The organism is Stenotrophomonas sp. LMG 10879 (assembly GCF_002750935.1).
GTDB classification, from domain to species: domain Bacteria; phylum Pseudomonadota; class Gammaproteobacteria; order Xanthomonadales; family Xanthomonadaceae; genus Stenotrophomonas; species Stenotrophomonas lactitubi_B.
In genome coordinates, this window is the sequence record NZ_PEJT01000007.1 from 170,258 (window position 1) to 227,928 (window position 57,671).

At 68.0% G+C, this 57,671-nt stretch carries 42 protein-coding genes (1 of these 42 cut by a window edge); 10 read left to right on the forward strand and 32 right to left on the reverse strand.

Annotated elements, in window-relative coordinates:
- From bcsB to purL, 24 genes are all read right to left on the reverse strand, one after another.
- Positions 1-814 carry the beginning of a cellulose biosynthesis cyclic di-GMP-binding regulatory protein BcsB gene (gene bcsB, locus CR919_RS12860; protein WP_099820336.1) on the reverse strand. The gene continues 1,559 nt to the left of window position 1, outside the view, so the window shows 814 of its 2,373 coding nt (coding positions 1-814); the start codon lies at positions 812-814; its stop codon lies beyond the left edge, outside the window.
- The gene (bcsA, locus tag CR919_RS12865) at positions 811-3,435 is read right to left on the reverse strand and encodes a UDP-forming cellulose synthase catalytic subunit (protein WP_099820337.1); all 2,625 of its coding nucleotides are present in this window, start codon (positions 3,433-3,435) and stop codon (positions 811-813) included. The genes bcsB and bcsA overlap by 4 nt, the downstream gene beginning before the upstream one ends.
- Positions 3,432-4,187 (reverse strand): cellulose biosynthesis protein BcsQ, encoded by a 756-nt coding sequence (gene bcsQ, locus CR919_RS12870; RefSeq protein WP_099820338.1) that lies wholly within the window; start codon positions 4,185-4,187, stop codon positions 3,432-3,434. Before bcsQ ends, bcsA begins: the two co-directional genes overlap by 4 nt.
- On the reverse strand, positions 4,184-4,363 hold the full coding sequence (gene bcsR / locus CR919_RS12875) for a cellulose biosynthesis protein BcsR (protein ID WP_165787272.1): 180 nt from the start codon (positions 4,361-4,363) through the stop codon (positions 4,184-4,186). Before bcsR ends, bcsQ begins: the two co-directional genes overlap by 4 nt.
- Positions 4,363-5,991 carry a cellulose biosynthesis protein BcsG gene (bcsG, locus tag CR919_RS12880; protein WP_099820340.1) on the reverse strand — a complete coding sequence of 543 codons (1,629 nt, stop codon included), beginning with the start codon at positions 5,989-5,991 and terminating at the stop codon, positions 4,363-4,365. Before bcsG ends, bcsR begins: the two co-directional genes overlap by 1 nt.
- On the reverse strand, positions 5,988-6,167 hold the full coding sequence (gene bcsF, locus CR919_RS12885) for a cellulose biosynthesis protein BcsF (protein ID WP_025876682.1): 180 nt from the start codon (positions 6,165-6,167) through the stop codon (positions 5,988-5,990). Before bcsF ends, bcsG begins: the two co-directional genes overlap by 4 nt.
- The gene (locus CR919_RS12890) at positions 6,164-7,702 is read right to left on the reverse strand and encodes a BcsE family c-di-GMP-binding protein (protein WP_099820341.1); all 1,539 of its coding nucleotides are present in this window, start codon (positions 7,700-7,702) and stop codon (positions 6,164-6,166) included. Before CR919_RS12890 ends, bcsF begins: the two co-directional genes overlap by 4 nt.
- Before the next feature lie 244 nt (positions 7,703-7,946).
- Complete coding sequence (gene pncB, locus CR919_RS12895; RefSeq protein WP_099820342.1) at positions 7,947-9,134, reverse strand: nicotinate phosphoribosyltransferase; 1,188 nt, start codon at positions 9,132-9,134, stop codon at positions 7,947-7,949.
- A gap of 101 nt (positions 9,135-9,235) precedes the next feature.
- Entirely contained in the window at positions 9,236-10,075 is an 840-nt protein-coding gene (locus CR919_RS12900; protein WP_099820343.1) for a glycosyltransferase family 2 protein, read from the reverse strand.
- Positions 10,072-10,926, reverse strand: a complete 855-nt coding sequence (locus CR919_RS12905; protein WP_099820344.1) for a glycosyltransferase — start codon at positions 10,924-10,926, stop codon at positions 10,072-10,074. The genes CR919_RS12900 and CR919_RS12905 overlap by 4 nt, the downstream gene beginning before the upstream one ends.
- A gap of 653 nt (positions 10,927-11,579) precedes the next feature.
- Positions 11,580-13,793, reverse strand: coding sequence for a type II secretion system secretin GspD (gene gspD, locus CR919_RS12910; RefSeq protein WP_099820345.1), 2,214 nt, complete (start codon positions 13,791-13,793; stop codon positions 11,580-11,582).
- Between the two features lie 9 nt (positions 13,794-13,802).
- Positions 13,803-14,591: a general secretion pathway protein GspN gene (locus tag CR919_RS12915; protein ID WP_099820346.1), complete on the reverse strand. Its 789-nt coding sequence runs from the start codon at positions 14,589-14,591 to the stop codon at positions 13,803-13,805.
- Positions 14,581-15,294, reverse strand: coding sequence for a type II secretion system protein GspM (gspM, locus tag CR919_RS12920; protein WP_243380155.1), 714 nt, complete (start codon positions 15,292-15,294; stop codon positions 14,581-14,583). Before gspM ends, CR919_RS12915 begins: the two co-directional genes overlap by 11 nt.
- Positions 15,275-16,444, reverse strand: a complete 1,170-nt coding sequence (locus CR919_RS12925) for a PilN domain-containing protein (protein ID WP_099820348.1) — start codon at positions 16,442-16,444, stop codon at positions 15,275-15,277. Before CR919_RS12925 ends, gspM begins: the two co-directional genes overlap by 20 nt.
- A complete protein-coding gene (locus CR919_RS12930; protein WP_099820349.1) occupies positions 16,441-17,304 on the reverse strand; it encodes a type II secretion system protein GspK in 864 nt (287 codons plus the stop codon). The genes CR919_RS12925 and CR919_RS12930 overlap by 4 nt, the downstream gene beginning before the upstream one ends.
- On the reverse strand, positions 17,301-17,933 hold the full coding sequence (locus tag CR919_RS12935; protein WP_099820350.1) for a type II secretion system protein J: 633 nt from the start codon (positions 17,931-17,933) through the stop codon (positions 17,301-17,303). The genes CR919_RS12930 and CR919_RS12935 overlap by 4 nt, the downstream gene beginning before the upstream one ends.
- Positions 17,930-18,349 (reverse strand): prepilin-type N-terminal cleavage/methylation domain-containing protein, encoded by a 420-nt coding sequence (locus tag CR919_RS12940; RefSeq protein WP_099820351.1) that lies wholly within the window; start codon positions 18,347-18,349, stop codon positions 17,930-17,932. Before CR919_RS12940 ends, CR919_RS12935 begins: the two co-directional genes overlap by 4 nt.
- Positions 18,346-18,840, reverse strand: a complete 495-nt coding sequence (locus tag CR919_RS12945; RefSeq protein WP_099820352.1) for a GspH/FimT family pseudopilin — start codon at positions 18,838-18,840, stop codon at positions 18,346-18,348. The genes CR919_RS12940 and CR919_RS12945 overlap by 4 nt, the downstream gene beginning before the upstream one ends.
- 6 nt (positions 18,841-18,846) lie before the next feature.
- A complete protein-coding gene (gene gspG / locus CR919_RS12950) occupies positions 18,847-19,290 on the reverse strand; it encodes a type II secretion system major pseudopilin GspG (protein ID WP_032951922.1) in 444 nt (147 codons plus the stop codon).
- A gap of 49 nt (positions 19,291-19,339) precedes the next feature.
- On the reverse strand, positions 19,340-20,560 hold the full coding sequence (locus tag CR919_RS12955; RefSeq protein WP_089238681.1) for a type II secretion system F family protein: 1,221 nt from the start codon (positions 20,558-20,560) through the stop codon (positions 19,340-19,342).
- Between the two features lie 24 nt (positions 20,561-20,584).
- Complete coding sequence (gspE, locus tag CR919_RS12960; protein WP_099820353.1) at positions 20,585-22,306, reverse strand: type II secretion system ATPase GspE; 1,722 nt, start codon at positions 22,304-22,306, stop codon at positions 20,585-20,587.
- 135 nt (positions 22,307-22,441) lie between these two features.
- On the reverse strand, positions 22,442-24,328 hold the full coding sequence (locus CR919_RS12965) for a S8 family peptidase (protein ID WP_207761036.1): 1,887 nt from the start codon (positions 24,326-24,328) through the stop codon (positions 22,442-22,444).
- A 162-nt stretch (positions 24,329-24,490) separates the two neighbouring features.
- Positions 24,491-32,602 carry an ESPR-type extended signal peptide-containing protein gene (locus tag CR919_RS21430; protein WP_099820354.1) on the reverse strand — a complete coding sequence of 2,704 codons (8,112 nt, stop codon included), beginning with the start codon at positions 32,600-32,602 and terminating at the stop codon, positions 24,491-24,493.
- 439 nt (positions 32,603-33,041) lie between these two features.
- The gene (purL, locus tag CR919_RS12975) at positions 33,042-36,926 is read right to left on the reverse strand and encodes a phosphoribosylformylglycinamidine synthase (protein WP_207761037.1); all 3,885 of its coding nucleotides are present in this window, start codon (positions 36,924-36,926) and stop codon (positions 33,042-33,044) included.
- A gap of 828 nt (positions 36,927-37,754) precedes the next feature.
- Between purL and CR919_RS12985 the strand changes: the two genes are divergently transcribed.
- A complete protein-coding gene (locus tag CR919_RS12985) occupies positions 37,755-39,866 on the forward strand; it encodes a glycosyl hydrolase family 18 protein (RefSeq protein WP_099820357.1) in 2,112 nt (703 codons plus the stop codon).
- A gap of 121 nt (positions 39,867-39,987) precedes the next feature.
- Here CR919_RS12985 and CR919_RS12990 read toward each other — a convergent pair whose 3' ends face one another.
- Together CR919_RS12990 and xerD are read right to left on the reverse strand one after the other, a co-directional pair.
- Positions 39,988-40,779, reverse strand: a complete 792-nt coding sequence (locus CR919_RS12990; protein ID WP_099820358.1) for a thioredoxin fold domain-containing protein — start codon at positions 40,777-40,779, stop codon at positions 39,988-39,990.
- Between the two features lie 100 nt (positions 40,780-40,879).
- Entirely contained in the window at positions 40,880-41,857 is a 978-nt protein-coding gene (gene xerD / locus CR919_RS12995; protein ID WP_099820359.1) for a site-specific tyrosine recombinase XerD, read from the reverse strand.
- Positions 41,858-41,913: 56 nt separating this feature from the next.
- On the opposite strand from xerD, the gene CR919_RS13000 reads away from it, so the two are divergent.
- Positions 41,914-42,402 (forward strand): RDD family protein, encoded by a 489-nt coding sequence (locus CR919_RS13000; RefSeq protein WP_099820360.1) that lies wholly within the window; start codon positions 41,914-41,916, stop codon positions 42,400-42,402.
- A 256-nt stretch (positions 42,403-42,658) separates the two neighbouring features.
- Here CR919_RS13000 and lptG read toward each other — a convergent pair whose 3' ends face one another.
- Positions 42,659-43,765, reverse strand: a complete 1,107-nt coding sequence (lptG, locus tag CR919_RS13005) for an LPS export ABC transporter permease LptG (protein WP_099820361.1) — start codon at positions 43,763-43,765, stop codon at positions 42,659-42,661.
- Positions 43,762-44,844, reverse strand: coding sequence for an LPS export ABC transporter permease LptF (gene lptF, locus CR919_RS13010; RefSeq protein WP_099820362.1), 1,083 nt, complete (start codon positions 44,842-44,844; stop codon positions 43,762-43,764). The genes lptG and lptF overlap by 4 nt, the downstream gene beginning before the upstream one ends.
- Before the next feature lie 104 nt (positions 44,845-44,948).
- On the opposite strand from lptF, the gene CR919_RS13015 reads away from it, so the two are divergent.
- From CR919_RS13015 to CR919_RS13035, 5 genes are all read left to right on the forward strand, one after another.
- Complete coding sequence (locus CR919_RS13015) at positions 44,949-46,427, forward strand: leucyl aminopeptidase (protein WP_099820363.1); 1,479 nt, start codon at positions 44,949-44,951, stop codon at positions 46,425-46,427.
- A 97-nt stretch (positions 46,428-46,524) separates the two neighbouring features.
- Entirely contained in the window at positions 46,525-46,950 is a 426-nt protein-coding gene (locus CR919_RS13020; RefSeq protein WP_025879359.1) for a DNA polymerase III subunit chi, read from the forward strand.
- Between the two features lie 19 nt (positions 46,951-46,969).
- Positions 46,970-47,161, forward strand: a complete 192-nt coding sequence (locus CR919_RS13025; RefSeq protein ID WP_025879360.1) for a YqaE/Pmp3 family membrane protein — start codon at positions 46,970-46,972, stop codon at positions 47,159-47,161.
- A gap of 34 nt (positions 47,162-47,195) precedes the next feature.
- The gene (locus tag CR919_RS13030; protein ID WP_099820364.1) at positions 47,196-50,039 is read left to right on the forward strand and encodes a valine--tRNA ligase; all 2,844 of its coding nucleotides are present in this window, start codon (positions 47,196-47,198) and stop codon (positions 50,037-50,039) included.
- Between the two features lie 139 nt (positions 50,040-50,178).
- Positions 50,179-51,000: an EamA family transporter gene (locus tag CR919_RS13035; RefSeq protein ID WP_099820365.1), complete on the forward strand. Its 822-nt coding sequence runs from the start codon at positions 50,179-50,181 to the stop codon at positions 50,998-51,000.
- 58 nt (positions 51,001-51,058) lie between these two features.
- Here the strand turns inward: CR919_RS13035 and rimI are convergent, their stop codons facing one another.
- The 3 genes from rimI to pssA are packed head-to-tail and all read right to left on the reverse strand — an operon-like array spanning position 51,059 to position 52,841.
- Complete coding sequence (rimI, locus tag CR919_RS13040; RefSeq protein ID WP_099820366.1) at positions 51,059-51,556, reverse strand: ribosomal protein S18-alanine N-acetyltransferase; 498 nt, start codon at positions 51,554-51,556, stop codon at positions 51,059-51,061.
- Positions 51,553-52,008, reverse strand: a complete 456-nt coding sequence (locus tag CR919_RS13045; RefSeq protein ID WP_207761038.1) for a hypothetical protein — start codon at positions 52,006-52,008, stop codon at positions 51,553-51,555. The genes rimI and CR919_RS13045 overlap by 4 nt, the downstream gene beginning before the upstream one ends.
- A gap of 53 nt (positions 52,009-52,061) precedes the next feature.
- Positions 52,062-52,841 carry a CDP-diacylglycerol--serine O-phosphatidyltransferase gene (pssA, locus tag CR919_RS13050; protein ID WP_099820368.1) on the reverse strand — a complete coding sequence of 260 codons (780 nt, stop codon included), beginning with the start codon at positions 52,839-52,841 and terminating at the stop codon, positions 52,062-52,064.
- A gap of 80 nt (positions 52,842-52,921) precedes the next feature.
- Here pssA and CR919_RS13055 point away from each other — a divergent pair, with 80 nt between their 5' ends.
- The 3 genes from CR919_RS13055 (at position 52,922) to CR919_RS13065 (ending at position 56,235) form a co-directional block, all read left to right on the forward strand.
- The gene (locus CR919_RS13055) at positions 52,922-53,299 is read left to right on the forward strand and encodes a DUF4124 domain-containing protein (protein WP_099820418.1); all 378 of its coding nucleotides are present in this window, start codon (positions 52,922-52,924) and stop codon (positions 53,297-53,299) included.
- A gap of 626 nt (positions 53,300-53,925) precedes the next feature.
- A complete protein-coding gene (locus tag CR919_RS13060; protein ID WP_099820369.1) occupies positions 53,926-55,629 on the forward strand; it encodes a proline--tRNA ligase in 1,704 nt (567 codons plus the stop codon).
- 222 nt (positions 55,630-55,851) lie between these two features.
- Positions 55,852-56,235, forward strand: coding sequence for an H-NS histone family protein (locus CR919_RS13065; RefSeq protein WP_089238647.1), 384 nt, complete (start codon positions 55,852-55,854; stop codon positions 56,233-56,235).
- Between the two features lie 119 nt (positions 56,236-56,354).
- Here the strand turns inward: CR919_RS13065 and CR919_RS13070 are convergent, their stop codons facing one another.
- Positions 56,355-57,614: a threonine/serine exporter family protein gene (locus tag CR919_RS13070; protein ID WP_025878492.1), complete on the reverse strand. Its 1,260-nt coding sequence runs from the start codon at positions 57,612-57,614 to the stop codon at positions 56,355-56,357.
- Positions 57,615-57,671: the final 57 nt, after the last annotated feature.

Genomic DNA, 57,671 nt, shown 5'->3' on the forward strand with positions numbered 1-57,671 from the left:
CCGGGAAGCGTGCCTGCCGCCACCAACCGGCCAGGCTGCCGAAATAGGAGGCCATCACTGCACCGGCGCGTTGCTGGGCCAGCGTCGGTGCGGCACCGAACACCACCGGCAGCTCCAGCCGCGCGGTGTCGCGCGGATCGAAGAAGGGCAGCGGGAAGTTGGCCAGGTCGTCCTGCATCGCCAGCGGTTGTCCGCCCAGGCGCAGCGTGCTGTTGCTGGACAGGTTCACCCACAGCGAGCTGTGGGTGGGTTCTTCGCAGATGTCGGTGTAATGGCCGACAAACTCCAGCCGCACCTGGTTGAAGTCGGCGATCAGGCGCGCATCCAACGGTAGCTTGGCCTGCACCGGGCGGCCAAGCTGGTCGTTGCTGATCGGCACTACCCCCATCAACGCGTCGTTGAGATAGACCCGCAGATGCGACAGGGTCGGCAGCAGCGACGGCGACGGCGTGAAGCTCAGGTCCAGCTCGGCTTCGCGGGCCAGGCGATCGCGGCGTACCTGGAATTCGAAGGTGGTCGCGTTGCGCACGCCCGACAGGAGCGTGTCCTGGCGACGGCCCAACTGGGCGAACGTGCTTTCGCGCTGCCAGGGCCACGCACTGCCTGCCCAGGTCTGCGGCAGTGCGGCTTCACTGCGCTGCGCAGGAACTGCTGCAGCCGCAACCGGCGTCGGCACCGCGACCTGTGCTTGCGGGGCGGCCGGCGTGGGGCTGGTGGCGGATGCCGGCACGGGGGCCGGCGCACTGTTGCCCGAGGCCACAGGCAAGGCCAGCAGAGGCAACAGCAGCCAGCGCAGAGAGGACGGAATGCTCATGGACGAAGCCCTGGATCAGCGGCTGGGTCAGCCGGGTGGGATGGAAGCGGACGTTGCGGGGCGAAACTGGCCAGCCAGCGCAGCAGGCGACGGTTCCAGTGCGCGGGGCGGTCGAGGTCGAACGGTGCGAAATCGCCCATCCGCCGGTAACCGCGCCAGCCAAGCACCAGCACGCTCCACAGGCTGCGTGGCAGGCTCTTGGGCTGGTAGCCGGCGTGCCAGTCGAGCCACGCATCTGCGCGGGCGAAGGTGCACTGGGCAAATTCCACGCGCTGGCGTTCGTTCTCGAAGGTCAGCAGCAGGCCGAGGCGGTGGCCGACGCTGCGTTGCACGCGCGCGGGGAACGCGAACTCGCGACGGCCCCGGCCCAACAGTACCTGCACCGGTTGGCCCTCAAGCAGTTGCGGGTCGTCGCCCAGCTCGATGCCGACGCCGTCGTTGGAGTAGTCCTGCATGACACCACGCAGGCGGCGACCATCGGGAACCTGCAGGGCCATCGGCAGACGCGTGGTGACGCGATGGGTGCGGCGTACCTGCTGCACTTCGGCGGCCACGGCCAGTGCCCCACCGATGATCAGCAGGTTGTACAGCACCCACAGCGAGCTGACGACCACCGTGCCACGTTCGTCGGCTGGGCCATGCATGAAACGCCAGACCGCGAAGCACAGGCCCAGCACGTTCAACAGCGCCAGCACCAGGTAAGGCCGTGCCACGCGCCAATCGAAGCGATCACCAGCCTGCGTGCCGCCCTTGTCGGTGACGTTGAACTTGCCACGCCCCGGGCTGAACAGCGCAATGGTGGTCGGCCGTGCGATGTACCAGGCCAGCACCGTCTCATACACCTCACCCCAGAAGGGGCGGCGGTACTTGCCCTGGATGCGCGCGTTGGTGAGGCTGGCGTGGGCCATGTGCGGCACCACGAACAGCAGGATCGCCAAGGCCGGCGCGTAGATGATGTAGACGTGCAGCAGCAGGAACGCCAGCGGCGCGGTGAGGAACACCAGGCGTGGAATGCCGGCGAGGAAGTGCAGCATTGCGTTCGCGTAGCAGAAGCGCTGAAACAGGCTCAGGCCCTTGCCGATCAGCGGGTTGTCGATGCGGAAGATCTGCACCATGCCGCGTGCCCAGCGGATGCGCTGGTTGACGTGCGCGCCGAGGCTGTCGGTGGCCAGGCCGGCCGCCTGCGGGATGCGCAGGTACGCCGAGTTCCAGCCGTTGCGGTGCAGGCGCAGCGCCGTGTGCGCGTCCTCGGTGACGGTCTCGGTGGCAAAGCCGCCAATGGCATCGATCGCCTCGCGACGCAGCACCGCGCAGGAGCCGCAGAAGAACGCCGCGTTCCACAGGTCATTGCCATCCTGCACCAGCCCGTAGAACAGTTCGCCCTCGTTGGGGTCGCTGCGGAACACCTGCAGGTTGCGCTCGAACGGATCGGCCGAGAAGAAGTGATGCGGCGTCTGTACCAGTGCCAGCTTCGGGTCGCGCAGGAACCAGCCACAGGAGACCTGCAGGAACGAACGCACCGGCAGATGATCGCTGTCGAAGATGGCCACCAGTTCGCCATCGATCAGGGTCAGGGCATGGTTGAGGTTGCCCGCCTTGGCGTGGCGATTGTCGGTGCGGGTGATGTAGTTCACCCCGGCGCGCTCGGCGAAGGCGCGGAACTCCTCGCGCCTGCCGTCGTCAAGAATGTGGATGCGCAGCTTGTCGGCCGGCCAGTCCAGGCCCATCGCCGCGTACACGGTGTGCCGTACCAGGGCCAGGTCTTCGTTGTAGGTGGGAATGAGCACATCCACCGTCGGCCACTGCTGGACATCGGCCGGCAGCGGCGCCGGGCGACGACGCAGCGGCCACGCCACCTGCACATAGCCCAGCATCAGCACCAGCCACGAGTAGGTTTCCGCGGCCAGCAGTACCAGTCCGCAGATCAGGTCGAAGGTGCTGTTCCAGTTCAACGTGGCCGTGTAGCGCCACCACAGGTAGCGGCAGGACACCGTCATCGACAGCACCACCAGTACCAGGGTGGCGTAGCGCCCCTGCATGCGCCGCACCAGCAGGGCGATGACCCACAGCAGTAGTACGAACACGAACTGCGCGAAGTAGGTGAACGGTTGGGTGATGCACAACACGGCCAGGCCCAGCGTGGCCAGACCGATCAGGAAGGTCAGCAGATTGCGCGTGCGCGGCGACAACGCCTGCAGGCGCTGGCTGGCCCAGGCCATGATGCGGCTGTTCCAGACCTCGTTGGGCGCATCGCGCATCGCACGCACGTAGCGCAGGTGACCACGCCCGGCAGCACCGCGCAGTTCGGCGATGCGTTGCCGGCGCGCGCGGGCCAGTCGTTGCCTGCGCTGCGATGGACGCGGCACCAGGCGCACGATCGACAGCCACACGGCCTGGATCAGCAACCGCAGCGGGTCGCCCGGGCGCCAGCGACGGTCGCCCTGCAACTGCGGGAACGCACCGCGCAGGCGCGGTGCCAGTGCCTGCCACGCCGGAGCTTCCAGCCGCAGGAACGCCCAGCCGATGGCCTGCAGCAGCCACAGCACCAGGCAGGTCGCCCACGGCGCATGGACCCGATCACGCAGGCGGCTCCAATGCAGGTAGTAGACCCGCGCGCTCATCCGTGCGCACCCTCCGCCTGCCGCCGGGCAGCCTCGGCCAGGCACCACAACGCGAGACCATCGATATCCGCCGCGGCCAGCGAATCGGCCGCATGACGGCCCAGCGGCTGCTTGCTGGCCAACGCCGCCGGCACCCGCGCATCCTCGTGCAGCGGTTGCGGCAGCAGGCGCGCAGCATGCGAGTGCAGCCACAACTGCATCAGGTCGCGCTGTACCGGTACGGCGGGATCGTAGCGATTGGCCAGAACACGGCGTGCGTCGGCATTCTGCCGTTGCAGCACCACATGGCTGGTCGGATCGACACAGGCCAGGCGCAACGGCAGAGTGCAGGCGGCGTGCTGGTTGATCGCAGCCACGTGCGCCGGCAGCCGCTGTGGCAGGTCGAACAGCAGCCAGTCGAACTGCGAGGACAGCAGCGGCATGCGCTCGGCCCAGGTTGCCGGGGCAGCCTGCAGCCACTGCTCGACCCGCAGTGCCTCGCCGAGATCGACGCGACCGTAGGGAAGCACGGCCAGGCCGGGCGCGCAGGCGAAGGCCGACGCGCGCCAGTCGCCCCCATCAAGCTGGGCGCGTGCCCAGCCGCCTGCCTCCTTGGCTGGCAGGCCCAGGTGCAGGCCCAGCATCTGGTCCGGGCTGCATTCGACCAGCAGCACGCGCTGGCCCTGCACATGCAGGGCCTGGCCCAGCGCCGCCAGCACAGTGGTCACCCCGGTGCCACCATGCACGCCCTGCAGGGACAGCACCGTACTCATGGCTGCTGCTCCAGTTCGGCCAGCAGCGGCCAGCGTGCCAACGCCTGCGCGCGCTCGTTCTGCGCCGAGAAGTCCACATAGGGCATCTCCGGCATGTTCAGGCTGCGCCGCAGCAGGTCGATGTCGTCTTCCTCGACCGACAGCGTGGTGGGCACCGCGAGGATGTCGGCGGCCATCAGCGTTTGTCCTCGGGGTAAGGGCTCCAGGTCTGGCTGCCCTGCAGCTGCAGCCATGGCTTGCCGTCGTAGTCGATGACCTTGGCACCCTCGTTCTCGGACACCGACGGCGTCTGTGGCAGACCCTTGAGCAGGCTGTTCCAGTCGCGGTCGGCCGGCGGCGACTGTGCGTTGAGCGCGTACACCCGTGCCACCAGCTCGGAGATGGCCAGGTAGCTGCTCGGCTCGGGGACATGCCGCGGGCCACCGGCGGCAGGCGCGCCCATGCCCACCAGCTTCACCCCTACCGGCACATGGGTGATCGACGGGCTGGGAATTTCGCGCATGCCCGGGATCTGCATGCGATCGCCATGCAGGGCAGCGCCGTGTTCGGGCACCACCACGATCATCGCCCGTCGTCCGCTCTTCTCCACCGCATCGACGAAACCGGCCATGTCGCCCAGTACCATCTGCGCACGCGCCTTGTAGTCGGCAGCGTTGGCACGGCCATCGGCGCCGACGATGCGGTTGCCGTCGTGCAGCGAGATGGTGTTGTAGAACAGCGCCACCTGCTGGGTGGACTCGGCCTGGCGTTGCTTGAACCAGCTGTTCAGCACGTCGCCATCGCGACGCAACGGTGATTTGTCGAACGCCACCAGCGCGCGCGGCAGCGGATTGATGTCCATCGGCTTGGCCTGCAGGCCGCCGTACTTGGACAGCTCACCGATGAAATCGTCGAAGTGGCCGTCGTGATTCATGGCCAGCTCGCTCTGGAAGCCGAGGCGCTGCAGGTTGGAGAACAGCTGGCATTCGGCCGGCACCGGATCGAACAGCGCGGTATGCGAGGTCTGCCCGCAGCTGGCGCGCAGCAGGCGGATCGCCGCGGGTCCGCTGTAGGCGGTTGCCGAATTGAAGTCGTCGAACACCACGTCCATGCGGTCGAGCAGGTTGTTCTGCCGCAGCCCCACTTCGTCCAGGTCACTCCAGGCCAGCGAACAGATGTTGAGGATGATGACGTCGAACGGCGCGCCGCTGGCCGGCGCCGGGAACGCCGTCTTCAGGCTCGACTGCTGCTGGTAGAAACTGGCCAGCCAGGCGTTGAGGTTGTCGTTGCTGGCCGGCGCCAGCTGCGCACGGCCGCCACCCGCATTGCCGGTGGCCGCCACCGCCTGGCCCGATCCCGCGACCAGCCCGGCCGGCAGCGGCAGCGCGACCACCGCCATGCCGAGCATGCCCAGCACGCTGAGGGTGGTGATGCGCAGCCACGGTTTCAGCAGGTAATAGGCCACCAGCAGCAGGGCCAGCACCGCCACCATCTGCCAGTTGATGAAGCGCTGCGCCAGTTCCAGCCAGTAGTCGGCAGAGAAATCGAGCACGCCCGGCTGCGCCAGCAATCGCTGGAACGGCGGCCACCAGGTGTCCTGGTAGTACAGCGCCACACCCACGGGGACAGCCACCACCGTGCGCGCGAGGCGCGCCCAGCGCCAACGCAACGGCACCAGCAGTGCGCCGAGGAACAGCAGATTGGGCAGGATCTTCAGATCCAGCGCGCCCATCCAGGCCAGCACCACCTTGGACAGGAAGTACAGGTTCCAGCCACGCAGGTCGGCCCAGGCGAACGGTGATGCGGGCAATGCCTGCGGACTCATGCCGGCCTCCGCGGTGCACGCTGGCGCACGCCGGCCCGGCGCAGGTGACGAGGCGGCAACCACCCACCGACGCGTCGGCGCAGGCCGCGCCACAGCACGCCCAGCATCGCGCCGAACGGGATCATCAGTACCGCGCAGGCGACGATCAACGTCCACAGCTGCTGGTCGGTGGTCATGCGTCGTCTCCCAGCCGCAGCGGCGTTGGTGTGGCAAATGGCGCTACGACAACTGCGGTTACCGAGCTCGCCACTGGTTCCGCAGGCTGCGGCAGCAGTTCGGTCTCTGGATCGCTGCCGCTGGCGTTCATCGCCGCGATATCGTATTCGGCAAGCCGCTGGTAACCGTCGAACAGCTCGCGCCAGGGCAGGCGGAACAGGTTGCCCAGCGCCTGTTCGATGGCGTCGCGGCGGCAACCGAACAGGAACAGGCGCACCTGTCCGCGGTATACGCAGGCCAGGTCGCCCTGGCGGCGGATGCGCAGCTGCTGCAGCGTCTGCTCGGCGCGCAGGCCAGCCACCGGCTGCAATGCCAGCACCGCACTTTCCACGGCGCTGCCGTCCTGGTCGATGCGTTCACTGGCGATCTGGCGGAAGCGTGATGCACTGACCTGGCCACTGATCGACGGTGGCCGGTGCGCACGGATCAACGGTTCCGGATCGTCCGCCAACTGGCCCTGCCAACGCTGCCGCTGCACCGTGTCGAGCAGGGTCAACAGGCGCGGCAACGGGGTGCGTGCAGGCACCACCAGGCTGCCGCCACACTGCAGCAACAGCCGCTCATCGGCGTAGCGCAGGCAGGGCTGCAGTTCGCGCACCACCAGCTTCAGGGCATCGCCGCGCTCACGCCGCAGGCGATGCAGCAATCGAGCCAGCGCATCGACCTGTGCGTTTTCACTGATGGCCACCACTACCGTGGCCTCGCGTGCCTGCAGTGCGGCCGGCATCAGGCCAGCCCACCCTTCGTACAGGCGCCAGGCCGACGACAACGGCGGGGCACCTTCCAGCACATCGGTCTGGGCCAGGAACAGGTCGCGGTCACTGCCGCCCTCGCCCGCCACTGATGGCGCTTCGACCTCGGGGTCGACCACGCGCTGCAGACGCTGGCCGACCTGTTCGACAGTGAAGGCACGTTGTGCGACGACGCCGTGGCTGTTGGTCCAGTAATGCAGCAACAGCTGCAGTGCACCACGGTGCGGATGCAACTGGGCGACGCCAGCGCAGCTCCGGTTCAAGGGCAACAGGCGTGGCGCGACCGTGGCCACCTCGCCATGGCACAGCAGCAACAGGACCTGAGAGGCCTGCTGCGCCCAGTGCTGCAGGCGTTGGCACCAGCGCGACAAACGCGCATCGTCCCACCCGTCCAGTGCAGCCACCGGAAACTGCACGACGCACATGCGCGTCGTGGAACCCGAAGCGCGGGGCAGATCCTCGGCAAGGCCACGCAGGGCCTGCTGCATGCCCTGATGCGAACACTGGAACATGCGCACCCGTGCAGGGCCTTGTTCGGCAGTCAGCAGGGACAGCATCGGCTCGACACCGCGCCCCAGCGTCGCCAGCACTACGTCATCCAGATCGCCCGCACCGGTCAGCGCACTGGCGCCCAGCAGATCGGCCGGCGCGCTGCCGGCGGCAACGACCCAGTACACGCCGCCACTGCGCATTTCGACGAACTCGGCCGGCATGCCGGCAATGGCAAGATGGGGCGCCGTCACGCGTTGTTCCTTCCAGCGGCCATCGGCGGATCCATTGGCAGACTTGCAGGGTGGATACTGCAGCGAAGGGAACTCATTTGATGACGCACGTCACATTCATGTGGTTGAAACCGCATGATAACGTCGATCCTGCCGCTTGCGGCATCAAGACACGGTCAATTGCAGCCAGGCGCGAGGGCCAGCAAGCACCGCGCGCAGGCAGCCACATCCCGCTGGCCGCAGCGCGGCCCCGGACCGGACTCGATCAGGCCTGGCCCGGGTCCGGCAGCTCGAACACCTGCCGCAGGTAGGACAGGTAGCCCGGGTCATCGCACATGCTCTTGCCCGGCGAGTCGCTGAGCTTGGCCACCGGCTGGCCATTGCAGCGGACCATCTTGATGACGATGTTGAGCGGGGTCGGCCCCAGATCGTTGGTCAGATGGGTACCCACGCCGAACGCCACCTGGCAGCGGCCGCGGAAGTAGTCGTACAGGCGCATCACCTTGGTGATGTCGAGCCCATCGCTGAACACCAGCACCTTGCTGCGCGGATCGACGCGGCGCTGCTGGAAGTGGGCCAGCATGCGGTCGCCCCAGTCGAACGGGTCGCCGGAATCATGGCGCACGCCGTCGAACAGCTTGCAGAAATACATGTCGAAGTCGCGCAGGAACGCGTCCAGCCCGACCACATCGGACAGCGCGATGCCGAGGTCGCCGCGGTACTCGCGTGCCCACGATTCCAGCGCCGCTACCTGCGAATCGCGCAGGCGCGGGCCCAGCGCCTGGAACGCCTGCAGGTATTCGTGGGCCATGGTGCCGTGCGGGGTCATGCCGTACAGGCGCGCGAAGTGCACGTTGCTGGTGCCGACCAGCTGCGGGCCCAGCGCATCGCGCAGCAGCGGCAGCAGGCGCGCATGCCAGTCGCGCGAGTAGCGGCGGCGGCTGCCGTAGTCGGCGATGCGGCACTGTTCGAAACCGGGGGTATCACGCAGCAGTGCGGCCTTGGCCTGCAGGCGTCGCTCGCCCTCGGCGAAATCGGCCGTGGTGGTGTTGCGGAACCAGACTTCGTTGATGATCGCCAGCAACGGCACTTCGAACAGGATGGTATGCAGCCACGGACCGGTGATGTCCAGTTCGATCTCGCCGGGCACGGTCTTCGACGCACGCAGCTGGATGTACTTGCGGTCCAGGTGGAACAGGCCGAGGAAGTCGGCGAAATCCGGCTTCACGAAGCGCAGGCCACGCATGTAGTCCAGCTCTTCATTGCTGAAGCGCAGGCTGCACAGGTGGTCGATCTCCTCATCGATCTGGTCGATGTAGCGGGCCAGTTCGATACCGGGGGTGCGGCATTTGAAACGGTATTGAACCTGCGCGCCGGGGTGCTGGTGCAGCACCGCCTGCATCATGGTGAACTTGTACAGGTCGGTGTCGAGCAGGGACTGGATGATAGGCATGGCTGGAATTATGCGCCTGTAGGGGTGAACCGGGGGTGCCGCCAGTAGATCCACGCCATGCGTGGATGACCCCATCCATGCAACCGAGCATGGGCTCGGCTCTACAAAGACCTGCGCAGCAGTCTCGGCACCTGCACCAGGGCATGGGCCCAGATCGCCCCCCACACCGCCAGCCGTACCGGCAACGACCGCTGCGAGGCCTCGAATTTGCTGAAGTAGCGCCACAGCCCGCGATGCTTGTGCCATTCCACGAAGAACGGGCGCGAACGGCTGGACACCCCACGCACGTGGGTCACCTTCAGGTCGTTGGCGATGGCGACCACGCCGCCGGCCTCACGCACGCGGCGGCACAGGTCCAGGTCTTCGGCATGCAGCCGGTAGCCGGCATCCCAGCCGCCGATGCGATCAAACAAGGCGCGCGGCATCAACAGCAGCGCACCGGACAATGCCGGCACCTGCTGCAACGGCTGCGCCGGGTCGCGGGCAATGGCCAACCGCGCGCCGCGACCGGGCGAGCGCAGCATGGCGAGGAAGTCAGGATCGCGACGCCGTACCGCGTCATCGGCCTGGCCGTGTTCGTCCACCTGCTCCACGCCCAGCAGGCTGTCGCCCACCGCATTGGCACGGTCACGCAGTGCGGCGAGGGTATCGACTTCAACCATCAGGTCGGGATTGATGAAGGCCAGCCACGGGCTGCGTGAATCGGCAACGCCCTGGTTGTTGGCCGCGGCGAAACCGGGATTGTCCGGATTGGCGATGAAGCGTACGCGCGGATCGTGGCTGGCATGGCGCTGGATGACCTCCAGGGTTTCATCCAGCGAGCCGTTGTCGATCACCCGGATCTCGGCCACGTCCTGCGCCTGGCGCAGTCGCGACAGGCAGGCATCAATGGTGCTGCCGCTCTGGTAGGTGACGACGATGGCGGCAATGGCGGCATTCAAACAGGCGGCTCCAGCGGTGATGGCGAGACGAACAGGTCGCCCTGCCCGCGCGGCATTATCGCCTGCCGCAGGTTGTGCTGCAGGTCCTGGCGCAACGTATGCAGCGGGTCGTGCATCAGGAAGTCAGCCAGCCGCGGCACCCATCCTGGCCAGCGCGCGGCCAGTGCCTCCAGATCGCCGTCGCGGCTGGGCGCTTCACTGGCACGGCTGACGAAGGCGTTTTCGCACAACACGTTGCGCCAGCCGAGACCGGCCATGCGCAGGCTCAGATCGACCAGCGCCGCGTTCCAGCCCAGGTAGCTTTCTGCGTCCAGGCCGCCGGCACGCCGCCGCGCATTCGCGCGCACCAGCACCGCGTGGGTGACTGCCGAGGGGAGTTCGGGGTGCAGGGTCGGCAGTGCGGCGCACACGTGGGCCAGCAGCGCCGGGTCGTCCGGTTCGGGGTTGAGTTCACCCAGCCGTGGCCAGGCAGCGGTCTCGCCCACGTTGCACCACGGCGTGGCGGTGGCAATGGCGGCGTCACGCGCAAACGTGGCCTGCAACTGCTGCAGCCATCCCGGTGCAGGCACGCTGTCCGGGGCCAGCACCGCGACATCCAGGCCATCGCAGGCACGCAGCATTTCGTCCAGGTGGGCAACCTCGCCGAGGGGTCTGGCGCGGCGGGTGTATTCGGCCTGCAGCGGGGTATGTGCCAGCCAGTGTTCGACCACTGCCTGTGCACGTGGCCCGGCCTGCGCGTCATCGCCCAGCCAGATCGATGTACCTGCTGCGGTACCGGCATCAAGCGCGGCCAGGCAGCGGTCAAGTACCGCGTCGTCCACGCCCAGCGGCAACAACACGATCGCCCCCATCCCGCCTCCGTGGTTGTCGGTGGCCACAGCGTAGCATCGGGTGGGTGTCGGCCGGGTTGCACCCGGCACCCGCAGAGGCCGCAGCAACGGCAACAGCAACAGCCGAAGCGGGTTTCCTGTGGGTCGGCCGGGTTGCACCCGGCACCTGCAGAGGCCGCAGCAACGGCAACAGCAACAGCCGAAGCGGGTTTCCTGTGGAATGGCGGGGTGCGTCCGGTTGCGGGGGACGCCGTAAATACGTCCCTGTAGGCTCGGTCGCGCCATCCATGGCGCTCACGCCCCCGCCACCGGACACACCCCGCCTTCGACAGTTTTCCGCGAACTGTCGGAACGACTCCTGGGGTCAGATCCGTTTTCCGCAGGAAAACGGATCTGACCCCAGAATTTCATTCGATATCTGAAAGAGATTCATCCACGCATGGCGTGGATCTACTGGCCACCGGCCAACTGTCGAAGGTGGGGCACTGTGGGTTTGCGGGGTGTGAGCCGCATGGATGCGGCGACCAAGCCTACATGGACGTATTTACGGCGTCCCCGCAAACCCACAGTACCCCGCCCTCCCCCAGTAAACCCGCTGTTGCTGTTGCTGCTGCCGAAGCTTCAGCTTCGGCTTCGGCTTCGGCGGGTGCCGGGCGCAGCCCGGCCGAACCCCCTTACTTCTTTGAGCCCGGCTGGTTCAGCGGCTCCATCGCGCGGAAGCGCTGGCTGTATTCGTCGGTCAGGTTGCGTGCTTCCTGGCCGTTGCGGACGATGGTCGGGGTCAGCAGCACGATCACTTCCGAACGACGGCTGGTGCGGCTCTTCTGGCCGAACAGTGCACCCAGCACCGGAATCCGGCTCAGGCCGGGAATGCCGCTGCTGCCATCCGTGGCCGAATCGGTGATCAGGCCGGCCAGCATGATGGTGTCACCGCTCTGCACCGCCGCCTCGGTGGCCAGCTTCTTGGTGGAGATGCGCGGGTTGCAGTTGCGCTCCTGCGGATTGCAGTTTTCCGGCACGTCCGATGCGCTGCTGATCTCCTGCACGATATCCAGGAACACCGTGCCGTCGCGGGTTACGCGCGGGCGCACCTTGAGGATCACGCCGGTGTCGATGTACTGCACCGAGCTGTAGCTGCTGGTGCCGATGCCGGTATTGACCGTGGTGGTGTTGATCGGCACCTTGTCGCCGACGTTGAGGGTGGCCTCGGCATTGTTGCGCACGAACACCGAGGGCGTCTGCAGCAGGCGCACGTCGGTGACCTTGTCCAGCGCACTGACCACGGCGGCGCCGTTGTGGCCGGTGAACGCCCAGTTGGCACCGTCGGTGCCGGTCACCGCGCCGGCGAAGGTGTTCCAGGAACCGCCGGCCATCGCCGGCAGTGACAACCCGGACAGCGCACCGGTCAGCGCGCGCCCTGCCACGGCGTTGTCGAAGTACCAGTTCACGCCGTACTTCAGGTCGCCGGTCAGCCCGACTTCGGCCACCTGCGCTTCGATGTGCACCTGCAGCGGCATCACGTCCAGCTTCTCGATCACTTCGCGGATCGAGCGCCACGCCTGCGGCGTCGAACGTACCAGCAGCGTGTTGGTTTCCTCCACCGCCGACACGCCGACACGATCGCCTTCCACTTCCAGGCTGATGCTGACGTTGCCCGACTGGCGCTGCGGCAGGTTCAGGGAACCGGAGCTGCCGCCGCCACTGCTGCCGCTGCTGCCACCCACCGTGTTGTTGAAGCTGCTGCCGTTGTTGGCGTCCATGCCGCGGTCGCCATCGCTGCCCAGCTGCGACGGAATGGCGCCCGGCGCCAGCGATGCCGAGCCGGCGCCGCTACGGTTGCCGCTGCTGGCGAAGGCTTCGCTGAGGCGTTCTGCCAGGTCGCGGGCCTTGATGTAACGCAGTTCATGCGAGAACAGGCGCGCGCTGCCACCGGCGGTATCGATGCGGTCCAGCCACTGCTGGATCTGGTCCAGGTAGCGCACCTGCGGGGTGATCACCAGCACGGCGTTGGCGTTTTCCAGCGGCAGGAAACGGAACATGCCGGCGCTGGGCGTCTTGCTCTCTTCGCCGAACACCTTTTCCAGATCGGCCGCGACCTGCTCGGCCTTGCCGGACTGGATCGGGAACACGCCCACCGACATGCCCGAGAGCCAGTCGACGTCGAAGATTTCGACGGTATGCAGGTAATTCTCGAGTTCGGCACGGGTGCCGCCCAGGGTGATCACGTTGCGGCCGCTGTCGACGTTGACGATGGCATTGGGCCGCGCATAGGGCTCCAGCACCTTCTTCATCTCGGTTGCGGAGATGAACTGCAGCGGCACCACGCGCACTTCAAAGCCGCGTGCGCTGGATGCGGGCGCGGTGCTCGGTGCCACGGTGCCGGCCAGTGCCTGGTCGGCGGCGACGATGTTGTAGCGGCCACCGCTGTAGACCATGCGGGCGTTGTTCCAGCCCAGCACCATCTCCAGCAGGTTCAGTGCCTGTGCCGGCGACACCGGCTTGGGCGTGGCCAGGGTCACCGTCCCCTGCACCCCGGGGGCGATCACGTAGTTCTGGCCGAGCATGTCACCGAGGATGGCCTTGACCACCGCGTGTACCGACTCGCCTTCGAAGTTGAAGGTGGCTTCGCCGGAGCTGGCCGCATGCAACGCAGGCGACGGCTTGCGCGCGGCCTCGCGGTTGATCATGGTGCCGGTGCCTCGGCGGATCACCGCCTGCGGCGCGCCTTGGACCCGATCGGCCGCATCGGTCTGCGCATCGTCAGCCGCCTGACCGGCGCTGGCCGATGGCTGCAGGTTGCCGTTGCGTTGCACATGCGGGGCGGACACGGTGCTGCAGCCGACCAGCAGCGTCAGGGCAAGGGACCAGGGAAGAAAACGCAGATTCATGCATTCACTCTATCGGTTGGTGCCATCGCCCGGGGGCGGCGACGGTTGTTGCTGCTGTTGCTGCAGCTGACGGCGGCGGGCCTGGATGCGTTCGCGGATGGCCTGCATCTGCGCTTCGCTGGGACCGTTGGTGTTGGCAGGGGGTGCGGCGGCCGCAGCCGGTGCAGGCGACGCCGGCGCCACGTTGCCATCGCTGGCACGGGGGTTGGGCAGGGTCTGGCTGGGCGCCGGCGGTGGCGGCGGCGGCGGAACCACCGCGCCGGGTACAGGCGGCGTGCCGTTGGCCCCGCGCAGGACTGTCGGTGCTTCACCGCCCTGGCCATTGAACACGGCCAGTTCCAGCACCTGGCTGCCACTGGAGCCGATCACCGTAGCCTGGCGCGGTTCCAATGCGACCAGTTGCCAGCCATCGACGGCATCACCATTGAGACGCAGGCGCAGCGAGCGGCCCTGCTCGGTGGTGAAGGTGGCCATGCTGAAATCACGGGTGAGCAGCACGCCGGTCAGGCGCAGCGCGGGACTGGCGGCGGCTTCGCTGCCGCCCAGCAGATACGGGCGTGGCTTGCGGTCTTCGGCGAACAGGGGCCGTTCGCTGATCACGCTGTAGCTGTCTGCGCCGGCCATGCGTTCGGGCGCCAGCACCGGCAACGCCGGCAGCGCGGCCTGGGCGTCGCCTTCTGCGCTGACCGTGGGCAGCTGGCTGCCAAGACCGAAGCCGGTGGCCAGCCAGGTCGCGGCCGCCCATCCGGCCAGCGCCAGCAACAGTCCGGTGCGCAGGTTGATCTGCTCAAGCTTCATCGGCCACCTCCTGCGCATCGGCAGCCGGCTGCTCCGCCGGTGCCGGTACAGGTGCCGGCGGCGACACCACCGGCGCCGCTGCAGGCGGCGTGGCCACGGGCGCTGTGGAGGAATCGGCGGCCGCACCCGGCAGCAGGTAGCCGGCCAGCTCGAAGGACACATCCAGGCCGAGGCCGGATTCGTTCGGCGATTGCTGGAAGCGCTGCGCGATCAGGTTGAGGTTGTCCACGAACAGGCGCGGGCTGCCGGTCTCCAGGCTGTGCAGCACAGTGGCCAGTTCCGCCACGCCACAGCGCAGGCGCACCTGCATCGCCACGCGGACGAAGGCGGCATCGCGACGGTTGTCGCTCAATGGCGTGCGGTTGCTGATGGTGCAGCTGCGGTTGCCCGGGCTGGCCATCGCCACCGCATCCTGCAGGCGCGCACCGAGCGCGGCCGCAGCGGCTTCGGCGGTGGCTTCCTGCAGGAACCCGGGGCGCTGCTGCAGGGCGTCGCGGGTTGCGCGCAGCCGCTGTTCGATCTGTGGCTGCTGCTGCAGCTGCGCCTGTACGCGCTGCTGGCGTTCGCGCAGGGCAGCGGCATCGGCGTCGATCTCGCGCAGCGGCTGGGTGAACCACGGGTGCACCAGCAGCAGGTAGGCCAGGCCCAGCACTGCCAGCAGCAGTGCCAGTGCCAGCCAGCGGTCACGGCGTGCGCTTGGCATCGGCATGGGCCGCCTCCGTGGTTTCAGTCGGGGCAGATGCCGGCACAGGGGCCGCCGCAGGCAATGGCTGCAGTTCGGCGGTCAGGGTGAAGCGGTCGCGGCCACTGGCGGCACCATCGGCCTGCAGCACGCCGGTAAGGTTCACCTTGCGCCATTGCGGCGCGTCCTGCAGCAGCGGAACCAGCTGCGATGCTTCGCTGCTGAGACCGATCAGCTGCAGGCTGTTGTTCTCGATCGCCAGTTTTTCCAGGTAGGTGCCATCGGGCAGGCGGCGGGTCAGTTCGTTCCACACTTCGACGGTACTGGCGCGTTGGTTGCGTTGTGTTTCCAGGAACGCCGCTCCGTCCAGCAACGCCTGCAGCTGGCTGCGCTCGCTGGCGACACCACGCGCGCTGCGGGCACTGCGCTCGACCTCTTCGCGCAGTGCATCGACAGCAGCGCGGCGGTTGTCCAGCAGCTGCATCGCCGCCAGCACCAGCATCACCAGCGCCGCTACGGCAAGCAGCAGGTTCCAGCGCCGCATCGGGTCCGGCCGCTGCTGACGCTGCGCGGGCGGCAGCAGGTTGACCTGCAGCGTGCGGCCCTGTGCATCGATCGCGTCGACTCCGGCCAACGCGTCAGCCCAGTCGCCGATCTGCGCGCGCCAGTCATCGAGCTGGCGCAGCGGCCAGGCCACCAGCTCCACCTGCAGCAGGCCTTCGCCGGCACTGCCCAGTTCACGGATGTCATAGCTGACCTGGCTGGCTTCGAACGGTGTCTGCCGGTCGATCTCGTAACCGACTACCGCACGCAGGCGGTCACCGGCGGCGGCGGGCAGACGCAGCGTGCGCCGCAGGACCTGCCCGGCGGGCAGCAGCCACACCCGTGGCAGGCTGCGCAGGCGCGGCTCCAGCACGCGGTCAAGGTCCGCCGGTTGCAGCGGCCACGGAAGACGGGCCACGGGCTCGAGGCCGTCACCGGTTTCGCGCCAGACCTGCAACTGCCCGTCTTCGCACTGCAGCAGCAGGCGGGTCTGCGACCAGCCCAGCGCCCATTGCCAGCGCATCGGCACCCAGGCCAGCAACGACTGCCGCCACCAGCGCAGGAAACGGCCGGCACCGGGGCCGATCTGGCCCTGCACCTGCCGCAGACTGTCCTGCCAAGCCGTCATCTTGCTGCCATTCCCTGCTCCCAGCGAAGCACTGTGTAGGTCCGGCCGGGCACCCCGCCCGATCCGTTGCGCACCACCGCCTGCAGCACCGACAGGCGTCCGCTGCCGTCAGTGGCGCGGGACTCGATACTATAGGTGCCACTGCCGCTGGCAAGCGCCGATGCACCCGCAGCGTTATCTCCGTCACGCTCCTGCTGGGCGCGTTGCGCCAGCAGTTGTTCCGCATCCAGGCCCATTGCCGTCAACACCGGACCACTGGCGAAGCGTGGATCCGGGCGCGCCTGCCGGCTGTAGAGCGTCAGGTGCGGCAGCATCGCGGCGTACAGCGACCCGCGCATTCCCAGCACCCGCTGCAGTTCGCCCAGGGTTTCAAAGCGCTTGTTGCGCGGGCCATAGGGCAGGCCTGCGGCGGCGTACTCGGGCGCCTCGGCACCGCCACCGGGCTGCAGCAGGCTGTCTTCGTCGCGCCAGTCGATGATCGCACCGGCCAGCTGCCTGGCGGTTTCAGCCGGCTCGCCCAGTGCCTGCATGAATGCGGACAGCAGCGCCGCATCCGCCAGGTTGAGGTTGATCTTGCCGTTCTCGTCCAGCACCCGGATCTCGATACGGGCGTCGTCGAACTGCCAGCGATAGGCGCGGCCGTCGGCCTGCCACGGCGGACGCTGAGGATCTGGCTGCAGCCGCAGCAGCGCGTATTCCAGGCCCGCGCGCGCCCGCTCCTGGCCACGTGCATCGTCACCGAGCACCCGCTGCTGCAGGTGCTCGACCCGTGCGCTGAGCGCAAAGGCGCCGACCAGCGCGGTCATCAGCGCGATCAGCCACAGCACCAGGACCAGCGCGGCACCGCGTGCACGCTTCATCGCGCGCCTCCACTGCCGCCGGCGCGCAGTGCCACCACCAGCGGCGGCCACGGCGTGCCCCTGCCTGGCACCACCTGCACTTCCACCAGCAACGGCAGGCGCCGGGTGTCATCCCAACGGGGCAACCATTCGGTCATCTGCCCGTTGCTGGCGTCGACACCGCGATAGCGCAGCCGTACGTCCTTCAAGTCCTCCGCCAGCACTTCGGGCGGGCGCGGCGGGTTCTCTTCGATGCGCTCGCCTTCCTGCAGCAGTACCAGCTCCAGCAGCAAGCGGCGGTGGCCAGCTGCGCCATCCACCTGCAGCGCATGCAGGTACGGGCCGCCGCGACCGAGATAGCCCGGCAGATCGGCAACGAATTTCATGCCCTGATCGTCGCCCTGGAAGAACACCGGTTCACGGGTGGGATCGGGCACTTCCAGCGGGCTGCGCAGGGCGCTGGCGAGCTGGCGCCGCAGCAGGGCCTGCACTGCGCGCATGCGTTCGCTCTGCGCGGCAATCTGCTCACCGCGCTGGCTGATCGCCATCGCCGAGCGCACGCTGGCGAACGCCAACGCCAGGCCGCCGGCCAGCAGCACCGTGGCCAGCATGACTTCGATCAGGGTGAAGCCGCGCGCTCGGCGCCTCATCGCGCATTCTCCAGCGCGGGCGGCAACAGACGCAGGCTGCGCCAGCGCAACTGCTCGCGCTCGCTGTCGCCCCAGCGCACCTGCAGCTGCAGTTCCGCCAGCCACGGTGCACCCGGCGACTGCGCAGCGGGCAGCGCACCACTGCGCGGCTCGGCCCAGGGCTGCACCTGCAGCTGCCAGTGATAACGCCCCTGCTCCCACTCGCCCTGCTGGCTGCCCGCCTGCAGTGGCGCTTCCACGCCAGCGGCCGCCAGCAACGACTGCGCGTGCAGCACCGCGCGTGTGCGCAGCTCGGCATCGCGCACCTGGCGCGCGCCACCGGACAGGCTGCCCAGCAACAGCGTCAGCGCCAGCCCAAGCAAGGCGAAGGCAATGATCACTTCAAGCAGGGTGAAGCCACGGGCGCGCGACCTCATTGCGCCCGCCACGGTCCGGAACGGACTTCACCGGTCAACCAGCCCACATCGATGCGCCACTCGGCGCTTTCCAGCTGCAGGCGGATGCGGCCGCCACTGGAGCCGCCGTCGGGATGGAATTCGATCACGCCCTGGCCGGGCGCGGTGGCCAGCTGCGCGGCACCTTCAAACTGCACCTTCAGCTTGGCCGGCACTTCACCGTGGCGCTGGCTGGCGCCCTGCCAGCGATGCTGTGCCGGTTCGATCACGAAGCGCTGCGGCTCGCCGCGGGCAATCGCCTGCGCGCGCACCATGCGCAGCTGGTTGGCGATGTCCTTGCCGGCACTGCGCAGCTGCATGCCGGCAAAGCCGCGCGACATGCCAGCGGCAGTGATCAGGCCGATGGCCGCGATCAACGCGATCACCAGCAGCATTTCCAGCAGCGACAGGCCCGTCGCGCGCCTGCCGTGCAGGCGCGGGCGGGACACCCGGCGCGGCAGGAAAAGCAGCATGCGTGCTTACGGCTGGTAGCGGATGTCAGCGTCGACGCTGCTGCCGCCGGCCTTGCCGTCCTTGCCCAGGCTGATCAGCTCATACGCCTGGCCTTCGCCCGGTGCGCGGTACTCCAGCGCGTGGCCCCACGGGTCGTTGAGGTCGGCGGGCTTGGCATACGGGCCCAGCCAGCCACCGACGCCGGCCGGTGCGGTCACCAAGTCGTTGAGCGAGGCAGGCAGCTTGCCGGTGTCGATCTGGTAGTTGTCGACCTTGGAGGCAACGGTCTGTACCTGCGCCTTGGCGATGTTGGCCTTGCCGCGATCGGCGCCGCCGAGCACGCGGCTGGCGACCAGGGTCAGCACCGCGCCGATCAGCACGATGACGATGATGATCTCCAGCAGGCTCATGCCCGACTGGTGGCGTGCGGCGGTGAAGGAAAGGCGGATCGGTCGACGGGAAGCAATCATGGTCGGTCCTTTCAGGTACGGGATGTCGGGGTTGCGAAGGAGGCCATCGTCAGCCGATGGCGTTGGTGAGGTCGTACAACGGCACCAGCACGGCCACGATCACCGCGCCGACCACCGAGGCCAGCACCAGGGTGATCGCCGGCACCATCGCCGCCAGCAGGCGGTCGATGCGGCGGGCACTGTCCTGTTCGAAAGTATCAGCCGCTTTCAGCAGCATGGTATCGAGCGCGCCGGACTCCTCGCCGACCTGGATCATCTGCAGGGCGAGCCGGGGAAAGCGCTTGCCACGCGACAGCGCCAGCGACAGGCCGGTGCCGTTCTTGACCTCGTCGGCGGCGGTTTCCAGATCGGCCGCCAACGCGCGGTTGCCGAGTACGTTGCGGGCGATGCCCAGCGCCGCCAGCAGCGGCACGCCGTTGCGCAGCAATGTCCCCAGGGTGCGCGCCAGCCGCGCGGTTTCCAGTTCGCCCAGCAGGCGGCCGATGCCGCGGCGCTGCAGCAGCCAGCCATCCAGCGCCAGCCGGAACGCGGGCTGCCGCGCCTTGCGTTCGAACAACAGCAGCAGCACACCCGGCACCACCAGCAGCAACACCCACCAGTCACGCACGAACAGGCCCAGCTGCAGCACCAGGTTGGTGAACCACGGCAACGCCACGTCCAGGCTTTCGTACATCTGTGCGAACTGCGGCACCACATAGCCCAGCAGGAACAGCAGCGCGCCGCCCACCACCACCAGCAGGATCGCCGGGTACACCAGCGCGTTGATCACCTTGCCCTGCAGCGCACGGCTGCGTTCGAGGTAATCGGCCAGGCGCTGCAGCGTGTCGTGCAGGCTGCCACCGGCTTCGCCAGCGCGCACCATGTTCACGTACAGGCGCGAGAACAGGCCGTGCTGGCGTTCCAGCGCGGTCGACAGCGGCGCGCCACCGCGCACCACGTCGCGGATGTCGGTGATCGCGCGGCGCGAGCGCTCGTCTTCGGGCAGGCTGAGCAGGATCGACAGCGCGCGGTCCAGCGGTTGCCCGGCACCGAGCAGCGTCGCCAGCTGCTGGGTGAACTGCAGCAGTGCCGCCCCCTGCAGCGGACGCTGGCGGAACAGGCCGCGCAGGCTGCTGCCGCCAACCGCCCCGCCGTCGGCCAGCTGCGTTTCCATCGGCAGATGGCCCTGGTCCTGCAGGCGCGCGACCAGCTCGGCCTCGCTGGCCGCTTCCATCTGCCCGTCGAAGATCTCGCCGTGCGTATTGAGCGCCTTGTAGCGATAGTTCGGCATGTCAGCCCCTGCGTCCTGCGCGCATCAGCCTTCCTCGGTCACGCGCAGGACTTCCTCGAGGGTCGTCTGCCCGCTCAGGGCCTTGCTCAGGCCGTCCTCGTACATGGTGCGCATGCCGGCTTCACGGGCGATGCGTTCGATCTCGCCCATGCCATCGCGACGCATCACCGCACGCCGCAGCGCGTCGTTCATCACCAGGAATTCCATGATGGTGGTGCGCCCCAGGTAGCCGGTCGGCGCCAGCGCCGACGGCTTCGGCCGGTACAGGTGGATCGTTCCCTGCGGCTGCAGGCGACGCAGGTCGAAGCGCTCGATCTCTTCCGGCGAGGCTTCGTAGCGCTCGGCGTGGGTCGGCTCCAGCCGGCGCACCAGGCGCTGGGCGAGGATGCCGTTGATGGTGGAGGTGAGCAGATAGTCTTCCACGCCCATGTCGAGCAGGCGGGTGATGCCGCCCGCGGCATTGTTGGTATGCAGCGTGGACAGCACCAGGTGGCCGGTCAACGCCGACTGGATCGCGATGCGCGCGGTTTCCAGATCACGCATTTCGCCGATCATGATGATGTCCGGGTCCTGGCGCACGATGCTGCGCAGGGCATTGGCGAAATCCAGCCCGATCTGCGGCTTGGCCTGGATCTGGTTGATGCCTTCGATCTGGTACTCGACCGGATCTTCAACGGTGATGATCTTGACGTCGGCGGTGTTGAGCTGGCTCAGCGCGGTGTACAGCGTGGTGGTCTTGCCCGAGCCGGTCGGCCCGGTCACCAGCAGGATGCCGTGCGGCTGTTCCAGCACCTTGCGGAACTGCGGCAGGAAGGCATCGGTGAAGCCCAGCCGGTGGAAATCGAACACCACCGTCTCGCGATCGAGCAGGCGCATCACCACACTTTCGCCATGCGCGGTGGGCACCGTGCTGACACGCAGGTCCAGTTCCTTGCCCTGCACGCGCAGCATGATGCGACCGTCCTGCGGCAGGCGGCGCTCGGCGATGTTGAGCCGGGCCATGATCTTGATGCGGCTGATCACCGCAGCAGTCAGGTTGGCCGGCGGGCTCTCGCCTTCAACCAGCACGCCATCGACGCGGTAACGCACTTTCAGCCGGTTTTCGAAAGGCTCGACGTGGATGTCCGAGGCGCGCAGTTCGACCGCGCGCTGGATCACCAGGTTGACCAGGCGGATCACCGGCGCTTCCGAGGCGAGATCGCGCAGGTGCTCGATATCGTCCACTGCACCGCCTTCGCCATCGGCGGTTTCCACGATCGCCCCCATCGCGCTGCGGCCTTGGCCGAACCAGCGCTCGACCAGATCATCGATCTCCGCGCGCATGCCCAGCAGCGGTGTGACCGGCACACCCAGTGCCAACTGCACGGCCTGCTGCGGGTAAGGATCGTGGGCGTCGGCCAGCCACAGCTGCACGCCGTGTTCATCCAGCGCCAGCGGGCATACATGGAACTGTTTCAGGAAGCGCAGCGACAGCGGCAGGCCTTCGGCCAGTGCCTGCGGCGGCGATTCAGGCAGCTGCCGTCCTTCCAGCAGCGGCAGGCCCAGCACATCGGCGCTGGCCTGCGCCTGGTCACGTTCGGACACCAGTCCCAGCCGTACCAGCAGGCCAAGCAGGCTGCCACCGGACTCGGCATGCAGCGGCCGCGCACGCGCCAGATCTCCTTCCTTGAGCCGACCACGTGCCAGCAGCGCATCGAGGATGCGGCCTTCAGTGTCGTCGATGGCGGTGGCAGCGAGCGCGTTCACGTGACTCTCCTGTCGATCGTCCCGACTTTAGCAGTTAAGCCGTGGTTTCCACCCGCTCCGATTCCTCTTTCGTAAAAAGACGAAGCCCGTCACACAGGTGACGGGCCGCGCTTATTCATTTACGACAGCCCGTTATTACTGGGTCGCCAGGATGCTCACCCCGCTGTAAGCGGCCTCACCCACCACCTTGATGTAGTAGGTACCGGCCACCGGCTTGGCCACGCGCACGGTTTCGGTATTGCCCGGGCGGGTCGACTTGGCATCGTTGTCGGTCGCGGTGGGCACGCGACCCTGCGCCAGGTACACCGACACATTGCCGCTGCCGCCGTAGGTCAGCACGCTCAGCGTCTTGCCGGCCGCCGCTTCGAAGGTGTAGACGGTTTCGCTGGCGGCTGCACCGGCCAAGCCACCCACGGTCACCTTGTTGGTCAGCGGAATGCCTTCCGGCTCGCAGTTCTCGGTGCACGGCTCCTTCAGCGCGGCATCCAGCGCGGCCTTGGCATCGAGGATGCCGCTGCCGATCGGGGTCGCCGCCGGGATGGTCACCGGGAACTTGCGCGCGCTCTGCTTCAGCAGCGTTTCCAGTGCGGCCGGGGCCAACGGCTCCTTGCCCTTGGCGATCAACGCGCTCTGCACCATCGCGGCCACCGCGGCAACGTGCGGCGAGGACATCGACGTGCCGCCCTTGCCCATCAGCACCCACTCACCGGCGTCCGGGGTGGTTTCCGAACTGGAACCGACCTGCCAGATGTAGCCGTTCGGGTTGCCGTCGACGCTGCCGCCACCGCCCGGGGCCGACAGGTCAACCGCGGTGCCGTAGTTGGAGTAATAGGTGATGCCACCGGTGACACGGGTCGCACCCACCGCCACCACGTTGTTGCAGCTGGCCGGACGGTACTTGGAGGCGTTGTCGGTTTCGTTGCCGGCCGCGACCACCACCAGAGTGCCGCGCGACACGGCGCCGTTGATCGCATCCTGGTAGGCGGCATCGCAGGCGCCGCCACCGCCCAGGCTCATGTTGATGATCTCGGCCGGGTTGGTGTTGGCCGGAATGCCCGGCACGGTACCACCGGAGGCCCAGGTGATGGCGTCACTGATGTCGGCCAGGGTGCCGCCGCACTTGCCCAGCACGCGCACCGGCAGCACCTTGGCCTTGTAGGCCAGGCCCGCCAGCGCGCTGCCATTGTTGGTCACCTCGGCAATGGTGCCGGCAACGTGCGTGCCGTGCCAGGAACTGCCTTCCGGTTCGGAGCCGGTGTAGCACTCGTTGGCCGTTTCCACCCAGTCACCGTAGTCGGTGGCGCCCGGTGCGCGGCCGTCGTTCGGGCGGCGCGAGGATTCCTTGTCACTGATGAAGTCGTAGCCTTCCAGCAGGTTGCTGCCGAAGTCCGGCACGCCCGGCAGGATGCCGGTATCGAGCACGGCGACCACGATACCCTCGCCCTGCGAGAGATCCCATGCGGCCGGGGCGTTCACACCACCGGTGGCGTTGAAGAAGTTCCACTGGTACTGCGCGTAGTTGGGGTCGTTGGGCACCAGTGCCGGCTGCGCGTTGGTGGCACGCAGGTCCGAACGCTGCAGGCGCACGTTGGCCACCGCGTACTGCACCGACGGATCGGCATTCAGTTCAGCCAGCACCTTCTGCATGTCGGCCGCGCCCAGCTTGGACTTCAGGCGGATCAGGTCGCCACCGGCACCGAGCTTGCGCTCCACCAGGGGGGAGAGTGCCGCAGCACGGCTGGTGGTGCCGCTGCTGACGATGGCACGCGACAGTGCCGACTGCACCACCGACAGCTTGGTCGAACGATCGCTGGCGGCAGCAGTGCCGTTGCGGTACTTCACGATGATGCCGTCCACGCTCTGCTGGGCAGTGCTGGCCACGCGTGCCGGTTCCTTGGCCACGCCCGGCTTTGCCGCATGCGCCGCACCGACGCCGACAGTCAGAGACAGCATGGCGGCAGCCAGCACATTGATGCGAAGGGTCTGCTTCTTGGTCACGTTCGAAATCCTCTTCAAGGTCATGGTTGAGCTTTCCTTCTCCGCCCGTTGCACGGACGGAGCTCACTACGGCCATCACTCCCTGCGACTGCCCTGGCTGGCCCACCAGGGTTGCCGTGCCACGCCCCTTTGGCGCTCACTGCTCGACGTGCCGATGGGGTTGCCCACCGGCACGTTGTTGCGCACTTACCAGCCGAAGCCGGCACCGACGCCGACCGAGCTGTCATCACTGCTGAAGGCACCACCGATGGTGACCGTGGCGCGATCGCTGATCGCACGCTGGTAGCCCAGCGACATGGCCGACTCGCCGCCCTGGAAGCCGATGCCGACGCCGACCCGGTTCTGGGTACGGATGCCGGCGGCACTGGTGGCCATGTTGAGCATCGCCGAGCTCATCGCGCCCTGGCGGTCGATACGGCGATCCATGTGGCGCAGGCGTCCATCCACTTCGCCCTTGAACACATCGAAGCTGTCGGTGACCGCCTGCACGCGGCTGTCGGTGTAGCTGTTGGCGGTGGTGATGCCACGGTCCAGCTGGCCCTTGTTGACCGCATCGGTTGCAGTGATACCAGCCGCCACGTTGGTGACCTGGCGTTCGTTGCCCTCGCTGCCGACCGAGACGGTGTTGGCGCGATCGGCAACCGAGCCCTGGCCCAGCGCCACCGCATTGGCCGCCGTCGCACTCGCGCCCTGGCCGACCGCGGTGGACGATGCACCACTGGCCACAGCGCCATCACCCATCGCGACGGCGTTGATGCCACCGCCTGCGACCAGTGCCGGCTGCGCACTGCCTGCGCTGGCTGCAGTCGGAGTGCCCTGCACCCGCGCCGTGGTCGATCCGCCATCCGCCAGGCTCGCATCGGCGCTGGCCGACGCCGTGGCCGCGCTGGCCGCGTCGGCGTCCAGCGGAGCCGCCATCGAGCGCAGGCTGGCCGCGCCGGAACGCGTGCCGCTGGCGGTGCGACGATCGATCTCGCTGACCTTGCGGTCCAGTGCGCCCAGCGCGTCGCCGACGTTGCTGTAGGTGGAGCCCTGGATCACATAGTTCGGCGCAACGAACACCCCCTGCATGCCGACGCTGGCGCCGCCGCCGAGGAAGCTGGCGGCATCGCTGAGCGACTGGAACAACTGCCCACCGTTGATCGCCTGGCGGCTGCCGGACGCAATGCTGCCGGCGCCGACGTTGTCGATGGTGGTGCCCTGGATACCGGCCAGGGTCAGGCGGTCACGGCTGGCATCGTCGTAGCCGACCGAACTGGCCGCGCTGGTTTCAACGGTGGCGATGCGCGAGTCGAAATCACCGACCCGGGTTTCCACCGCGCCCACGCGCTGGTTGGTGACGTTGAGCTGTGAACCGGTCACGGCATCGCTGCTGCCGGCGGTGATGCGGCCGTCGGCGACGTTGACGATGCGGCGCCGGGCCGGGCCGTTTGTGCCGTTGCCGCCACCGACCGACACCACGTTGGCCTCCAGGGCGGTCGCGCCCGTACCCAGAGCCACCGAGTTGACGCCGGTCGCACCGGCGTTGGCACCCATGGCAATCGCACCGCTGGCGGGCACCGTGGCGTTGCTGCCCAACGCGATGCTGCGTGCGCCGACGGCAGTGGCCGTCGAACCCATCGCCACCGAATCAGCGCCCACTGCGCTCGCGGTTCCACTGCCGTTACCACGGAAGTAGCGGTTGGTGGTGTTGGCTGTAAAGGCGACCACATCCAGCTGCCCGCGATTGACGGCATCGTCCCACTCGGTGCCGTTGGCGACGTTGGTGATCTGCCGGTTCAAGCCGACGTTGCCCACCGACACGGTGTAGGCACGGTCGGCGACCGAGCCGCCACCCAAGGCGACGCTATTGGCCCCGTTAGCCTGGGCGCTGACACCGAGGGCCGTTCCGTTACCGCCCACGGCCTTGGCGCCATAGCCCACCGCGGTACCGAGACGGCCACTGGCCTCGGCGTAGGCACCGATCGCCGAAGCGCCGTCCGCCGTTGCGGTGGCACGGAAGCCACTGGCCTGCGACTGCGTGCCGCTGGCGGTGGACTGCGCGCCGCTGGCGGTGCTGTAGGCACCCTTGGCCTGTGCACCGGCGCCTGTGGCACTGGCGCCGAGCTCGCTGGCGGCGGCACCACTGCCCAGCGCCACGCTGTCCACGCCGGTGGCCTGTGCCGCGTTGCCCAGCGCCGCGCCGTTGGCGCCGCTGGCCAGCGCATTGAAGCCCACCGCAGTGGCGTTGGCCGCGACCGCGGTGGCACCGCTGCCGAGCGCGCTGGCGCCGTTGCCGATCGCATTGGCCGCTTCACCCGCGGCCAGCGCGTTGTCGCCTTCGACGTACGCCCCGGCATCGCTGTCGGCACTGCCGCTGGCCTGGAAGTGCTTGCTGGTTCTATCGGCGACACTGGCCACGGCATCCAGCTGGCCCTTGTTCACCGCATCGGTGGTCTCGGTGCCGGCGGCAACATGGGTGATCTGGCGTTCGTTGCCTGCGCTGCCGACGGCCACCGTGTTGGCACGGTCCGCCTTCGAACCCGCACCGAGCGCGACGCTGTTGGCAGCGCTGGCCGTCGCGCTGGCACCCAGCGCGGTGCTGTCAGCCGCATCGGCCCACGCATTCCAGCCAATTGCGGTGGCGTAGTCGTCGGTGGCCCAGGCACCGGCACCGAACGCCGCCGCACCGGTACCGCTGGCACGCGACGGGATCAGGCCGAAGAAGGTGCTGCCACCGATGGCGACACTCTCTGCGCCACTGGCGTCGCTGGATTGACCGACGGCGACTGCGCCGCTGCCTGCTGCTGCTGCACCGAAGCCGACAGCCGTGGTGTTGGCACCCGTCGCTGCCGAGCCGTAGCCCAGCGCAGTGCCGAGGCGGCCGCTGGCTTCGCTGTAGCCACCGATGGCGGTGGTGCCATCGGCCGAGGCCGCACTGCGGAAACCACTGGCCAGCGATTGCGCACCGCTGGCGACAGCCTCTGCACCGTTGGCCGTGCTGTAGACGCCGCTGGCCTGTGCCGCGGTGCCGGTGGCGGTAGCGCTGATGCCACTGGCCACCGCGCCGTTGCCGAGTGCGGCACTGTCTTCGCCGGTGGCCTGTGCGTTGCTGCCGACCGCGGCCGCATTGCTGCCCGTGGCCAGCGAGTTGAAGCCCACGGCGGTCGCGTTGGCGGCCACGGCCGTGGCACCACTGCCGAGCGCGGTGGCGCCGGTGCCGATCGCATTGGCCGCTTCACCGGCAGCCAGTGCGTTGTCGCCTTCCACGTAGGACCCGGCATCGCTGTCGGCGCTGCCGCTGGCCTGGAAGTACCTGCTGGTCTTGTCCGCCGTGGCGGCGACGGCATCGAGCTGGTTCTTGTTGACCGCATCGGAGCCTTCGGTGCCGGCGGCCACGTGGGTCACCTGGCGTTCGCTGCCGGCACTGCCGACGGCCACCGTGTTGTCACGGTCGGCCTTCGAGCCCGCGCCCAGGGCCACGCTGTTGGCACCGTTGGCGGTAGCGCTGGCACCCAGCGCGGTCGACTCGGCGCCATCGGCCCACGAGTTCCAGCCGATGGCGGTGGCGTAGTCGTCGGTGGCCCAGGCACCGGCGCCGAAGGCCGCTGCGCCGTAACCACTGGCTCGCGACGGCACCAGGCCGAAGAAGGTGCTGCCACCGATGGCCACGCTCTCATCGCCGCTGGCTTCGCTGGAATCACCCATGGCCACCGAGCTGGCGCCCGACGCCGCAGCGAACACACCGGCAGCGGTGCTGTTGGCACCACTGGCGACGGTGCCATAACCGAGCGCCGAGCCGAGTCGGCCACTGGCTTCGCTGTAACCGCCTACTGCGGTGGTGCCGTCTGCAGAGGCTGCCGAACGGAAACCACTGGCCAGCGACTGCGCACCGCTGGCGACCGCCTCGGCACCATTGGCGGTGCTGTACACCGCCGTCGCCTGCGCGCCTGCACCGGTCGCAGTGGTGCTGGTTTCGCTGGCCACCGCACCGCTGCCGAGCGCCGCGCTGTCTTCACCGGTCGCCTGTGCGTTGTTGCCCAGTGCAGCCGCATTGCCGCCGCTGGCCAGGCTGTTGAAGCCCACCGCCGTGGCGTTCGCGGCTACCGCCGTTGCACCACCGCCGAGTGCGGTGGCGCCGGCGCCGATCGCATTGGCGGCCTCACCGGCAGCCAGCGCGCTGTCGCCTTCCACGTAGGCACCAGCATCGCTGTCGGTGCTGCCACTGGCCTGGAAGTACTTGCTGGTCCTGGCCCCTTCGGCGGCCACTGCGTCCAGCTGGTCCTTGTTCACTGCATCGGTACCCAGGGTACCCGCTGCCACGTTGGTGATCTGGCGGGTGTTGCCGCCACCACCGACCGACACGGTGTTGTCGCGGTCGGCAATCGAATCGGCACCCAGCGCCACGCTGTTGGCACCGCGCGATTCCGCCGCATTGCCCAGCGCGGTGCTGTTGGTGCCCGGCGCATAGGCGCCGCCGCCGACCGCGGTGGAATAGTCGCCGGATGCTTCGGTCGCCAGCAGGCCGAACAACGAGCCACCGACGGCCACGGCATTGGTGCCGGTGGCCAGGCTGCCCTGGCCGGTGGCGGTGCTGTAGGCACCAGACGCTTCCGAATCGCCGCCGAGCGCCACGCTGTTGGAACCGGAGGCGTTGGCGAAGTTGCCGAAGGCGGTGGCGTTGAATGCCGATGCGTTGGCGTAACCACCGATGGCCGTGCTGTAGCCGCCGGTCGCTTCGGCGCCGATGCCGAACGCCGCCGACGCAGTGCCGCTGGCCACGCTTTCACTGCCGACCGCCGTGGCGGCCTCACCGCTGGCGTTGCTGAAGTAGCCCACCGCCACGGCTTCCTCGCCGCTGGCCTCGGACAACACGCCGGTGGCGGTGCTGCCGGCGCCGCTGGCCACCGATGCCGCACCGAAGGCTGCACTCTGCTCGCCGCTGGCTTCGCTCTCCGCACCGTGCGCGGTGGCGTATTCGCCGGTCGCCTGTGCGTTGGCACCGATGGCGCTGGCATTGGCTGCGGTGGCCAGCGCATTGAAGCCGATGGCCTGTGCATTGCTGGCCAGTGCATTGGCACCACTGCCCAGCGCGGTGGCGCCGTTGCCGATGGCATTGGCCGATTCACCGGCGGCCAGCGCGTTGTCACCTTCCACGTACGCACCGGCATCGCTGTCGGCGCTGCCACTGGCCTGGAAGTACTTGCTGGTGGTCGCCGCACTGGCTGCAACCGCATCGAGCTGCGACTTGTTCACCGCATCGGTGGCCTGGGTACCGGCCGCCACACTGGTGATCTGCCGCTCGTTGCCGGCGCTGCCCACCGACACGCTGCGGTCACGGCTGGCCACCGAACCGGCACCCAGCGCAACCGCGTTGTTGCCGCTGGCCGCACTGCCCGCGCCCAACGCAATCGCACTTTCACCGCCAGCCACCGTGTTGGTGCCGATGGCGATGCTGTTGATGCTGTTGCCCAGTGCCTGGAAGCCCAGCGCAACACTGTTGTCGCCGTAGCTGAAGGCGCCGCGGCCGACGGCGGTGGAACTGGTGCCGTTGGCCCAGCTGTTGTAGCCGATGGAGGTGGCACCGTTGGCACTGGCCCATGCCGCCGGACCGAACGCCGAAGCATTGCGGCCGGTGGCCCAGGCGCCGGCACCGAAGGCAGTAGCGCCCTCTTCGCTGGCGGTGCTGTAACCACCCACGGCGGTGCTGTCGTCGGACTTGGCGAAGGCGCTGTCACCGATGGCGACGGCATAGCTGCCGGTAGCGCGCGACTTGCCGCCTGCCGCGAAGCTGTTGTCGCCGGTGGCCTGTGCCGCATTGCCGAAGGCGCTGCTGCTGTCACCGGTCGCCTGCGCGGCATTGCCGACGGCGGTGGACCCGGCCGACGCGGTGGTGCCGATCTGCACCGGATTGCCCTGGTCATCCAGCAGCGGCTGGTTGTATTCGTCGTATGCCTGGCCGAGGCCACCCATGGCCACTGCACCGTCGCCGTCGGCGAAGGTATTGCGGCCCAGTGCCACGCTGTCGGCGCCGATGGCCGCAGCGCCTGCACCCTGTGCCAACGCACCGGCACCGATGGCGTTGCTGGCCGAGCCCGCCGCCACCGCACCCTCGCCTTCTGCGTAGGCACCGGCATCGCTGCCGCTTTCCGGTTGCGCCTGGAAGAAGCGCGCGGTGGTGTCGGCGGTGCTGGCCACGGCATCGAGCTGGGCCTTGTTCACTGCATCGGTGGCTTCGCTGCCGGCCGCCACGCTGGTGATCTGCCGCTCGTTGCCGGCACTGCCCACGGCCACGCTGTTGGCGCGCACCGCTTCGGAATTCGCACCCAAGGCAACGCTGTTCTCACCGCGCGCAGTGGCGTAGTAACCGACAGCCGTGCTCTGTGTACCACTGGCCCAGGTCTGCGCACCCAGCGCGCTGGCGTTCTCACCCGGTGCATAGGCGAAGTAGCCCACGGCGACCGACTCGGCACCGGAGGCCTCGGTCAGGCTGCCGTTGGCCACGGCGTGGTCACCGCTGGCAATCGCGCCGGCACCGACGGCCGTGGCCGCTTCACCACTGGCCTGGGTCTGCACGAAAAAGCCCAGGCCCGGGATCAGATCGGCCGGACCACCGATGGCCACGCTGCTGGTGCCGGTGGCGTTGCTCTGCGTACCGACGGCCGTGGAGTAGTCGCCGATGGCATTGGAGACCGCACCGAACGCCGACGACTGCGCACCTGCCGCGTAGGCACCCACACCGTACGCCGAGGCGGCGAAACCGCCGGCATCGGCGCTGGCACCGACAGCGGTACCGCCGACCCCGGCACTGGTGGCACCGGTCTCTACCGGCACGCCACCACTGGTGATCAGCGGATTGCCATCGGCATCCACCGCGGCGCCGCCGACGGCGACGCTGCCCGGACCGACTGCCTGCGCGTTGTTGCCGAAGGCCGCACTGTTCTGGCCCGAGGCCAGCGCATTGTTGCCGACCGCAGTGGCGTTCTGCGCGACAGCGGTTGCACCTGCACCGACCGCGGTCGTGCCGTTGCCGACCGCATTGGCGGCTTCGCCAGCGGCGAGCGCGTCATCTCCCTCGGCCAATGCGCCGGCATCGCTGTTGCTGCTGCCGGTGGCCTGGAAGCGCTTGGCGGTGGTATCGGCTACTGCCGCCACGTCCTTCAACTGGCCGACGTTGACCGCATCGGTATCTTCGGTACCTGCGGCAACACTGGTGATCTGCCGGGTCAGGCCGTAGTCGACCGCGCCTACCGACACGGTATCCACGCGATCGGCCAGCGAGCCGGCGCCGAGCGCCACGCTGCCGGTGGCCACGGCGGCCGAATTGGAGCCCAGCGCGGTGCTGTACTCGCCCACCGCGGTGCTGAACGCACCGACGGCAATGGAGGCTTCGTTGGCGGCCGTCGCACCGCGGCCCAGCGAGGTGCTGCCCGGGCCCATCGCCACCGCGCCTGCACCCACTGCCGTGGCGCCGTCGGCGCTGGCTTCGGACAGTGCGCCCAGTGCGGTGGCCGCACCGTTCTCGCTGGCGGCCACGGCATGGGCACCGACGGCGGTATCGCCCAAGCCGAATGCGGCCGCGCTCTGCCCGACCACCACGCTGGCATCACCGAAGGCAAGCGCGTTCTGGCCGAAGGCACTGGCACCGACGCCCGCAGCAATCGCCTGGGTGCCGACCGCAGTGGTGGCGTTGGCCAGCGACTGGCTACCGCTGCCGACCGCGATGGCGCCCTCGCCTTCGATCTTCGCCGCGTCGCTGTTGTCACCCGCGCCATCGGCCTTGAAGTAGCGGCTGCCCTCGGCCGCTGCCTGCGCAAGCGCCGCCTGGGTGGCGCGTGCCTGTGCATCCAGCTGCGCCTTGTTCACCGCATCGGTGGCGGCGGTACCGGCGGCGACGTTGGTCACCTGCCGTTCCTTGCCGGCATCACCGACAGAGACAGTGTTGGCGCGTGCTGCCTTGGAACCGGCGCCCAGCGCCACGCTGTTGGCGCCGGTGGCGCTGGTACCCGCGCCGATCGCCACCGCGTTGCTGCCCTTGGCGCTGGCAGTGCCATCGACCGCGCACTTGTCCACCACCTTGCTGTTGAGCACCACGCAGTTCGCGCTGCCGCCAATCTCGACCGACTGCGCCGAAACGATGCCGGTCATTCCCAGTCCCATTGCCAAGGCCAACGCTGCGGCCAGTCGTGCCGGCGCGGCATCCGTCGCACTGCGGCGCTGGTCGACGACCCCGCCTGATGAGCTGGAAGAGGCCAGTTCCGAGGCCACCACCAACTGACCCAATGCTTTGTTCCAGACCTTGCGATAAATCCGATTCATCGGTACGGCTCCTGATTGGACTGGTTTTGGGCAAAGCAACGCCACCGCCGAACCTTCGTGGTTCAACGTCCCCTGGGGGCGTTATTCGCGTGATTTACTGCGGGGTATTGCCGAACGGCGCGCAGGGACAGAAAACCGAGCGCATGCGCCGTGCGGTTACTGCGGGATGAACAGATTTGAAACGGGGGTCAAGTGTTAACGGCATCTTTGCGAATCGTCAAGAGTTTGACGCAGCAAAAGCCATTGCCGTGAAGCAGTTCACTGTTTCACTTGTTTATGTACGTATTTTGTTAGGCGCACGTGAGGGAATCCTCACATATGAAAACGTATGTAACTAATGGCCAGTGCAGGAGTTTCCGTATTCAAAAAGAAAAACCCGCCGGTTTCCCGGCGGGTTTCCATACGCGATGGCATCGTCAGCTGCGCAACGCGTGTGCGATCAGCCGCACCACACCCGCGCGTTGCGGAACATGCGCATCCACGGTGAATCGCCCTGCCACTCGGCCGGGGCCCAGCTCAGGTTGAGCGCGCGCGGGGTGCGCTCCGGGTGCGGCATCATGATGGTCACCCGGCCGTCGGTGCTGGTCAGGCCGGTGATGCCATCGGGCGAGCCGTTCGGATTCAGCGGGTACTGGCTGGCGACGTTGCCGTTGCCATCGATGTAGCGCAACGCGACGCGGGCCGTGGCCTGGTCGACGGCGTTGTCGAACACCGCCTGGCCTTCGCCATGCGCCACCGCCACCGGCAGCCGCGAACCGGCCATGCCACGCAGCAGGATCGACGGCGACTCCACCACCTCCAGCAGCGCGGTGCGGGCTTCGAACTGCTCGCTGGCGTTGCGGCGGAACTGCGGCCAGTGTTCGGCACCGGGGATGATGTCCTTCAGCTGGCTCATCATCTGGCAGCCGTTGCACACGCCCAGGGCGAAGCTGTCCTCGCGCGCGAAGAACGCGGCGAAGGCATCGCGCAGCGCAGTGCGCTCGAGGATCGAGGTCGCCCAGCCACGGCCGGCACCGAGCACGTCGCCGTAGCTGAAGCCGCCGCAGGCGACCAGGCCGGTGAAGTCCTGCAGCGCCACGCGGCCTTCGATGAGGTCGCTCATGTGCACGTCGAATGCGCGGAAGCCGGCACGTTCGAAGGCGTTGGCCATTTCAATCTGGCCGTTGACGCCCTGTTCGCGCAGGATCGCAACGCGCGGACGCGCCCCGGTCTGCACGAACGGTGCGGCGACATCCTCATTGAGGTCGAAGCTCAGCTTCGGCTTCAGGCCCGGCGCGGTGAAGGCGCGCGCGATCTCGCGCTCGGCATCGGCGTTGGCCGGATTGTCGCGGCGCTTCTGCATCGCGTGGGTCACCGACCACCAGGCATCGAACAGTGCTTCCCAGCGCCATTCGGCCAGCGAGTCACCGCCCAGTGACACCCGCACCACCGGCGCGGTGGTCGGCTTGGCGATGCGCTGTGCGCACTCGGTCAGCGCGTGGCGCTCGACCAGGTCGGCGAACGCGGCGCGGTCTTCGCGGGCGATCTGCACAACGGCGCCCAGTTCTTCATTGAACAGGCTGCGGAACGGATCATCGCCCCAGGCGTCGAGGGTGATGTCCAAGCCCAGGCGCGAGGTGAAGGCCATTTCGCACAGCGCGGCGAACGCACCACCGTCGCTGCGGTCGTGGTACGCGCGCAGCAGGCCGGCCTGGCGTGCATCGCGGATCAGCTCGAAGAAGCCACGCAGGCGCTGCGGGTCGTCCAGGTCCGGGGCGGCGCCGGCGAACGCCGGCAGGTCGCCATGGTCGGCGTGCACCTGGGCCAGGATCGAACCGCCCAGGCGCTGCTTGCCGGCACCGAGGCCGATCAACCACAGCTCGCTGTCGATATCGCGGTCCAGCAGCGGGGTCAGCTGCTGGCGTGCATCGGTCACCGGCGCGAACGCGGTAATCACCAGCGACACCGGCGACACGCTCTTGTGCGCCTCGCCCTGGTCGTGCCACTGCGCCTGCATCGACAGCGAGTCCTTGCCCACCGGGATGCTGATGTCCAGCTGCGGGCACAGTTCCATGCCCACCGCCTTCACCGCGTCGTACAGCAGCGCGTCTTCGCCCGGGTGGCCGGCAGCGGCCATCCAGTTCGCCGACAACTTGATTTCATCCAGCGCATCGACCGGGGCCGCGCACAGGTTGGTCAGTGCTTCGCCCACGGCCATGCGGGCCGAGGCAGCCGCGTCCAGCAGCGCCAGCGGCGTGCGTTCGCCCAGGGCCATCGCCTCGCCGGCCACGCCGTCGAAATCGGCCAGGGTGATCGCCACGTCGGCCACCGGCAGCTGCCACGGGCCGACCATCTGCTCGCGCGCGGTCAGGCCGCCCACGCTGCGGTCACCGATGGTGACCAGGAAGTTCTTGGAGGCCACCGTCGGGTGCGCGAGCACGCGCAGACCGGCTTCCTGCAGGTCCAGGCCAGCGGTCTTCAGCGCCGGCCAGCGCGGTGCCGGCGGGTGCGCGGTATCGCGGTGCATCTTCGGCGGCTTGCCGAACAGCACGTCCATCGGCAGGTCGATCGGCGCGTCGGCCGGAATGTTGCCCGGCACGGCGCCATAGGCGACCACCAGGTGTTCGGCGGCGGTGGCGACACCGACCGCAGCGAACGGGCAGCGCTCACGTGCGCACAGCGCGGCAAATTCGGCCAGGCGCTCCTGCGCCACACCGAGCACGTAGCGCTCCTGCGACTCGTTGCACCACAGCTGCATCGGCGACAGCGACGGATCGTCGGTGGGCACCTTGCCCAGGTCGATGATGCCGCCCACGCCGGAATCGTGCAGCAGTTCGGGAATGGCGTTGGACAGGCCACCGGCACCGACGTCATGGAAGAACTTGATCGGGTTGTTGGCACCCATCGCCACGCAGCGGTCGATGACCTCCTGGCAGCGACGCTCCATTTCCGGGTTGTCGCGCTGCACGCTGGCGAAGTCCAGGTCCTCGGCGCTTTCACCGGAGGCGACCGAACTGGCGGCACCGCCGCCAAGGCCGATCAGCATCGCCGGGCCGCCGAGCACGATCACGGCATCGCCGTCCTGCAGCAGGATCTTGTCGACCTGCACGCGATCGATGGCACCAAGGCCACCGGCCAGCATGATCGGCTTGTCGTAGGCGCGCACCAGGTCGGCGCCTTCCGGCAGTTCGAAGCTCCGGAAGTAGCCGAGCAGGGCCGGGCGGCCGAACTCGTTGTTGAACGCAGCGCCGCCCAGCGGGCCGTCGGTCATGATTTCCAGTGCCGGCGCCATGCGCGGGTTCAGCGCACGCGGCGCTTCCCACGGCTGCGGCAGCTCGGGAATGCGCAGGTGCGAGACCGAGAAACCGCTCAGGCCGGCCTTCGGCTTGCCGCCACGACCGGTTGCACCTTCATCGCGGATTTCGCCACCGGCACCGGTCGAGGCGCCCGGGAACGGCGCGATCGCGGTCGGGTGGTTATGCGTTTCCACCTTGATCTGGAACGCGCTGGGCACCTGCGGTTCGCGGCGGTACTCGCCGCTGGCCGGGTCCGGACGATAGCGCGAGGCCGGATGGCCTTCGATCACCGCCGCGTTGTCGCTGTATGCGCTGAGCGTGTGCTGCGGCGTCTGCTGGTGGGTGTTCTTGATCATCCGGAACAGCGAGCGGTCCTGCTCCTGGCCGTCGATGGTCCAGCTGGCATTGAAGATCTTGTGCCGGCAGTGCTCGGAATTGGCCTGCGCGAACATCATCAGTTCCACGTCCGACGGCGACCGGCCCAGCGCGGTGAAACGCTCGCGCAGGTAGTCGATCTCGTCCTGCGCCATGGCCAGGCCGAGGCGCTGGTTGGCGGCCTCCAGCTGGTCCACCGGCACGCGCTCCAGTTCGCCACGGGCCGGGGTCGAGAACAGGGACTGGCCCTGGTCGACGGTTTCCAGCACCGACTGCGTCATCGGGTCGTGCAGCACCTTGACCAGTGCCTGCTGGGCGGCAGCGTCTGTCGGCCAGCCCTGTACGTCGATGCGCAGGCCACGCTCGACCCGGCTGACCGGCTGGCCGGCACCGCGGACCAGTTCGCTGGCCTTGCTCGACCACGGCGACAGCGTGCCCAGGCGCGGCACCACGATGCGGCTGACCGCACCGTCCGCGACCGCCTCGGACTGCGGGCGGGCTTCCAGGATGCGGCACAGGGTATCGACGTCGGGGGCGGCAGTGCCCTCGGCCTGCACGAAGTAGACGTGCCAGGCACCGCTGATGCGCAGGGAGGGAGCGATGGACTGCAGGCGGGATTCAAGACGTTCGCGGCGGAACGGCGACAGGGCGGGCGCGCCCTCGAGGACCATCATGTCCGGGGAACCGTAGTTGGGAAACGGGCCCGACATTGTACCGGAAGCGGGGGTAGGCTTCGGCCGGGCGGCGCCCGGCACCCGCAGAGGCCAGAGCGCAGGCAACGGCAACGGCAACGGCCAAAGCCAAAGCGGGCATTCCGTGGGATGGCGGGGTGGGTCCGGTGGCGGGGGACGCCGTAAACCCGTCCCTGGGGGCTTGACCGCGGCATCCATGCCGCGGACACCCCCGCAACCGGACCCACCCCGCCTTCGACAGATCTCCGCGATCTGCAGTAGATCCACGCCATGCGTGGATGCTCCTTGGTTACCGGCCGCTGGCCGGCGACCAGGGAAATGTGGAAATCAAACGCCTGAGAGCGAAGCGATCGGCGTTTGATCTTGATTTTTTGTTATGTCTTTCGTGGCTGGCGCGCGCATGAACCTGTCGGGGCCCGGGCGGGTGGGCTGCGCAGGGGCGTAAGCGCCATGGATGGCGCGCCCGAGCCTACAGGGACGTATTCACGGCGCCCCCTGCGCAGCCCACCCACCCGGCCAACCCCCAGAAATCCGCTGTAAACGACCAACCCCAACCACGAGGGGGCTCCGCCGATGGCTGCCGACCGCGCGCCAGCGCCGCGCTCGCCCAAATCCCCGAACCATGCGCTCGCTCACGGATTGACCACGCAATTGATGACAACGTTGTCCCCACCTGGCGCCGGACTCTCTCCCCGGCCCACCAGGTACCTCCGTCCGCCCCCTCCGTCGCCTTCCCGGGCGATGTCCGGACCCTGCGTTACGTGCGGCGCCGTCTTGGCCCGTGCGCCAACCATCGATCGGAGACACACCATGTACGACCCGCTTGTGCAGAGTGCCGATGTACGCAGTGCCCACCCTTCCCTTCAACGCTGTCGCCCGCGCCGTCTGGCCTGGCTGCTGGCCCTGGCCGGGGCGGTTGCCCTGCCCGGCCTGGCCCAGGCCGCCAGCTGTGCCGGCGTGGCCGAATGGGACCAGGCCAAGATCTACCGGAGTGGCGATACCCTGCAGAAAGGAGGCGTCCTCTACCGGGCGAACCAGGACATCTGGAATGCGCCGCCGGACCATCCGGCCGGGGCGCCCTACTACACCAACCTCGGCGCCTGCGATGGCAGCGGGACCAACCAGCCGCCGGTGGTCAGCCTGACCTCGCCGGCCAACGGCGCCACCTTCAGCGCCGGCAGCACGGTCAACGTGACCGCCAATGCCAGTGATGCGGACGGCAGCGTCAGCAAGGTCGAGTTCTTCCGCGATGGCAGTTCGCTGGGCGTCGACACCAGCGCGCCGTACAGCGCCAGCTGGGCCAACGCCAGCGCCGGCAGCCACACCCTGCGCGCCGTCGCCACCGACAACAACAACGCCACCGCCAGCACCGCGACCATCACCATCACCGTCAACGCGGCCAGTGGCGATACCACCGCACCCAGCGTGCCCGGCGGCCTGGCCGTGGGCACCCGCACCGCCAACAGCATCGCCCTGAGCTGGAGCCCGTCCACCGACAACACCGGTGGCAGCGGCCTGGCCGGCTACGACGTGTACCGCAACGGCAGCCTGGTCGGTTCACCGTCCAGCGCCAGCTATGTCGATGGTGGGCTGACCGCCTCCACCAGCTACAGCTACCGGGTGCGCGCCCGTGACAACGCCGGCAATGCCTCCGCGCAGGGCACGGCGGTGACCGCCAGCACCCTGGCCGGCGACGGTGGCACCACCGGCAAGCGGGTCATCGGTTACTTCACCCAGTGGGGCATCTATGGCCGCAACTACCGGGTCAAGAACATCGACAGCAGTGGTTCGGCCGCGCGCCTGACCCACATCAACTACGCCTTCGGCAACGTGCGCAACAACCGCTGCGAAGTGGGCATCACCCAGGCGTCGGATCCGAACAGCGGTGCCGGTGGCGATGCCTTCGCCGACTACACCAAGGCCTTCGGTGCCGGCGAAAGCGTGAGTGGCAGCGCCGACACGTGGGACCAGCCGCTGCGCGGCAACTGGAACCAGCTCAAGCAGCTCAAGGCCAAGTACCCGGGCATGAAGGTGCTGATCTCGCTGGGTGGCTGGACCTGGTCGCGTGGCTTCTCCAGCGCAGCGCAGCCGGCCAACCGCCAGGCCTTCGTCGCCTCGTGCATCGATGCCTACATCAAGGGCAACCTGCCGGTGACCGACGGTGCCGGTGGCCCGGGGGCGGCGCTGGGGGTGTTCGATGGCATCGACATCGACTGGGAATACCCGGTGGCCTGCGGTATCGCCTGCGGCACGCCCGAGGACAACGCCAACTTCACCGCGCTGATGGCCGAATTCCGCCGCCAGCTCGATGCGGTGCGTCCGGGCCTGCTGCTGACGGTGGCGGTCGGCGCCGGCATCGACAAGATCCGCGTCACCGACCCGGCCGCATACCACCCGTACCTGGACTACATCAACGTGATGACCTACGACTTCCACGGCGCGTGGGATGCGAAGACCAATCACCAGTCGGCGCTGTTCGATTCGCCGAGTGATCCGTCCACCGGCGACCAGAAGCTGTACAACAGCAACGACGCCATCGAGGCCTTCATCAGCCGCGGTGTCCCCGCCGCCAAGCTCAACCTGGGCATTGGCTACTACGGGCGCGGCTGGACCGGCGTGAGCAACGCCAACAACGGCCTGTACCAGAGCGCCACCGGTGCGGCACCCGGCACGTATGAAGCCGGCATCGAAGACTGGAAGGTGCTGAAGAACCTGGCGTGGCAGGGCTACACCGACAACACCGCCGGTGCCACCTGGATCTACAACGGCAGCACGCTGTGGAGCTTCGATACCCCGGCCAACATTACCCGCAAGATGGGCTACGTGAAGACCCAGGGACTGGGCGGTGCGTTTGTCTGGGAGTTCAGCGGCGACGATGCGCAGGGCACGCTGACCAAAGCGGTCAGTGATGGCTTGAAGTAAGCAGACAACCGGGGATGCGACTGGCATCCCCGGTTTCCAACCTGTGGAGCCGAGCCCATGCTCGGCTGATGTGTCCGCAGCCGAGCATGGGCTCGGCGCTACAGAAAAAGGTCAGCGGCGGTCAGCGCTTGGCCGACAGTTTCTCCAGCGCGGCACGCAGCTGCGCCGGCGGCAGGTAGCCGCCGAGCTGGGTGCCATCCGGCGCGAAGATGGCCGGCGTACCGTTCACCCCCAACTGCTGGCCCAGGGCGTACTGCATGGCCACCGGGTTGGTGCAGTTCTTCGCGGCCACCGTGCCACCACGCTTGGCATTGGTCAGCGCCTGGCGACGATCGGCCGCACACCAGACCGAGATCATGTCGGTGTAATCCTTGCTGCCCAGGCCCATGCGCGGGAACGCCAGGTATTCAACGGTGATGCCGTTGCGGTTGAGCTCGGCGATGTCCTGGTGCAGCTTGCGGCAGTAGCCGCATTCGATGTCGGTGAACACGCTGATGGTGTATTTCGCGTTCGGCGCGGCGAACACGATGCGGTCGCCATGATTGGCCTTGGCCAGCAGGTCGCGACGGTAGCCCAGCAGGCCCTCGCTGTTGGCCGGGCTCTTGGCGCGGGTGTCGTAGGGCTGCGACTGGAACAGGTAACGGCCGTCGTCGGAGACGTACAGCAGCTGGCCGGAGACCACCACTTCACGGAAGCCCGGGAAGGGCGCGGCACCGATGTAGTCCACCTGGAAGCCGGGGTTGAGCTCGGTCAGGGCCTTGCGCACGGCCTGCTCGGCCGGCGCATTGGCCGTGGCGACAGCGCCGGCCTTGGCTGCCGCTGCGGCGGGTGCCTTTGCGGCGGGCGGGGCCGGCTGGGCGCAGGCACTCAGGCTGAGCGCGCCGAACACGGCGGCGATGGCGAATCGGAGCATGGAGCAGTCCGCAGCAGAAAGAAGACTTCGGATTCTGACACAGCCATCCTGAGCGGTCCGCGATGCCGCGCACAGGCCCGGCAGGGGTTCAGCCGTGGGCTCAGCCGCGTGGATGATGGCGGGCGTGCAGTTTCTGCAGGTGTTCGCGTGCGACCAGGGTGTAGATCTGGGTGGTGGACAGCGAGCTGTGGCCCAGCAGCATCTGCAGCGCGCGCAGGTCGGCGCCGCGATTCAGCAGGTGGGTGGCGAAGCTGTGCCTTAGGCCATGCGGGCTGATACGCGCCGGGTCGATAGCGGCCACCGCCGCGTAGCGCTTGACCAGGTGCCAGAACGCCTGGCGGGTCAAACCATGCAGCGCCGGTTCGATGAACAAGGGCGTCTGCCCGTCGGCCAGCGCCTGCACCTTGCCCTTGCCCACCAGCTGCGGTCGCGACTGCTGCAGGTAGCGTTCCAGCCAGTACTGCGACTCCTCGCCCAGCGGCACGAGGCGTTCCTTGCTGCCCTTGCCGGTCACCCGCAACACGCCCTGGCGCAGGTTCACTGCCGTGGCGGGCAACAGCACCAGCTCGCTCACCCGCAGTCCGGCGGCATACATCAGCTCCAGCATGGCGCGGTCGCGCAGGCCGAGCGGACTGTCGATATCCGGCGCCGCCAGCAGCGCATCGATCTGGCTCTCGGCCAGCGCCTTGGGCAGCAGCCGCGGCAGCTTCGGCGGGTCGAGCAGTGCGCTGGGATCTTCGTTGCGTTCGCCACGGCGCACGGCGTCGGCGAAGAACGCACGCAGTGCCGACAGCAGCCGCGCATTGCTGCGCGGCGACCAGTTGTGGCGGGTGCGCCAGGCCAGGTAATCGAACAGCCCGGCGCGTTCAACACCGGCCAGACCGCCGTCGCGCCCATCACACCAGCGCGCCAGGCCTTCGAGGTCGCGGCGGTAGCTGTCCAGGGTGGCGCGGGCCAGGCCGTGCTCGGCCCAGATCGCGTCGAGGAAACGCTGGATGCGCTGGCCGTCCTCGCTGCGCAGCTCGGGCAGTTGCTGGACCAGCTGACGACGTTCGGCGGGAGTGGAAGTGACGGCCATGCACGCAGGATACGAGGCCAACTGCGGGCACGGCCAGCATTGCGTATGCTCGGCACATGTCGAGCCCCGCCACCGATGCGGCCCACGTCGCCGCTGATACGCCCCGCCCGCGCGCGCTGCTGCTGTGGCGCCTGCTGGCGATGATCTATGACGCGTTGCCGGTGCTGGCCCTGTGGATGCTGGCCGGTACCGTGTTCACCCTGGCCTATACCTTCAGCGGCCATGCGCAGCGCGAGAACATCGCGCCTTTCAGCGCATGGCAATGGCTGCTGTGGGCAGTGTGCTGGGGGTTGACCGGGTGGTATGCGACCGCCAGCTGGCGACGCGGCGGGCAGACCTTGGGCATGCGCCCGTGGCGCTTGAAGCTGGAATCACGCGACGGCACGCCGTTGCGACGCGGCCAGCTGTGGCTGCGGTTCGCGGTGGCCACACTGTCGTTGCTGCTGGGCGGATTGGGCTTCTGGTGGGCGCTGGTGGATCGCCAGCGGCTGACCTGGCACGACCGCGCGAGCGCCACGCGGCTGCTGCGGATGCCGAAGCAGTGATCTGTCACCCTTCAATCCAATCCTGCGCGGCGCGTGTGTAGAGCCGAGCCCATGCTCGGCTGACGCGCGATGAGCGAGAAGCAGCCGAGCATGGGCTCGGCTCTACAGAATCCAGCGCGCTGGGCCTGGATCGACCGCCAACATCGGACCAGGCAACGGACGCCCAAGTGGTAACGCACATTCTGTAGAGTCGAGCCATGCTCGGCTCACGCGCGCAGCGCGGAAAGCGGCCGGGCCATGCCCGGCGCCACCGGCATCAGCCCGATTTGCGCCGGAACAACAATCCGGACACCGCCAGCATCACGATCGGCGGCAGCGCGTAGGCAATGCGGTAGTCGAACTTGAGCGCACCGGCCATGCGCCCGAAGAACAGCTGCAGCAGCCAGAACGCCAGCGCGAACAGGATGCCCAGGAACAGGCGCTTGCCCATGCCGCCACTGCGCAGCGAACCGAACGCGAACGGCACCGCCGCCAGGCACAGCGCCAGCACATTCAACGGATAGAACCAGCGGCTCCAGTACACATCCTCGTAGTCGCGTGCATCCAGGCCGTTGCGCTCGCGGTAGGCGATGCTGGTGCTCAGCTCGGACACGCTGAGGTTGCGCGGCTTGGCGATGCCGGTGGCCAGGGCTCCGGCGTCCAGCTTGGAATTCCACGGCTCACGGGCCACTTCCTGGCGCGTTGCCGAGCGCTCGCCGAAGGTGTCGCGGCGCACGCCGGTCAGCACCCAGCCGTCCTTGTCATGCTCGGCGGTGGCGGCATGGGTCAGCGTACCGACCCGCCCGTCCTCGTTGATCCTGTAGAGGCGCACGTCACGCAGGATCAGCCGGGTGCCCTTTTCGCCCACCAGTTGTTCTTCGCCGGTCTGTGCGTTGAGGAAGGTGTCACCCTCGCGCGCCCACAGGCCGGAGTAGCGCGCCACCGCCATGTCGGTGCCCCACTTGGCACTCATCTTCAGCGAATCGGCGCGGTTCTGGCCCCAAGGCCCCAGGGTCTCGGCACTGATCACCATCAGCCCGGTCAGCAGCGACAGGGCGATCGCCACCGACACGCTCAGGCGCTTGCGCGACAGGCCCAGCGCGCGCAGCGCGGTCAGCTCCGAGGTCGCGGCCAGCTGGCCCAGGCCCATCAGCGCGCCGATCACCGCTGCGGTCGGGAACATCGTGTAGGCCCGGCGCGGCACGGTGTACAGCACCCAGGCTGCCGCATGGCCCAGCGAATAGCCGTTCTTGCCGATGTCCTTGAACTCGCCGGAGAAGGCCATCAGCACGTCCAGGCCGACCAGCACCGCCCAGGTCAGCAGCACGGTACCCAGCACCGCGCGGCCCAGGTACAGATCGAAACGCATCGGTCGCAGCATCATGCGCGGGCTCCCTTCGGGCGGGCCATGCGGCCGTCACGCGCGTACATCCAGATCGCCAGTGCCAGCAGCGGCAGGGTCAGCCACCACAGGCCAAGCGCCGACGGAATCTGGCCGTTGGCAATCCAGCCGCTGCCGATGAACATCATGTTGGTGCCGACCATGTAGGCCAGCAGGGCCAGCATCATCCGGCCGTAACGCTGCTGGCGCGGCGAACTGCGGCCCAGCGGCACGGTCAGCAGGGCGAAGGCCAGCGCGATCAGCGGCGGGGCCAGGCGGCGGTGCAGCTGTGCCTGCGCCTCGGGACGCTTGTCGCCGAACAGCGCGGTGGTCGGCATCAGTTCGGGATCATCACGCTTGCGGGCCTCACTGCCGTCGGGCAGCGCCACGTCGTTGCGGGCGAAAGTCGCCAGACGGTAATCCAGCGCACCGGCCGCCGGCCCTTCCAGCTGGTGGCCATCATCCAGTTCGAGGAAGCGCTGGCGGGCGCCTTCGAAGTACATGCGACCGCTGGCGGCGGACACCACTTCAAGGCGATCCTCCTTCTGCCGCTGCAGGAACACCCGGCCCAGCTGGCTGCCATCGGGGGAGATGGAGGCGACATAGACCACGCCACCATTGGGCAGCGGAGTGAACCGGCCCGGCTCCAGGCCGGCCATCAGCACGCTGCGGTTGGCGTCCTGGATCATCTGTTCGGCGGTGCGCTGGGCCCAGGGCCCCAGCCACAGCGAACAGGCGCCGACCACCGCAATCACCGGCAGCACCAGCAGCAGCAGGGGCTTGAGCAGGCGTTTGGGGCCGACACCGATGGCGGTGATGACCGCCATTTCCGAGTCGCGGTAGAGGCGGGCGATGGCCAGCAGCAGGCCCAGCATCAGTGCCAGCGGCAGGATCAGCGGCATGTAGACGATGAACTGCAGGCCCAGCTGCGAGAACAGCAGCTTGGCTGGCAGCCGCCCGTCGGCGATGTTGCCGAGGATGTCCACCAGCACGCCGCCCACGCTGACCACCAGCAGGACGATCAGGGTAGCCAGGAAACTCTGGACGAAATCGCCCAATAGATAGCGGTCGAGCTTCAACATGGGGCGGTGGTTTAAACTCTCAGGTTCGTTCGCGGTGCCGCCCAGTCTAGCGTCTGGGCGTAAACGGTCCGCGATTGTACGGACTTGCCAATGGAATCTGCTCAATGGCTCTCGAATTCACCCTGAACCACCTCGCTGCGGCTTCGGCCGCCGTTGACTGCCTCGTCGTCGGCGCCTATGCCGACCATACCCTGACTGCGTCCGCGCAGGCACTGGATGCTGCCAGCGGTGGCCGCCTGGCCGCCCTGGCCCAGCGCGGCGACCTGTCCGGCAAGACCGGCGCCACCACCCTGCTGCACGATCTGCCGGGCGTGACCGCCCCCCGCGTGCTGGTGGTCGGCCTCGGCGATGCCGCCCGCTTCGGCGTGCCGCAGTACCTGAAGGCGGTCGGCGATGCCGTGCGCGCGCTGAAGGCCGGCGCTGCCCGCAGCGCACTGTTCACCCTGTCCGAGGTGGCGGTGAAGGACCGCGACGCGGCCTGGGCGATCCGCCAGGCAGTGATTGCCGCCGACCACGCGGCCTACCGTTACACCGCCACCCTGGGCAAGAAGAAGGCCGACGATGCCGGCCTGGCCCAGCTGGCCATCGCCGGTGAGGATGCGCAGGCCCTGGCGCAGGGCCAGGCCATCGCCGCCGGTGTCGAGTTCGCCCGCGAGCTGGGCAACCTGCCGCCGAACTACTGCACCCCGGCCTACCTGGCTGAAGTGGGCGTGAAATTCGCCGGCGAGCATGACGGTGCCGAAGCCGAGATCCTCGACGAGACCCAGATGGAAGCGCTGGGCATGGGCTCGCTGCTGGCCGTGGCCCGTGGCTCGGCCAACCGCCCGCGCCTGGTGGTGCTGAAGTGGAGCAATGGCGGCGACGCCAAGCCCTACGTGCTGGTCGGCAAGGGCATCACCTTCGATACCGGTGGCGTCAACCTGAAGACCCAGGGCGGCATCGAAGAGATGAAGTACGACATGTGCGGTGGCGCCAACGTCATCGGCACCTTCGTCGCCGCGGTCAAGGCCAAGCTGCCGTTGAATCTTGTCGTGGTGGTGCCGGCGGTGGAAAACGCCATCGACGGCAACGCCTACCGCCCGTCCGACGTCATCACCTCGATGTCGGGCAAGACCATCGAAGTGGGCAACACCGACGCCGAGGGCCGCCTGATCCTGTGCGACGCCCTGACCTACGCGCAGCGCTTCGAGCCGCAGGCGCTGGTCGACGTGGCCACCCTGACCGGTGCCTGCATGGTCGCCCTCGGCCACCAGACCGCCGGCCTGATGAGCAAGCATGACGACCTGGCCAACGAGCTGCTGGCCGCCGGCGAGCAGGTCTTCGACCGCGCCTGGCGCCTGCCGCTGTGGGACGAGTACCAGCCGATGCTGGATTCCAGCTTCGCCGACGTCTACAACATCGGCGGCCGCTGGGCCGGTGCCATCACCGCCGGCTGCTTCCTGTCGCGCTTCGCCGAAGGCCAGCGCTGGGCCCATCTGGACATCGCCGGCGTGGCCAGCGACGAAGGCAAGCGTGGCATGGCCACCGGCCGTCCGGTCGGCCTGCTGAGCCAGTGGTTGCTGGACCAGGTCGCCCGCGCCTGACGCTGTACCTGCCCCTGGCCGGCAACCGCCGGCCGGGGCCTCGCCGGTCCAGCCGTCAGCCGGCATGGATCGGCACCTGCCCCACCTGGATGCCGCCATGCCCCGCGCCGACTTCTACCTGATCGCCAAGCCCCGTTTCCTGACCGAGCCGCTGCGCCTGGTCTGCGAACTGGCGCGCAAGGCCAACGACGCCGGGTTGTTCACCCTGGTGCTGGCCCGCGACCAGGCCCAGGCCGAAGAACTGGACGAACTTCTCTGGTCGTTCGACGACGATGCCTACATTCCGCACCAGATCGTGGGTGAGGATGTGGACGAGGAAGAAGCCTTGGTACTGATCGCCCCGCCCGGCGGTGAGGCCCCCGTGCGGCCGCTGGTGATCAACCTGCGCGACGAACCCTGGCTGGGCCAGTGCGAGCGCGTGCTGGAAGTGGTGCCGGCCGATCCGGAAGCGCGCGAACCGCTGCGCGAGCGCTGGCGCCAGTACAAGACCGCCGGTTACGACCTGAACAAGCACGACATGTAAGCCCTGCGAGGACCCCTTGATGCGCCTGCTGATCGCCCTGATTCTTCCCTGGCTGTCCTTTTTCACCATCGGCCGGCCCTTTGCCGGCATCGTCTGCCTGATCCTGCAGATCACCCTGATCGGCTGGCTGCCCGCCGCGATCTGGGCTGCCTATTCGGTCAGCCAGTACCACACCGACCAGAAGATCCGGCGCACCCTCGGGTCGCGCTGATCTCCCTTCCCGCCTTGATGACTGGTTCCCCCGCATGACCCAACTCGCCTCCAGCTACGACCCGAAGTCCTTCGAGACCGACCTCTACGAGGCCTGGGAGAAGGCCGGCCATTTCAAGCCGTCCGGCAAGGGCGAGCCGTACACCATCCTGCTGCCGCCGCCGAACGTGACCGGCACCCTGCACATGGGCCACGCCTTCCAGCAGACCCTGATGGATGCGCTGGTGCGTTACCACCGCATGCGCGGCTACGACACGCTGTGGCAGGTCGGTACCGACCACGCCGGCATCGCCACCGAGATGGTGGTCAGCCGCAACCTAGCGCTGGAAGGCAACGGCGAGACCCGCGATTCGCTGGGCCGCGAGGGCTTCATCGGCAAGGTGTGGGAGTGGAAGCAGCAGTCCGGCGACATCATCGAACGACAGATGCGCCGCCTCGGCACCTCGGCCGACTGGTCGCGCAGCACCTTCACCATGGACCCGCAGCCGTCCGAAGCGGTGATCGAAGCCTTCGTGCGCTGGCACGAACAGGGCCTGATCTACCGCGGCCAGCGCCTGGTCAACTGGGACCCGGTGCTGAAGACCGCGATCTCGGACCTGGAAGTGGAGAGCGCCGAGGAAGACGGTTTCCTGTGGTCGATCGCCTACCAGCTGGATGAAGGCCTGAGCTACGAGCACGTCGAGCGCGATGCCGACGGCGTCGAAACCCTGCGCGAAACCCGCGATTACCTGGTGGTCGCCACCACCCGCCCGGAAACCCTGCTGGGTGACACCGCGGTGATGGTGCACCCCGAAGACGAGCGCTACCTGCACCTCATCGGCAAGAGCGTGGTGCTGCCGCTGACCGGCCGCCGCGTGCCGGTGATCGCCGATGACTACGTCGACCGTGCGTTCGGTACCGGCGTGGTCAAGGTCACCCCGGCGCATGACTTCAACGATTACCAGGTGGGCGTGCGCCACAGCCTGCCGATGATCAATCTGTTCACCCCGGTGGCGGCGATCAACGACAACGCGCCGGAACGTTTCCAGGGGCTGGACCGTTACGACGCGCGCAAGGCCGTGCTGGGTGAACTGGAAGACCTGGGCATCCTGGTCGAGACCAAGGCGCACAAGCTGCAGGTGCCGCGCGGCGACCGTACCGGCCAGGTGATCGAGCCGTACCTGACCGACCAGTGGTTCGTGAAAATGGACGAACTGGCGCGTCGTGGCCTGGAGCTGGTCGAGGACGGGTCAATCGCCTTCGTGCCGCCGAACTGGATCAACACCTACCGCCACTGGATGACCAACATCCAGGATTGGTGCATCAGCCGCCAGCTGTGGTGGGGCCACCGCATTCCGGCGTGGTTCGATGCTGCCACCGGCAACTGCTACGTCGGCCGCAGCGAAGAGGAAGTGCGGGCGAAGCACAATCTCGGCAGCGACGTCGTGCTGAGCCAGGAAAGCGACGTGCTGGAGACCTGGTTCTCCTCGCAGCTGTGGCCGTTCTCCACCCTGGGCTGGCCGAACGAGCAGGCGATGGCCGAGCGCGGTTTCGACCGCTACCTGCCATCGTCGGTGCTGATCACCGGCTTCGACATCATCTTCTTCTGGGTGGCGCGCATGATCATGGCCACCGACAACCTGACCGGGAAGATCCCATTCAAGGACGTCTACTTCACCGGCCTGATCCGCGACGGCCAGGGCCAGAAGATGTCCAAGAGCAAGGGCAATGTGCTCGACCCGCTGGACATCATCGACGGCATCACCATCGATGATCTGGTGGCCAAGCGCACCGGCGGGCTGATGCAGCCGCGCATGGTGGAGAAGATCGAGAAGGCCACGCGCAAGGAGTTCCCGGACGGCATCGCCGCCCATGGTGCCGATGCGCTGCGCTTCACCATCGCCGCGCTGGCCACCCATGGCCGCGACATCAAGTTCGACATGAACCGCGCCGAGGGCTACAAGAACTTCTGCAACAAGCTGTGGAACGCCAGCCGCTTCACCCTGATGAACACCGAAGGTGCGGCGTTCACCGGCGTGCCGACGCCGCGTACCGATGCCGAGCGCTGGATCCTCGCGCGCCTGGCCGCTACCACCGCCGAAGCGCGGGGCCATTTCGCCGCCTATCGCTTCGACCTGCTGGCGCAGTGCCTGTACGAGTTCGCCTGGAACGCGTTCTGCGATTGGTTCCTGGAGCTGAGCAAGCCGGCGTTGAATGGCGCCGATGCCGCCGACGCCGACAGCACCCGCCACACACTGTTGTATGTGCTGGAAGCGCTGCTGCGCCTGCTGCACCCGCTGACCCCGTTCATCACCGAACAGCTGTGGCAGCAGCTGGCCCCGCGCCTGGGCCTGGCCGAAACCACGCTGTCGCTGCGTCCGTACCCGACCGCCGCGGAGTTCGAGGGCGACCATGCGCAGGCCGAGGCCGACGTTGAATGGTTGAAGGCGGTGATCAGTGCGGTGCGCCGCGTGCGCAGCGAACTGAACGTCGCCCCGTCCAAGCTGGTGCCGCTGCGCCTGCTGGCCGGCCCGGAACATGCCGGGCAGAACCAGGACCGCGTGCGCATCGAGCGCTTCAGTGCCTCGCTGTCGTTCCTGCTGAAGCTGGACAGCATCCAGTGGCTCGCAGACGCGCAGAGTGCGCCGCCGGCAGCCGCCGCGATCGTCGGTGAGCTGAAGCTGCTGGTACCGCTGGAAGGCCTGGTTGATCTCGATGCCGAGCGCGCGCGCCTGGACAAGGAGATCAAGCGCGTGGAAGGCGAGCAGGAGAAGAGCGAGACCAAGCTGGCCAAGTTCTCCGACAAGGTTCCGCCGGCGGTGATCGAGCAGGAGCGCGTGCGCCTGGTCGACTGGAACAACCAGCTGGCTGGCCTGCGCGAGCAGCGCGCGAAGCTGTAACGCCTCGCCGGTGGGTGCGGAGCTGGGTCCGCACCCACCGTTCCGCTTTGGTAGGTGCCAACCTTGGTTGGCACATTTTCAAGGCTGACGCCGGGCAATGCCCGGCGTTTCATTTTTCCCCGCATGGCATCATCACCCGATGCCACTTTCCATCTTCCTGCTGGTCCTCGCTGCCGCGGCACTACATGCCAGCTGGAACGCGATCGTCAAACGCGGACCGGACAAATTCCTCGGCACCGTACTGGTCACCGGCAGCGCCGCGCTGTTGTCTGCGCTCGTCTTGCCGTGGCTGCACTTCCCTGCCGCGGAAAGCTGGCCGTGGCTGGGCGCGTCGGTGCTGCTGCAGGTGACGTACTACGCGTTGGTCGCACGCTGCTACCAGCAGGTCGACATGAGCCTGGCGTATCCGATGATGCGCGGCTGCGCGCCGATCCTGGTTGCGCTGGCCGGCGCCGTGCTCGGCGAACGCCTGCCGCCGTCGGCCTGGCTCGGCGTCATCCTGGTGAGTGGCGGCATCCTGTGCATGGCCCGCGGCGCACGCAGCGGCCAGCTGCGGCTGCCGTTGCTGACGGCGGCGATGATCGCCACCTACACACTCGTCGATGCGCAGGGCGCACGGCTGTCCGGCAATGCGCTGAGCTATACGTTGTGGCTGTTCCTGCTGTCGGGCATTCCGTTGCCGCTGTGGGCGCTGCATCGGCAGCGCGGCAAGTTGCTGGCGTATGCGCGCCAGCACTGGCCGCTGGGTGTTGCCGGCGGCATCGGCACCACCGCCTCGTATGCGATGGCGCTGTGGGCGATGACCCAGGTGCCCGTGGCCATGGTGTCGGCGCTGCGCGAATCGTCGATCCTGTTCGCGCTGCTGATCTCGGTGTTCCTGCTGCGCGAGCGGGTGCCGCGCGCGCGTTGGCTGGCGGCGGCGTTGATCGTGGCCGGCGTGTTGGCCCTGCGACTGGCGTAAACAACGCATCGGTAGCGCCGGGCCATGCCCGGCGAGCGCAGCGGCCACGCGACGCCGATTACAGCGGCGGCATCGTCTCCAGCTCGCCGTCCACCAGTTCGATCGCCATCACCAGCGCATCTTCGCGCCCCTGCGCGGCAGGGTAGTAGCGAGGGCGCCGGCCGATCTCGTTGAAGCCTTCGCTGTGATACAGCGCCAGCGCCGGGGTATTGGACGGACGCACTTCCAGGAACACCCGCTGCGCGCCTCGATCACCGGCCAGACGGACCAGCGCACGCAGCAGCTGGCGGCCGAGCCCACGCGACTGCACCAGCGGATCGATGCAGATGTTCAGCACATGCGCTTCATCGGCAGCGAGGCTGAGCACGCCATAGCCGATCAACAGGCCATCGCGCTCCATCGCCAGGCCGGGATAACCGGCACGCAGGCAATCCAGGAAAATGCCGCGGGTCCACGGATAGGGATAGCCACGCACTTCGATGGCCATCACCGCGTTGAGATCGCTCTCGCGCAGTGCACGCATCGCTACCGGCCCGGGCTGGCTGACCGCACTCATTCGGTTCCGCCCTTGCGCAGTGCGCGCAGCTGCGGCCACAAGGCGCGCTTGGCTGCGGGGTCGCGACGCAGTTGTTCCAGCGGCCAGCTCTCCATCAGCGTCTGTGTGGCCGGGTCGTTGGGATTGCAGCCCGAGGCACGCAACAGCGCGATCTGCAGGCGATCAGGCAGGCGTACCAGCGGCTGGCGCGCGTTGCCGGTGGGCAGCGGACGGGCCGCCGCCGGTACGGTATCCGGCGCCGCCACCGGCACGGCAGTGCGTGGTGGCGCGCGCTCGGGCCGAGGTTCCGGCGCCGCGTCGCGCTGGCCGGGTGCGTGCTGCATCGATGGTGGCGCCGTGCGCGTCGGCGCGACCGGCGCGGGTGCCGATGCCGCCGCCTCGGCCACGCTCAGCTGCAACGCCGCATCCATCTCGGCAGCCAACTTGCCATCGTGATAGACGGTATAGCCCATGGCCTGCAGCCAGGCCTGCTGGGCCGGGGACCACAACACGGGCAGGTCCTGGCTCACGCCGCCTCGGGCTTCTTGCGCAGGCGCTGCACGCCCCACATCACCGGGCCTGACAGCGCGTACAGGATGCCGACGACGAACAACACGCGGGGCAGGTCGATCACCGCGATGGCGATGGCGATCGGCACCAGTGCCAGCACCAGGAACGGGACGCGGTCCGAACGGGCGCCCTCCTTGGCCGCGCCGCCCTTGAAGCTCCAGAAGCGGATGCGGCTGACCATCAGCAATGCGGCGACCAGGGTCACCGCCAGCGCCACGAAGCGCAGCTCGTTGCCGTTCCAGCCCAGGGTGCCATCGGCGAAGGCCCAGACGAAGGACATCATCAGGCCGGCGGCAGCCGGGCTGGCCAGGCCGACGAACCAGCGCTTGTCGACCACGGCCACCTGGGTGTTGAAGCGCGCCAGGCGCAGCGCCGCGCAGGCGGCGTACAGGAACGCCACCGCCCAGCCCAGGCGACCGACCAGCTCACCGTCGTATTTCAGTTCCGACAGGGACCAGTGATACATCACCAGGGCCGGCGCCATTCCGAAGCTGACCAGATCGGCCAGCGAGTCGTACTGCACGCCGAACTCGCTGCTGGTGCCGGTCAGGCGCGCGACACGGCCATCGAGGCCATCCATCACCGCCGCCACGAACACGGCGATGCTGGCGTTGACGAAATCCCCGTTGGCCGCAGCGATGATGGCGTAGAAGCCAGAGAACAGCCCAGCCGTGGTGAACAGGTTGGGCAGCAGGTAAATCGTGCGCGAGCGCGGCGGCGGTGTGATGGGGTCCATGGAATCCAGTTTAATCGACTTGCCAGCGGTCGGCGCCAATGCTGCAATCGGCGTTCTACGCCCATTCTGCGGAGTTTGCCATGCGTGCCCTGTCCTGCCTGGGTTGCCTGCTGCTGTTGGCCAGTACCACGGCGCTGGCCGGCCCTGTCTACAAGTGGAAGGACGCCAAGGGCGTGACCCAGTATTCGGAAACGCCGCCGACCGGGGCCAAGTACGAGACCCGTGCCCAGGCCAGGACGCCGGTGGCGGACGCAGCCCCGGAGCCTGCCGCCGCGCCGGTGCCGGAGCAATGCAGCACCGCCCGCGCCAACGTGGCGCTGCTGGAAGGCAGTGGCCAGGTGATGCACGACACCGACGGCGACGGCAAGGCCGATACCGCGCTTACCCCGGAACAGCGCAGTGCGCAGAAGGGCCTGGCCGAGGCGGCAATCAAGGCGTACTGCCCTCCGGCGGGTTGAAGGGAGGGTATCGGCCGGGCGGCGCCCGGCACCCGCGGAGGCAACGGCCGAAGCAACTGCAACGGCGGCTTCCTGGGGGATGGCGGGGCGGTGTGGGTGTGCAGGACACGCCGTAAACCCATCCATGGGGGCTCGATGGCGCCATCCATGGCGCCAACGGTCCTGCACACCCACACCGCCCCGCCTTCGACAGTTTCCCGGTGGCCAGTAGATCCACGCCATGCGTGGATGAATCTCCATCGAAATCGAATATTTCGACAATTGATCGAATGATCGAAGAGCATCCACGCATGGCGTGGATCTACGGTGTCGACCAAGGTCGACACCCACCAAGAGCAGGCCATGCCATAGAGCAGGCCATGCCGTCCAGACAGATTGCGGAGATCTGTCGAAGGCGGGGTGGGTCCGGTTGCGGGGGCGTGAGCCGCATGGATGCGGCGACCGAGCTTACATGGACGTACTTGCAGCGGCCCCCGCAACCGGACCCACCCCGCCATCCCACGGAATACCCGCTTTTGCTTTGGCCGTTGCTCTGGCCGCTGCGGGTGCCGGGCGCCGCCCGGCCGATACCCCTCCCCCGGCCGGGCTGGCAGAATAGGTGTCTCTGCCGTAATCCGAAGCCGACGATGCGCCTCTCCCAGTTCCACCTGCACACCACCAAGGAAACCCCCAGCGACGCCGAGCTGACCAGCCACCGGCTGATGCTGCGCGCGGGCATGATCCGCAAGCTCGCATCCGGCCTGTACACCTGGTCGCCGCTGGGCCTGCGCGTGCTGCGCAAGGTCGAACGCATCGTCCGCGAGGAAATGGACCGTGCCGGTGCCGTCGAATTCCAGATTCCGACCATCCAGCCGAAGGAACTGTGGGAGCAGACCGGCCGCTGGCAGAAGTTCGGCCCGCAGCTGCTGAAGATCAAGGACCGCAAGGAACAGACCTTCTGCTACAGCCCCACCGCCGAAGAAGCGGCCTGCGATTTCGCGCGCAGCGAACTGTCCAGCTACAAGCAGCTGCCGGTGAACTTTTACCAGATCCAGACCAAGTTCCGCGACGAGATCCGCCCGCGCTTCGGTGTGATGCGTGCGCGCGAGTTCCTGATGAAGGACGCCTATTCGTTCCACCTGCACGACGAAGACCTCGTGCGTGAGTACGAGAACATGAAGGTGGCCTACAGCCGCATCTTCACCCGCCTGGGCCTGGACTTCCGCATGGTGCAGGCCGATTCCGGCGCGATCGGCGGTGACGCCTCGCAGGAATTCCACGTGATCGCCGATTCCGGTGAAGACGCACTGGTGTTCTCCACCGGCTCGGACTACGCCGCCAACATGGAAGCGGCCATTGCCGCCGATCCGGCCGCGCGCGCTGCGGCCAGCGAAGCGCTGCGCAAGGTCGACACCCCGACCCAGAAGACCTGCGAAGACGTTGCTGCCCTGCTCGGCATCGACCTGCAGCGCACCGTGAAGTCGGTGGCGCTGATCGCCGGTGAAGGCAAGGCACAGCAGTTCGTGCTGGTGCTGGTGCGTGGCGACCACGAGGTCAACGAAATCAAGCTGGGCAAGGTTGCCGGCCTGGACGAGCAGCGCTTTGCCAGCGAAGCAGAGATCGCCGACTACCTCGGCAGCGTGCCGGGCTTCCTCGGTCCGGTCGCACCGGCCAAGCCGATCCGTGTGGTTGCCGATCGCGAAGTGGCGGCGATGTCCGACTTCGTCGTCGGTGCCAACGAGGCCGGTTTCCACCTGGCCGGCGTCAACTGGGGCCGCGACCTGGCCGAACCGGAAGTGGCGGACATCCGCAATGTACGCGCCGGTGATCGTGCGCTGGATGGCGGCGAGCTGAAAATCGCCCGCGGCATTGAAGTCGGCCACGTGTTCCAGCTGGGCCGCACCTATGCGAAAGCGCTCGATGCCACCGTGCTGGACGAGAACGGCAAGGCCGCGGTGATGACGATGGGCTGCTACGGCATCGGCATTTCGCGCGTGGTCGCCGCAGCCATCGAACAGAACCACGATGACGCCGGCATCATCTGGCCCGACGCGATGGCGCCGTGGCAGGTGGTGGTCTGCGTGATCAATCCGAAGGGCGACGCGGGCGTGGCCGATGCAGCGGCAGGCCTGCTGCAGGAGCTGCGCGACGCCGGCCTGGATGCTGCACTGGACGACCGCGGCCTGCGCCCGGGCGCGATGTTTGCCGACATGGAACTGATCGGCATCCCGCACCGCGTGGTGGTCAGCGAACGCGGCCTGGCCGCAGGCACCTTCGAGTACCGCTCGCGTCGCGCCGCCGAAGCGGAGAGCCTGGACAAGGCCACCCTGCTGCAGCGCCTGCAGGGCTGATCGGAAAAGACCGGGGTATACCCCGGTCTTTTTTTTGCCGGATGGCCGTTCCCGGAAAATCGCAGCGGACATAATCCGGTCAAAATGGTCGCAACCGGGCCAGCCAGCCGACAGACGGTGACCGCAACTGTTTGTGCTGGGATTAATTCCTCATTACTCTGTCCCGCGACGCCACGGACCGGCTCGTCCCTGTCCCTAAATTAGTTTCTGGAGTAATCGTTGATGAGCATCGACCTGACCGGCCTGTCGGCACGTGAGCTGGGCGCATTGATCCGCACAGCCAAGAAGCAGCAGACCATCGTCGCCAAGCGTCGCCCGATCACCAAGGTGCGTGCCCAGCTGAGCAAGCTGGCCAAGACCGAGGGTTACACCATCGAGGAACTGTTCGGTGGTGAACCCGCACCGCGTGCGCGCAAGGTCGCCAAGGCCACCAAGGCCCCGTCCAAGACCGCCGGCCGCAAGCTGGGCAAGGTTGCGCCGAAGTACCGCAACCCGGCCAACCCGAAGGAAACCTGGACCGGTCGTGGCAAGCAGCCGCGCTGGATGGCCGAGCTGACCGCCAAGGGCAGCAAGAAGCCGGAAGATTTCCTGATCAAGAAGGCCTGAGGCCGACTGCAGCAGGAATGAAAAACGCCGGCGAAAGCCGGCGTTTTTTCTTTGTCCGGGGTGTGGACCAACGGTCCACACCCACACCATTCAAGGGTGTGCGGACCAACGGTCCACACCTACAGCGTCTTGCGCGCCGGCATCAGCAGGTTGCCGAACAGCAGGCCGGCGACCAGCGCCATCACCACGTTCAACACGGTCAGGAACACGCTCTGGCCGGCGCCCACGTCCTGTTGCTGAACCAGGGTCAGCACGCCCCGCAGGCTGGTGCTGCCGGGCACCATCATGATGATGCCCGGCAAGCGGATGATCGCGCCGGGACGGCCGACCACGCGCCCGAACAGGTTGCCACCGGCGGTCAGCAGCATCGCCGACAGGAAGATGCCGGCCGGCGTACCCCAGGCATGACCACCAAACTTGGAGATCGCGTAACCGGCCACCGAGGCGGCGATCACCCACGGATAGTCACGGCGGTTGGCCTTGAACAACATGGCGAAGGCGAACGCCGCCGTCAGCAGCGAGCCCCACTCGACCCACGGCCCCTGTGGCCGCGAGGCACGGATCATCGGGTCCAGCCCCAGCACATCGGCCAGGGTCACCGCGATCATCGCGCCGACACTGAGCTTCATGATCGTGGTCAACGCGCCGGCAAAGCGCGCGGTGCCGGACACCCAGTGCTGGCTGGCCAGTTCATTGACCGCATTGGTCAGTGACATGCCCGGCAGCAGCACCACCAGCGAAGCGATGATCACCGTGTTGAGATTCAGCGCGCCCACGAAGGTGGCAACCACGGTGGCGACCAGGCCGGCCAGCAGCGCCGCCAGTGCTTCGGCCGCTTCACGGCTGGCCGGGCGCTTGTCGGTGACCATGCCGAGCAGGCCGATCAGCAGCCCGATGACACCGGCGGTGGCGATGTCCAGCCACGGCAGCTTCCACATGCCTGCCACGCCGGCCGCACCGAGGGTGAAGGACAGGATGGTGCGCAGCTTGCCGCGCCGGCCCGGATCCTTGTCCAGCTGGCGCAGCGCCGTGTGGCCCTGGGCAATGCTCATGCGGCCGTTGGCCACTTCCTCGGCGATCCCGTCAGCCACGCTGAGCTTGTGCAGATCGTTCTCGCCGGGCGCCAGCCGGATCACACGGGTGATGTCGCTGGAGCCGATGGCCTGCGCCGGATCGCTGAAACTGAGGATGATGCCGGTGGGGTTCGACCACGGTTCACAATCCAGATCGAGCTGCCGGGCCAATGCAACCACCGCCGCTTCCAGGCGCTGGGCCGTTGTGCCGTAGCTGTGCAGGCGGCCGGCGATCTCGGAAACGAAGGCCACGCGCTGCGCGTAGGTGGCCTGGGGCGTGGGGATCGTGTGAGCGTCTGCGGACATGCGCCGTAGTATTACCTACGTCAGGCTCTGCTGGAGAAATTCATCCTGGTTCGACGC

What these genes read in the sequence shown, in the direction of transcription:
- lptF (WP_099820362.1), bottom strand. Translation starts at nt 44,844, where the DNA reads ATGTTGAAGCTCGACCGCTATCTATTGGGCGATTTCGTCCAGAGTTTC.
- CR919_RS13035 (WP_099820365.1), top strand. Translation starts at nt 50,179, where the DNA reads ATGCCACTTTCCATCTTCCTGCTGGTCCTCGCTGCCGCGGCACTACAT.
- pncB (WP_099820342.1), bottom strand. Translation starts at nt 9,134, where the DNA reads ATGCCTATCATCCAGTCCCTGCTCGACACCGACCTGTACAAGTTCACC.
- CR919_RS13000 (WP_099820360.1), top strand. Translation starts at nt 41,914, where the DNA reads ATGTCGAGCCCCGCCACCGATGCGGCCCACGTCGCCGCTGATACGCCC.
- CR919_RS12935 (WP_099820350.1), bottom strand. Translation starts at nt 17,933, where the DNA reads ATGAGGCGCCGAGCGCGCGGCTTCACCCTGATCGAAGTCATGCTGGCC.
- CR919_RS12925 (WP_099820348.1), bottom strand. Translation starts at nt 16,444, where the DNA reads ATGACGGCTTGGCAGGACAGTCTGCGGCAGGTGCAGGGCCAGATCGGC.
- CR919_RS13020 (WP_025879359.1), top strand. Translation starts at nt 46,525, where the DNA reads ATGCCCCGCGCCGACTTCTACCTGATCGCCAAGCCCCGTTTCCTGACC.
- bcsQ (WP_099820338.1), bottom strand. Translation starts at nt 4,187, where the DNA reads ATGAGTACGGTGCTGTCCCTGCAGGGCGTGCATGGTGGCACCGGGGTG.
- bcsA (WP_099820337.1), bottom strand. Translation starts at nt 3,435, where the DNA reads ATGAGCGCGCGGGTCTACTACCTGCATTGGAGCCGCCTGCGTGATCGG.
- CR919_RS13015 (WP_099820363.1), top strand. Translation starts at nt 44,949, where the DNA reads ATGGCTCTCGAATTCACCCTGAACCACCTCGCTGCGGCTTCGGCCGCC.
- rimI (WP_099820366.1), bottom strand. Translation starts at nt 51,556, where the DNA reads ATGAGTGCGGTCAGCCAGCCCGGGCCGGTAGCGATGCGTGCACTGCGC.
- CR919_RS12945 (WP_099820352.1), bottom strand. Translation starts at nt 18,840, where the DNA reads ATGCTGCTTTTCCTGCCGCGCCGGGTGTCCCGCCCGCGCCTGCACGGC.
- CR919_RS12930 (WP_099820349.1), bottom strand. Translation starts at nt 17,304, where the DNA reads ATGAAGCGTGCACGCGGTGCCGCGCTGGTCCTGGTGCTGTGGCTGATC.
- purL (WP_207761037.1), bottom strand. Translation starts at nt 36,926, where the DNA reads ATGATGGTCCTCGAGGGCGCGCCCGCCCTGTCGCCGTTCCGCCGCGAA.
- pssA (WP_099820368.1), bottom strand. Translation starts at nt 52,841, where the DNA reads ATGGACCCCATCACACCGCCGCCGCGCTCGCGCACGATTTACCTGCTG.
- bcsF (WP_025876682.1), bottom strand. Translation starts at nt 6,167, where the DNA reads ATGACCACCGACCAGCAGCTGTGGACGTTGATCGTCGCCTGCGCGGTA.
- bcsG (WP_099820340.1), bottom strand. Translation starts at nt 5,991, where the DNA reads ATGAGTCCGCAGGCATTGCCCGCATCACCGTTCGCCTGGGCCGACCTG.
- CR919_RS12985 (WP_099820357.1), top strand. Translation starts at nt 37,755, where the DNA reads ATGTACGACCCGCTTGTGCAGAGTGCCGATGTACGCAGTGCCCACCCT.
- lptG (WP_099820361.1), bottom strand. Translation starts at nt 43,765, where the DNA reads ATGATGCTGCGACCGATGCGTTTCGATCTGTACCTGGGCCGCGCGGTG.
- bcsR (WP_165787272.1), bottom strand. Translation starts at nt 4,363, where the DNA reads ATGGCCGCCGACATCCTCGCGGTGCCCACCACGCTGTCGGTCGAGGAA.
- CR919_RS12955 (WP_089238681.1), bottom strand. Translation starts at nt 20,560, where the DNA reads ATGCCGAACTATCGCTACAAGGCGCTCAATACGCACGGCGAGATCTTC.
- CR919_RS21430 (WP_099820354.1), bottom strand. Translation starts at nt 32,602, where the DNA reads ATGAATCGGATTTATCGCAAGGTCTGGAACAAAGCATTGGGTCAGTTG.
- gspM (WP_243380155.1), bottom strand. Translation starts at nt 15,294, where the DNA reads ATGCCAAGCGCACGCCGTGACCGCTGGCTGGCACTGGCACTGCTGCTG.
- CR919_RS13030 (WP_099820364.1), top strand. Translation starts at nt 47,196, where the DNA reads ATGACCCAACTCGCCTCCAGCTACGACCCGAAGTCCTTCGAGACCGAC.
- gspG (WP_032951922.1), bottom strand. Translation starts at nt 19,290, where the DNA reads ATGATTGCTTCCCGTCGACCGATCCGCCTTTCCTTCACCGCCGCACGC.
- CR919_RS12965 (WP_207761036.1), bottom strand. Translation starts at nt 24,328, where the DNA reads ATGACCTTGAAGAGGATTTCGAACGTGACCAAGAAGCAGACCCTTCGC.
- CR919_RS13065 (WP_089238647.1), top strand. Translation starts at nt 55,852, where the DNA reads ATGAGCATCGACCTGACCGGCCTGTCGGCACGTGAGCTGGGCGCATTG.
- CR919_RS13060 (WP_099820369.1), top strand. Translation starts at nt 53,926, where the DNA reads ATGCGCCTCTCCCAGTTCCACCTGCACACCACCAAGGAAACCCCCAGC.
- gspD (WP_099820345.1), bottom strand. Translation starts at nt 13,793, where the DNA reads ATGAATCTGCGTTTTCTTCCCTGGTCCCTTGCCCTGACGCTGCTGGTC.
- CR919_RS12905 (WP_099820344.1), bottom strand. Translation starts at nt 10,926, where the DNA reads ATGGGGGCGATCGTGTTGTTGCCGCTGGGCGTGGACGACGCGGTACTT.
- CR919_RS13025 (WP_025879360.1), top strand. Translation starts at nt 46,970, where the DNA reads ATGCGCCTGCTGATCGCCCTGATTCTTCCCTGGCTGTCCTTTTTCACC.
- CR919_RS13055 (WP_099820418.1), top strand. Translation starts at nt 52,922, where the DNA reads ATGCGTGCCCTGTCCTGCCTGGGTTGCCTGCTGCTGTTGGCCAGTACC.
- CR919_RS12915 (WP_099820346.1), bottom strand. Translation starts at nt 14,591, where the DNA reads ATGAAGCTTGAGCAGATCAACCTGCGCACCGGACTGTTGCTGGCGCTG.
- CR919_RS12990 (WP_099820358.1), bottom strand. Translation starts at nt 40,779, where the DNA reads ATGCTCCGATTCGCCATCGCCGCCGTGTTCGGCGCGCTCAGCCTGAGT.
- CR919_RS12940 (WP_099820351.1), bottom strand. Translation starts at nt 18,349, where the DNA reads ATGAGGTCGCGCGCCCGTGGCTTCACCCTGCTTGAAGTGATCATTGCC.
- xerD (WP_099820359.1), bottom strand. Translation starts at nt 41,857, where the DNA reads ATGGCCGTCACTTCCACTCCCGCCGAACGTCGTCAGCTGGTCCAGCAA.
- CR919_RS13070 (WP_025878492.1), bottom strand. Translation starts at nt 57,614, where the DNA reads ATGTCCGCAGACGCTCACACGATCCCCACGCCCCAGGCCACCTACGCG.
- CR919_RS13045 (WP_207761038.1), bottom strand. Translation starts at nt 52,008, where the DNA reads ATGGGCTATACCGTCTATCACGATGGCAAGTTGGCTGCCGAGATGGAT.